The organism is Rhodoferax sp. (assembly GCF_034519335.1).
Taxonomy (GTDB): domain Bacteria; phylum Pseudomonadota; class Gammaproteobacteria; order Burkholderiales; family Burkholderiaceae_C; genus Allorhodoferax.
Genome location: NZ_JAXHOL010000002.1, coordinates 338,957 through 395,354 on the forward strand (window position 1 = coordinate 338,957; position 56,398 = coordinate 395,354).

Annotated in this window: 53 protein-coding genes, 1 tRNA gene and 1 pseudogene (2 of these 55 cut by a window edge); 28 read left to right on the forward strand and 27 right to left on the reverse strand. The window is 59.3% G+C overall.

Translation table 11 applies throughout. From position 1 onward, the window contains the following. The 10 genes in view from U5O12_RS03475 to epsA are tightly spaced (at most 24 nt apart) and all read right to left on the reverse strand, a layout consistent with a single transcriptional unit that may run on beyond the window. On the reverse strand, positions 1–1,106 hold the 5' portion of the coding sequence (locus U5O12_RS03475) for a lipopolysaccharide biosynthesis protein (protein WP_322577285.1). Its footprint begins 349 nt before the window's first position; 1,106 of the gene's 1,455 nt are visible here — the first part of the coding sequence; its start codon is at positions 1,104–1,106; the stop codon falls past the left edge of the window. Between the two features lie 15 nt (positions 1,107–1,121). After that, positions 1,122–1,808, reverse strand: coding sequence for an exosortase-associated protein EpsI, B-type (gene epsI / locus U5O12_RS03480; protein WP_322577286.1), 687 nt, complete (start codon positions 1,806–1,808; stop codon positions 1,122–1,124). Between the two features lie 11 nt (positions 1,809–1,819). After that, complete coding sequence (gene xrtB / locus U5O12_RS03485) at positions 1,820–2,704, reverse strand: exosortase B (RefSeq protein WP_322577287.1); 885 nt, start codon at positions 2,702–2,704, stop codon at positions 1,820–1,822. A gap of 8 nt (positions 2,705–2,712) precedes the next feature. Further along, complete coding sequence (epsG, locus tag U5O12_RS03490; protein WP_322577288.1) at positions 2,713–3,561, reverse strand: chain length determinant protein tyrosine kinase EpsG; 849 nt, start codon at positions 3,559–3,561, stop codon at positions 2,713–2,715. After that, on the reverse strand, positions 3,558–4,934 hold the full coding sequence (gene epsF / locus U5O12_RS03495) for a chain length determinant protein EpsF (RefSeq protein WP_322577289.1): 1,377 nt from the start codon (positions 4,932–4,934) through the stop codon (positions 3,558–3,560). The genes epsG and epsF overlap by 4 nt, the downstream gene beginning before the upstream one ends. 12 nt (positions 4,935–4,946) lie before the next feature. Then, a complete protein-coding gene (gene epsE / locus U5O12_RS03500) occupies positions 4,947–5,753 on the reverse strand; it encodes a polysaccharide export protein EpsE (protein WP_322577290.1) in 807 nt (268 codons plus the stop codon). 24 nt (positions 5,754–5,777) lie between these two features. Continuing rightward, entirely contained in the window at positions 5,778–6,725 is a 948-nt protein-coding gene (locus U5O12_RS03505) for an EpsD family peptidyl-prolyl cis-trans isomerase (RefSeq protein ID WP_322577291.1), read from the reverse strand. A gap of 14 nt (positions 6,726–6,739) precedes the next feature. Then, on the reverse strand, positions 6,740–7,936 hold the full coding sequence (gene epsL, locus U5O12_RS03510) for an XrtB/PEP-CTERM-associated polysaccharide biosynthesis outer membrane protein EpsL (protein WP_322577292.1): 1,197 nt from the start codon (positions 7,934–7,936) through the stop codon (positions 6,740–6,742). Positions 7,937–7,938: 2 nt separating this feature from the next. Then, a complete protein-coding gene (locus U5O12_RS03515; protein WP_322577293.1) occupies positions 7,939–9,360 on the reverse strand; it encodes an undecaprenyl-phosphate glucose phosphotransferase in 1,422 nt (473 codons plus the stop codon). Continuing rightward, positions 9,353–10,150 carry an XrtB/PEP-CTERM-associated transcriptional regulator EpsA gene (gene epsA / locus U5O12_RS03520; protein WP_322577294.1) on the reverse strand — a complete coding sequence of 266 codons (798 nt, stop codon included), beginning with the start codon at positions 10,148–10,150 and terminating at the stop codon, positions 9,353–9,355. Before epsA ends, U5O12_RS03515 begins: the two co-directional genes overlap by 8 nt. A 373-nt stretch (positions 10,151–10,523) precedes the next feature. On the opposite strand from epsA, the gene galE reads away from it, so the two are divergent. From galE to U5O12_RS03540, 4 genes are all read left to right on the forward strand, one after another. Then, the gene (gene galE / locus U5O12_RS03525; RefSeq protein ID WP_322577295.1) at positions 10,524–11,540 is read left to right on the forward strand and encodes a UDP-glucose 4-epimerase GalE; all 1,017 of its coding nucleotides are present in this window, start codon (positions 10,524–10,526) and stop codon (positions 11,538–11,540) included. Continuing rightward, positions 11,541–12,644: an NDP-sugar synthase gene (locus U5O12_RS03530; RefSeq protein WP_322577296.1), complete on the forward strand. Its 1,104-nt coding sequence runs from the start codon at positions 11,541–11,543 to the stop codon at positions 12,642–12,644. Between the two features lie 28 nt (positions 12,645–12,672). Then, positions 12,673–14,118 (forward strand): mannose-1-phosphate guanylyltransferase/mannose-6-phosphate isomerase, encoded by a 1,446-nt coding sequence (locus U5O12_RS03535; RefSeq protein WP_322577297.1) that lies wholly within the window; start codon positions 12,673–12,675, stop codon positions 14,116–14,118. 127 nt (positions 14,119–14,245) lie between these two features. After that, positions 14,246–14,863, forward strand: coding sequence for an FxDxF family PEP-CTERM protein (locus U5O12_RS03540; RefSeq protein WP_322577298.1), 618 nt, complete (start codon positions 14,246–14,248; stop codon positions 14,861–14,863). Positions 14,864–14,931: 68 nt separating this feature from the next. Here the strand turns inward: U5O12_RS03540 and U5O12_RS03545 are convergent. Together U5O12_RS03545 and U5O12_RS03550 are read right to left on the reverse strand one after the other, a co-directional pair. Further along, positions 14,932–15,008, reverse strand: a tRNA-Pro gene (locus U5O12_RS03545). A gap of 23 nt (positions 15,009–15,031) precedes the next feature. After that, positions 15,032–15,961, reverse strand: coding sequence for a polyprenyl synthetase family protein (locus U5O12_RS03550; protein WP_322577362.1), 930 nt, complete (start codon positions 15,959–15,961; stop codon positions 15,032–15,034). Between the two features lie 208 nt (positions 15,962–16,169). On the opposite strand from U5O12_RS03550, the gene rplU reads away from it, so the two are divergent. The 4 genes from rplU to proB all read left to right on the forward strand — a co-directional run bounded on the left by rplU (position 16,170) and on the right by proB (position 19,106). Continuing rightward, complete coding sequence (rplU, locus tag U5O12_RS03555; RefSeq protein WP_105261109.1) at positions 16,170–16,481, forward strand: 50S ribosomal protein L21; 312 nt, start codon at positions 16,170–16,172, stop codon at positions 16,479–16,481. Positions 16,482–16,493: 12 nt separating this feature from the next. Further along, positions 16,494–16,751, forward strand: a complete 258-nt coding sequence (rpmA, locus tag U5O12_RS03560) for a 50S ribosomal protein L27 (protein ID WP_105261108.1) — start codon at positions 16,494–16,496, stop codon at positions 16,749–16,751. Positions 16,752–16,822: 71 nt separating this feature from the next. Beyond that, positions 16,823–17,914: an Obg family GTPase CgtA gene (gene cgtA / locus U5O12_RS03565; protein WP_322577299.1), complete on the forward strand. Its 1,092-nt coding sequence runs from the start codon at positions 16,823–16,825 to the stop codon at positions 17,912–17,914. A gap of 55 nt (positions 17,915–17,969) precedes the next feature. Continuing rightward, positions 17,970–19,106 (forward strand): glutamate 5-kinase, encoded by a 1,137-nt coding sequence (gene proB, locus U5O12_RS03570; protein WP_322577300.1) that lies wholly within the window; start codon positions 17,970–17,972, stop codon positions 19,104–19,106. A gap of 11 nt (positions 19,107–19,117) precedes the next feature. On the opposite strand, the gene U5O12_RS03575 is transcribed toward proB, so the two are convergent. After that, a complete protein-coding gene (locus U5O12_RS03575; RefSeq protein WP_322577301.1) occupies positions 19,118–19,645 on the reverse strand; it encodes a CNP1-like family protein in 528 nt (175 codons plus the stop codon). Further along, positions 19,638–20,267 carry an RNA pyrophosphohydrolase gene (locus U5O12_RS03580; protein WP_322577363.1) on the reverse strand — a complete coding sequence of 210 codons (630 nt, stop codon included), beginning with the start codon at positions 20,265–20,267 and terminating at the stop codon, positions 19,638–19,640. The genes U5O12_RS03575 and U5O12_RS03580 overlap by 8 nt, the downstream gene beginning before the upstream one ends. Before the next feature lie 91 nt (positions 20,268–20,358). On the opposite strand from U5O12_RS03580, the gene U5O12_RS03585 reads away from it, so the two are divergent. Then, positions 20,359–22,101, forward strand: coding sequence for a proline--tRNA ligase (locus U5O12_RS03585; RefSeq protein ID WP_322577302.1), 1,743 nt, complete (start codon positions 20,359–20,361; stop codon positions 22,099–22,101). Then, positions 22,098–22,742, forward strand: a complete 645-nt coding sequence (locus U5O12_RS03590; RefSeq protein WP_322577303.1) for a lytic transglycosylase domain-containing protein — start codon at positions 22,098–22,100, stop codon at positions 22,740–22,742. Before U5O12_RS03585 ends, U5O12_RS03590 begins: the two co-directional genes overlap by 4 nt. 11 nt (positions 22,743–22,753) lie before the next feature. Here U5O12_RS03590 and U5O12_RS03595 read toward each other — a convergent pair whose 3' ends face one another. Together U5O12_RS03595 and grxD are read right to left on the reverse strand one after the other, a co-directional pair. Further along, on the reverse strand, positions 22,754–24,631 hold the full coding sequence (locus U5O12_RS03595; RefSeq protein WP_322577304.1) for a putative bifunctional diguanylate cyclase/phosphodiesterase: 1,878 nt from the start codon (positions 24,629–24,631) through the stop codon (positions 22,754–22,756). Positions 24,632–24,707: 76 nt separating this feature from the next. Beyond that, positions 24,708–25,034, reverse strand: a complete 327-nt coding sequence (grxD, locus tag U5O12_RS03600; RefSeq protein WP_296468727.1) for a Grx4 family monothiol glutaredoxin — start codon at positions 25,032–25,034, stop codon at positions 24,708–24,710. A gap of 112 nt (positions 25,035–25,146) precedes the next feature. Between grxD and U5O12_RS03605 the strand changes: the two genes are divergently transcribed. Continuing rightward, positions 25,147–25,623, forward strand: a complete 477-nt coding sequence (locus tag U5O12_RS03605) for a peptidylprolyl isomerase (RefSeq protein WP_322577305.1) — start codon at positions 25,147–25,149, stop codon at positions 25,621–25,623. Positions 25,624–25,789: 166 nt separating this feature from the next. After that, positions 25,790–27,536 (forward strand): annotated as a pseudogene (gene leuA, locus U5O12_RS03610) (2-isopropylmalate synthase). Positions 27,537–27,557: 21 nt separating this feature from the next. On the opposite strand, the gene U5O12_RS03615 reads toward leuA, so the two are convergent. The 4 genes from U5O12_RS03615 to prmC all read right to left on the reverse strand — a co-directional run bounded on the left by U5O12_RS03615 (position 27,558) and on the right by prmC (position 30,730). Next, complete coding sequence (locus U5O12_RS03615) at positions 27,558–27,998, reverse strand: substrate-binding periplasmic protein (protein ID WP_416221429.1); 441 nt, start codon at positions 27,996–27,998, stop codon at positions 27,558–27,560. Positions 27,999–29,008: 1,010 nt separating this feature from the next. Continuing rightward, positions 29,009–29,419 carry a transporter substrate-binding domain-containing protein gene (locus U5O12_RS03620; RefSeq protein ID WP_322577306.1) on the reverse strand — a complete coding sequence of 137 codons (411 nt, stop codon included), beginning with the start codon at positions 29,417–29,419 and terminating at the stop codon, positions 29,009–29,011. A gap of 95 nt (positions 29,420–29,514) precedes the next feature. Next, the gene (locus U5O12_RS03625) at positions 29,515–29,853 is read right to left on the reverse strand and encodes a zinc ribbon domain-containing protein YjdM (protein ID WP_322577307.1); all 339 of its coding nucleotides are present in this window, start codon (positions 29,851–29,853) and stop codon (positions 29,515–29,517) included. 61 nt (positions 29,854–29,914) lie between these two features. Beyond that, positions 29,915–30,730, reverse strand: coding sequence for a peptide chain release factor N(5)-glutamine methyltransferase (gene prmC / locus U5O12_RS03630; protein ID WP_322577308.1), 816 nt, complete (start codon positions 30,728–30,730; stop codon positions 29,915–29,917). Positions 30,731–30,926: 196 nt separating this feature from the next. Between prmC and U5O12_RS03635 the strand changes: the two genes are divergently transcribed. Beyond that, complete coding sequence (locus U5O12_RS03635; RefSeq protein ID WP_322577309.1) at positions 30,927–32,894, forward strand: methyl-accepting chemotaxis protein; 1,968 nt, start codon at positions 30,927–30,929, stop codon at positions 32,892–32,894. A gap of 168 nt (positions 32,895–33,062) precedes the next feature. Here U5O12_RS03635 and prfA read toward each other — a convergent pair whose 3' ends face one another. Continuing rightward, positions 33,063–34,172 carry a peptide chain release factor 1 gene (gene prfA / locus U5O12_RS03640; protein ID WP_322577310.1) on the reverse strand — a complete coding sequence of 370 codons (1,110 nt, stop codon included), beginning with the start codon at positions 34,170–34,172 and terminating at the stop codon, positions 33,063–33,065. Between the two features lie 135 nt (positions 34,173–34,307). After that, complete coding sequence (gene hemA, locus U5O12_RS03645) at positions 34,308–35,567, reverse strand: glutamyl-tRNA reductase (protein ID WP_322577311.1); 1,260 nt, start codon at positions 35,565–35,567, stop codon at positions 34,308–34,310. A gap of 74 nt (positions 35,568–35,641) precedes the next feature. Between hemA and U5O12_RS03650 the strand changes: the two genes are divergently transcribed. Together U5O12_RS03650 and U5O12_RS03655 are read left to right on the forward strand one after the other, a co-directional pair. After that, on the forward strand, positions 35,642–35,911 hold the full coding sequence (locus tag U5O12_RS03650) for a hypothetical protein (protein ID WP_322577312.1): 270 nt from the start codon (positions 35,642–35,644) through the stop codon (positions 35,909–35,911). Positions 35,912–35,936: 25 nt separating this feature from the next. After that, positions 35,937–36,599: an HAD family phosphatase gene (locus tag U5O12_RS03655; RefSeq protein ID WP_322577313.1), complete on the forward strand. Its 663-nt coding sequence runs from the start codon at positions 35,937–35,939 to the stop codon at positions 36,597–36,599. A gap of 61 nt (positions 36,600–36,660) precedes the next feature. Here U5O12_RS03655 and ugpQ read toward each other — a convergent pair whose 3' ends face one another. The 5 genes from ugpQ to ugpB all read right to left on the reverse strand — a co-directional run bounded on the left by ugpQ (position 36,661) and on the right by ugpB (position 41,785). Continuing rightward, a complete protein-coding gene (gene ugpQ, locus U5O12_RS03660) occupies positions 36,661–37,443 on the reverse strand; it encodes a glycerophosphodiester phosphodiesterase (RefSeq protein ID WP_322577314.1) in 783 nt (260 codons plus the stop codon). Then, entirely contained in the window at positions 37,440–38,465 is a 1,026-nt protein-coding gene (locus U5O12_RS03665) for a sn-glycerol-3-phosphate import ATP-binding protein UgpC (protein ID WP_322577315.1), read from the reverse strand. Before U5O12_RS03665 ends, ugpQ begins: the two co-directional genes overlap by 4 nt. 190 nt (positions 38,466–38,655) lie before the next feature. After that, entirely contained in the window at positions 38,656–39,507 is an 852-nt protein-coding gene (ugpE, locus tag U5O12_RS03670) for a sn-glycerol-3-phosphate ABC transporter permease UgpE (RefSeq protein ID WP_322577316.1), read from the reverse strand. Continuing rightward, positions 39,507–40,394: a sn-glycerol-3-phosphate ABC transporter permease UgpA gene (gene ugpA / locus U5O12_RS03675; protein WP_322577317.1), complete on the reverse strand. Its 888-nt coding sequence runs from the start codon at positions 40,392–40,394 to the stop codon at positions 39,507–39,509. The genes ugpE and ugpA overlap by 1 nt, the downstream gene beginning before the upstream one ends. A 62-nt stretch (positions 40,395–40,456) precedes the next feature. After that, positions 40,457–41,785, reverse strand: a complete 1,329-nt coding sequence (gene ugpB / locus U5O12_RS03680; protein ID WP_322577318.1) for a sn-glycerol-3-phosphate ABC transporter substrate-binding protein UgpB — start codon at positions 41,783–41,785, stop codon at positions 40,457–40,459. Positions 41,786–41,983: 198 nt separating this feature from the next. Here ugpB and U5O12_RS03685 point away from each other — a divergent pair, with 198 nt between their 5' ends. The 13 genes from U5O12_RS03685 to folE form a co-directional block, all read left to right on the forward strand. Continuing rightward, positions 41,984–45,934 (forward strand): FAD/FMN-binding oxidoreductase, encoded by a 3,951-nt coding sequence (locus tag U5O12_RS03685; protein WP_322577319.1) that lies wholly within the window; start codon positions 41,984–41,986, stop codon positions 45,932–45,934. A gap of 11 nt (positions 45,935–45,945) precedes the next feature. Further along, positions 45,946–46,359: a DUF971 domain-containing protein gene (locus U5O12_RS03690; protein WP_322577320.1), complete on the forward strand. Its 414-nt coding sequence runs from the start codon at positions 45,946–45,948 to the stop codon at positions 46,357–46,359. A gap of 68 nt (positions 46,360–46,427) precedes the next feature. Beyond that, on the forward strand, positions 46,428–47,159 hold the full coding sequence (gene ubiE / locus U5O12_RS03695) for a bifunctional demethylmenaquinone methyltransferase/2-methoxy-6-polyprenyl-1,4-benzoquinol methylase UbiE (protein ID WP_322577321.1): 732 nt from the start codon (positions 46,428–46,430) through the stop codon (positions 47,157–47,159). An 18-nt stretch (positions 47,160–47,177) separates the two neighbouring features. Further along, a complete protein-coding gene (locus tag U5O12_RS03700) occupies positions 47,178–48,155 on the forward strand; it encodes a Tim44-like domain-containing protein (RefSeq protein WP_322577364.1) in 978 nt (325 codons plus the stop codon). 153 nt (positions 48,156–48,308) lie between these two features. Continuing rightward, positions 48,309–48,857, forward strand: coding sequence for a ubiquinone biosynthesis accessory factor UbiJ (locus U5O12_RS03705; RefSeq protein WP_322577322.1), 549 nt, complete (start codon positions 48,309–48,311; stop codon positions 48,855–48,857). After that, positions 48,854–50,419 carry a ubiquinone biosynthesis regulatory protein kinase UbiB gene (ubiB, locus tag U5O12_RS03710; RefSeq protein ID WP_322577323.1) on the forward strand — a complete coding sequence of 522 codons (1,566 nt, stop codon included), beginning with the start codon at positions 48,854–48,856 and terminating at the stop codon, positions 50,417–50,419. The genes U5O12_RS03705 and ubiB overlap by 4 nt, the downstream gene beginning before the upstream one ends. A 51-nt stretch (positions 50,420–50,470) precedes the next feature. Next, positions 50,471–50,800 (forward strand): FmdB family zinc ribbon protein, encoded by a 330-nt coding sequence (locus tag U5O12_RS03715; protein ID WP_322577324.1) that lies wholly within the window; start codon positions 50,471–50,473, stop codon positions 50,798–50,800. Positions 50,801–50,830: 30 nt separating this feature from the next. Next, a complete protein-coding gene (locus U5O12_RS03720) occupies positions 50,831–51,472 on the forward strand; it encodes a DUF502 domain-containing protein (RefSeq protein WP_322577365.1) in 642 nt (213 codons plus the stop codon). Between the two features lie 47 nt (positions 51,473–51,519). Beyond that, the gene (gene aspS, locus U5O12_RS03725; protein ID WP_322577325.1) at positions 51,520–53,334 is read left to right on the forward strand and encodes an aspartate--tRNA ligase; all 1,815 of its coding nucleotides are present in this window, start codon (positions 51,520–51,522) and stop codon (positions 53,332–53,334) included. 64 nt (positions 53,335–53,398) lie between these two features. Beyond that, on the forward strand, positions 53,399–53,878 hold the full coding sequence (nudB, locus tag U5O12_RS03730; protein ID WP_322577326.1) for a dihydroneopterin triphosphate diphosphatase: 480 nt from the start codon (positions 53,399–53,401) through the stop codon (positions 53,876–53,878). A 59-nt stretch (positions 53,879–53,937) separates the two neighbouring features. Next, a complete protein-coding gene (locus U5O12_RS03735; RefSeq protein ID WP_322577327.1) occupies positions 53,938–54,678 on the forward strand; it encodes an endonuclease/exonuclease/phosphatase family protein in 741 nt (246 codons plus the stop codon). Next, the gene (clsB, locus tag U5O12_RS03740) at positions 54,675–55,877 is read left to right on the forward strand and encodes a cardiolipin synthase ClsB (RefSeq protein WP_322577328.1); all 1,203 of its coding nucleotides are present in this window, start codon (positions 54,675–54,677) and stop codon (positions 55,875–55,877) included. The genes U5O12_RS03735 and clsB overlap by 4 nt, the downstream gene beginning before the upstream one ends. A 113-nt stretch (positions 55,878–55,990) precedes the next feature. Further along, positions 55,991–56,398, forward strand: the 5' portion of a protein-coding gene (gene folE, locus U5O12_RS03745; RefSeq protein ID WP_322577329.1) for a GTP cyclohydrolase I. Its footprint extends 294 nt past the window's final position; 408 of the gene's 702 nt are visible here — the first part of the coding sequence; its start codon is at positions 55,991–55,993; its stop codon lies beyond the right edge, outside the window.

Sequence of the window (56,398 nt, forward strand, 5' to 3'; positions counted from 1 at the left end):
AAAAACCCAGCTATCAGCTTGAATAAATTAATTGCTAGCGAGTGCTGGGGTTTGCCAGTGGCATCTAGAGCCGCCCCATTAAAGAACTGAACTACTTGCACCGCCCCAATTAAACATAGAACTTCAATAATTGAAGCTGATTCTTTCCATTTGCCACCAAATAATATTTCACAGATTTCTGGTGCTAAGGCTGAAATCGCTACAAATAGCGGCATAGTTGTGCAAGATGCCAAGAACACAAACTTTAGATAAGTTTTCTTGAGCCGTTCTCGATCTGTGAGTAGTTTAGACATTGCACTCATTGCTACGCTCATCAGTGCAGTGGCTAAAAGCTCCAGCAGCGTTAGATATAGCTTTGCGCCCACTGCATAAACCCCCAATGCGGCAACACCTAAGCGGCTCAGGATGATGATGTCGACTAAGCGGCTTGAAAAAAAATCTATAAGTTGACTAGCGAAAGAAGCAGAACTGAATTTGGTAAGACTTTTGAAGTGCGTTTTGTCTATGCGAAAAGTTGGCTTCCAGCCAGGGCGAGCCCAAATCTGTATCGACAAAATCAGACCGGACGAAACTGCTTGGATCACAAGTGCCATTGGGCCCCAGCCCTGTGTTACCAAAAACAGGGCAAGCAATCCAGCAGTAAGGTTGGCACTAAAAGTTGCTTTTGCAATGCTTTTGAATTCCAATTCACGGCGAAGCATCGCAATAGCGATTCCATTGGCTGCAGTTATCGGTGGAATAAAGGCAGCAACTCGTAGTAAGTTACTGGAGGTAGGCTCTTTTAATAGGGCGGCTATATGGTCTGCAAATACATACATAACCACAGAAGCGCTGCATGCAACAGCGGTGACAAGAAGAAAAGGTAGGTTGACGTCTACGCTGCGCAGTCCCTGGCGCTGAACGAGCGCGCTGTGAAAACCTTGCTCAGAAAAAACTGCTACAAGGGCTAAAAGCACCGTAACCGTTTGAGCCAAACCCATTTCAGCCGGCGTAAGATAGCGCGCGAGTACAAAGAATAATAGTAAAGTAAATACCTTTACTGACCAGCTTTGTATCAATGACCAAATCAGGGCATTTGCAGTCCGTTGCTTTAAATTGGCGGTCATTTTTTAGACTGATGGTCAGATCTCACGAAGTCCGGTTAAGACTTTTCGTTGATCTTCTTGCACCGCTTCAATTAATGCCGAAAGGAAGTCATCTTGAATTGAAAACTGCTTTGGGGTATCCTGCCCGATCGAAGAAACACGAAGCAATAAGCCATCTGGAATTTTTCCAGAAAAGCCGTACTGTAGTTCTAGTAGACGCTTTTTAAAGCCACCTAATGATCTGTAGTCACCAATTGTCGTCCAGTAGGTCACTGGTTCGAATCGCTGACTTCCAAGTTGTGTTTCTATTCTCCGCACGTTATACGGTGATCCGTTAATGTCAATTTTTGCGATTCGATTAGACTTTAATGTGAATCCCTGTGCTGGATAGCAAACCTCGGGGTAATGTACGGCCATGTACGAACGCTGGTCTTTGCCATAAGCGATGGATAACATTATCCGATGGCCATTAACATTAATATAGGTTCTTGTTAGTATCTGGCTGTATAAACTATCCAGCTTCTCTTGAAGTTGTGGATTTATGATTTGGTTTGAACTCTGTTTGAGTGCCTGCCATTCGCCAAATTTTTCTGGAATAATTGTTTCTAAGTCAACGCCGTCACTCTTATCTGCCATGTAAGCGCGTGGGACAAAGTACCACGCAATAAGTGATGCGCAAACCATTAGTGCAAATAGATATAAGTTTATTTTTTTATGTCGCATGATTAATGGTTTCAGTTGGCCCCGCGGTACTTGGAGTGCTTTGCTTCAAAGGCTTGTAGAAGACTGTCGAAGCCAATAATCAGTAGCAGCGCACTCAAAAACAGCACCATGCCCGCAAAGCCGTGCAAGAAGCCTTGGCCCGCTTCGTCGCCAAAGTGGTACGTGATGAGGCTCAGGGCCATCACCCGGATAACGTTGGCTGTAAAGGAGATGGGAACAATGAGGATGGCGAGGCCAATGTTTCGGAACAGCGAGTCGCGCCGCACAATGTTCAGGTACAGCAGGCCCAGCGCTTCTAGCGTCAGCAGGGTGTGCAGGCCGGCGCAAGCGTCTGCCACCAGCAGCATGTATTGGCCAATTTGCAAAATCACGCCATTGCGGCCAATGGGGTAGCCCACCCAAAACAGCACATGCTCTGCGACATAAGACACGGCCATCTTCATGGGCATGGTCACCGTGTCCACCACCACGCCGGGCAGGGGCACCATAAACAACATAAAGAACAAGGCAAACCACTGCGCCTTCAGCGCCTTGGGGCCCAGGTTAAGCAGTGTAATGCCAACCAGCAGCCAGATGACGGAGCCAATTTCAAACAGCAAGATGTCTTGCGAGCGGCCTAGTGCGTACAACAGCAGGCCCATCACAAAAAACAACCAGCCCCAGGCGCTGGGTTTCTCGCCATGGCTGGCCGCCAACATATCGGGCCAGGTGCGGTAAATGAGCCAGCACGAGATGCCCAGCACGATGGGGCCGTGCATTTGTTCGTCTTGGGCCCAGATGCCGGTAAACAGGTCGTACAGGCTGGGCAGGTACAGCGCTGCCAGCCCCAGCATGACAGGCAGCCAGGCTAGCAACTCGGCTTGCAGGGTGGGCTTGCCACGGTAGATGTGGGGCATGGTGGCACTCATGCGTCGTTGAGCACGGAGCCCACCAGTGCAACGCCACTGTCTTGCAGGCGGCGGGCCAGTTGGTTGGCCTGCGGCACCAGGCTTTTGTTTTTGCGTGCCACCAGCAGGGCCGCGCCAGCGCGGGCTGCGGTTACTTCGGCGTCGGCAAACTCGGTGCCAGCGGGGGTGTCGATGATGATCACATCGAACTGCTGGCTGGCAATGCGCAGCAGGTCGCCAAATGCGGACCGGCCCAGCAGCTCTTGCGGGTTGGGGGGCGTGGCGCCTGCGGGCAGCACGGCCAGGCCGGGTAGGCCGGGCACAAGCTGGGCGACTTCGAGCCCCGCGCGGTTGGCCAAGATGCCAGACAGGCCGGCGCTTTTGCCAAGCTTGAACAAGGCGTTTTGCGCACGCGCAGGTTTGGCGCGCAGGTCTGCGTCAATCAGCAGAGTGCGCTCGCCTTGCTGGGCAAACACGATGGCCAGGTTGGCAGCAATGAAGCTGCGCCCCTCGCCACTGCCGGGGCTGACGATGGCAATCACCTTGTGCGCGGGGTCGGTGTTAAACCAGCGCAGCATGAGCTGGCTGCGTACAGCGCGCAGGTTTTCACCCACGCGGCTAAAGGGTTTGTAAGCGGCTACCAGCTCGTGGCTGACGGTGTCGTCTTGGTCACTGAGGTAGGCGTAGTCAAACTGTTTGCTCAGGGCAAAGTCGATGTCGTCTTTGGTGAGCACCTTTAGGGCCAATGCGGCGTCGCCAAATTGCACTTTGTCGGCACGCTGGCGCTCCACAATGCGGGCAGCGTCGTCTTGGCTCAGGCGGCCGGTGGCCACCAAAATGTCGCCAATGGTTCTAACCTGGTTCATGCGCTGACTCCAATGGCGGTGCGTTTAAACATGCCCGATGCCGAGCTGATGGCGCCCAGCACGGGCAGGTCCAGTGCCTCAACCAAGTCTTCGGTAGACCTCACTCGGCGGTTGGTGAGCTCTAGTACCAATGCCAAGCCAACGCTCAGAAGGCCGCCCAAAAAGATGGAGACCAAAACGTTCAGGAGTACTTTGGGCTTGGATGGATCTGGGGGGGCAATGGCGGGGTTGAGCACCGCAATGTTGGTTTGGTTGGTTTGGCTCTCGATATTGGTTTGCGATGCGCGTTGGCTCACGATCTCGAACGCGCGCTGGGCGGATTCGATGTCCCGGCGCAGCACGTTCAGCTCATCGCGTTGTTTGTTAAGCACCAGCACGCGGGCCTTTTGGGTGGCCAGGGCGCCTTGGAGCTGGGCCTCGCGCTGTTTGCTGACTTGGTAGGTGGTTTCAATGGAGCTGGTGATCTTGCGGGTCTCGGCGTCTAGCTGGGCGCGCAATGCGCCCAATTCAGACTCGGTGCGCTGGATTTGGGGATGGTTGGCACCCAGGTTGACCTTGCTCTCGGTGAGTTTGGCTTCCAGACGGGCAATGTCGGCTTTCAGGCCGTTGACGAGCGGGCTTTGCATGACCTCAGCCAGGGTGTCTGCCTTGGTGCTGTTGCGTTTGCTTTGGCTGTCGGTGGTTTGGCCTTGCACGCCGGTGAGCTGGCTACTGGTCTCGTTGAGCTTGGCGGTTTCAAAGTCCAGGCGTTCGTCGGTGCTGGTAATGCCGTTTTGTTGCTGGTAGTCTGAAAGCGCTTGTTGGGCTTTCTCCAGCTTCTCGCGGGCGGTCTTGGTTTGTTCCTCAAAGAACGTGGCGTATTGGCGCGCAGGGGCCACGCGAAGGTCTAGGTTCACGTCGATATAGCCCTGTGCAAACGCGTTGGCTACGGCGGCGGCAAAGTCGGGGTCGGCACCGGTGTAGTTGATGTTGATGACATTGCTTTCGCGGCTGGGTTTTACGTCCAGGCTTTTTTGCAGCAGTGATGCAAGCCAGTCGCGCAATTGGCCTTTGCCTTGTGTGGCCTCGCGCCACTGGGCTTGAATAGCGGGGCTGTTTTCCATACCCAGGCCCTTGACCACGGCTTGGGCGACGCGGTCGCTGTTGATGATGTCGACCTGCGTGGCCATGTAGCCGGGGGCCATCATGCCTTGGAGCATGAGGCCGCTCACGGGGTCTGGCGAGCGCACGTCTACCACCACAGCAGCGCTGGCGGTGTATTGCTTGGGCATGAGCGTGCTTACCACCACCGTGGTGGCCACGGTGAGGGCAAAGGCCAGCAGCGCAATCTTCCAGCGGGCCCGGAGTATGAGTAGAAACTGTTGAAGTGTCATAGCGGGGGCGGTTTAGAAGATGCTTTCTTTGACGTAAATCACGTCATTGGGGAGCACCGGGTCGGTGAGCTGGGGTTCGATTTGCTGGATGCTGCCGTTGGCCTGCTTGCGGTGCAGGCGCAGGCGCTTTTCTGATCCGCGGGCGTTGGGGCCGCCGCCTTGGGCCAGGGCTTGCATCACCGTCATGCCGCGTTCAATGCGGTAGGAGCCGGAGCGTTGGGCTTCGCCATAGATGTAGAACACCGGGGCACGGTGCACGTAGATGGTGTCGCCGCCTTGCAGAAGCATGTTGTCTTGCAGTTTTTCTGCCAGAAAGATGGAAGGAATATCCACCTCTTTGCGAAACAACTTGCCGTCACGCACCCCGGTGACGATGGCGATGTCATCGCCACCCGCTGTGGCACCACCGGCGTTGGCCAGCATGTCGCTGAGGCGGGTGTTCACCGTCTCTAGCGGAAAGCGGCCGGGGCGGGCAACCTGGCCGAGCACAGAGACCTGGTTGCCACGGATTTGAATGAGGGCAATGTTGACTTGTGGCTTTTGGATAAAGCCACCGGTTTGCAGGGCATCGGCAATTTTCTTTTCGGCCGCAGCGACCGACAGGCCACCGAGCTCGACCGCGCCAATGAGCGGGTAGGTGATGCTGCCGCGCTCGGAGACGCGGGTTTCGATGGTGAGGTCGGGGTTTTGGAAGACCTGCACGCGGATGGTGTCGCCCGCGCCCAGCGGGTAGTCGGCCTGGCCTTGGGCGTTTGCGCCCAGGCTGGCCAGTGCCAAAACGGCAGCGGCCAGAAAGCGGGGGAGGCGAAATGTTGTCATGGGTGGTACCTGGTGGACGGGGGCTTATTTCAAACCGGCCACACCTTTTTCGATAGTGGACTTGGCTGCGGCTGCATCGGGGGCTGCTGCGGGAGCCGCGGGTGTTGCTTCTGGTGCTGCGGCAGCTGCAGGTGCGTTGGCAAATTCGCCCATGTAGGTAACTTTGGTGGATGCACGCAGTTGCTTGAGGTTGGCGGCCACTGCTTCACCAGCGCGCTGGTTGAGCAAAAACTGCTCGATGCGGGGCAGCGCGGCCTCTTGGGTGACGGGCGCTGACTGCGAGGACACCACGCGCAGCAGGGTAATGGTTTGTGGCGCCTCAATCAGGGCGTTTTGCCCGTCTTTCAGGGCGTGGATGCGGGGAAGAATTTCGAGAGGAATTTGCTCTGCTGCGCGGGTAGCACTGCCTCCGCCAAATTGGATGTTTTTGCCTTTGAGCAGGGCAGCGGCCTCTTCAATGGGCCGGCCCGCTGCGGCCAGGGGGCGCAGTGCGTCGGCCACGCCCGCAGCGTTGGGCACCACAATTTCTTGCACGTTGTAAATGCGGCGCTCGCTGAACAGGGCGGGGTTGTCAGCGAAGTATTTCTTGGCCTCGTCTTCTGTGGGTTTGGGGGTGGACGCAGTGATTTGCTGGATGTAGGCACGGGCCAGGATGTCGCGGCGGGCGGCTTCAATTTGGCCCACCACCTCAGGAGAGCGGTGCAGCTTGTTTTCGGTAGCCTGATCTACGGCAAGCTGCTGGTCAATGAGCTTTTCCAGCACATCGCGGCCCATGGACTGCGCGTTGCCAGCGCCAGCGCCGGAGCGGCTGAGCACTTGGTTGATTTGATGGACCGAAATTTCTTCGGAGCCCACTTTGGCAGCGACTTGGGTGGCTACTTTTTTGTCGTCTTTATTGCCGCAAGCGGCCAGGCCCAAGGCCATAGCGGCAGCCAGTACGGTGGTGGAGAGGTGACGGGGTGTGATGCGCATGGTGGTGTCTCGGTTTAGTAGGTAAGTTGGGCGGTAAACAACAGCTGGGTGCTGTCGTAGTCCAGACCCGCTTGGTTGGAGCCGCGCGAAGCACCTTGCAGTGCAGCGCTCAGCGCGAGTTGTTGGTAGGGTTGCCAGTTGATGGACACCGAGGTGTCACGGGTGGTGTCGCGGCGAGTGCTGGCGGTGGCGCCGGGCGAGCCCAGGTAGTCGCGCTGAGCCCAGTCGTAGCGCAAGCGCAGCGCGGCCTTGGGGCTGAACTGCCAAACCGGGCCAATGCTGATTTTGTCGGTCTGGCTGTAGTTGCTGTTGCTGGTGGCGTAGGCGTCCAGGGTGTGGCTAAAGCCGACATTCAAGGCGGTTTTTCCACTGATGGCCCAGTCGAGGTTAGCGCCGGTGTTGAAACCGTTGTAGTCCCGCTGGCCGTAGGTGGGGTGGGTGCGGTTGATGTGGGTCAGGTAGACCTCGGCGCTGCTGTTGCCGCCCAAGGCCCAGCGCAAGCGCAGGTCGTTGTCGAACTGCTTGAAGTTGTCGTCAAACAGGCCTGCGTTGGGCACCGTGCGGTTGAGATATGTGCCGCTGCCAAGGCGGGCCAGGTAGGTGATGCTGCTGCCAGAGGCAAACGCGTATTTGAGGCCCGCGTTGGCGGTGTTGCTGGTGTAGTCACTACCCGCCAGAACGGCCTGTTGGTTTGCCTGGCGGGTGGTACCCACGCCGCCCAGCACGCGCCAGGCGCCATCGAGTTGGTATTCGGCGTTGAAGCTGGTGTTGGTGTCGATGCGCTGGTTGCGCTGGTTGTAGCTGGTGAAGTCGCTAAAGCTGTTGAGCGTTTCTTTGCGGCTGGAAGTAAAACTGCCTGTAAGCGCTGGTGTGAGTGCCCAGCGCCATGCCGCGTTGTAGTTGCTGGCGGTGAAGCTGAGGTAGTTGAAGTTTTTGTAGTTGTAGTCCACCAGGTTCAGGTCGAACTCAAACTTTTGCAGGCTCTGGTAGGTGTTGAGCCCAAAGCCCACTGTGGTGACACCAATTTGCTCTGCTGCGCTGTCTTTGCCAATGAGCGTCTGGGTATTGGAACCAGATGGCAGGCGAAACAGGTTGCTGTCGGTTTGCACGGTGTAGCCCGCGGTGATGACCAAGGGGTTTTCTTGAGCGTTGGCTGCGCCAGCGCAGGCGCTTAACGCCACTACAACGTGGAGACAGGTGTAGCTGCGCATGCTCAGTAGGCTTGCTGGTCTTTGACGACCAAGCGCACCGTCTTCAGGATGATGTGGATGTCCAGTCGCAAGGACCAATTGCGCAGGTAATCGAGGTCGTAGTCGATACGGCCTTGCATTTTGTCCAGCGTCTCGGTTTCGCCGCGGTAGCCGTTGACTTGAGCCCAGCCCGTAATGCCGGGCTTGACCTTGTGGCGCACCATGTAGCCTTTGATGAGTTTGCGGTACAACTCGTTGTGCGCCACGGCGTGTGGGCGTGGCCCGACGATGCTCATGCGGCCTTGCAGCACGTTGATGAACTGGGGTAACTCGTCTAGCGATGTCTTGCGCAAGAATGCCCCCAAGGGCGTGATGCGTGAATCGTTTTTCTTGGCTTGCTGGATTGCGCCACCGTCTTCGGTGACCGTCATGGAGCGGAATTTGTAGACCAGAATCTCTTCTCCATCCAGGCCATAACGCCGTTGCTTGAAGATGATGGGGCCCGGTGAACTGAGCTTCACGGCGATGGCAATAGCCAGAAGCACGGGGGCGATCATCAGCAGAATGAGCAAGGAAAAGGCGACGTCGCTGATGCGTTTGATGGCGCCGCTAGCACCGCGAAAAGGGGTTTCGCACACCGAGATGACCGGCATGCCGCACACGGAGCTGGGGTGACCCTGAATCAGGTCTGTGACGAACATGTCCGGCACAAAGTAGATGGATGCTGTGGTGTCTTTGAGCTCGTCCAGGATGGCCAGAATACGTGGCTGCGACGCCATGGGAAGCGAGAGATAGATCACCTGGATGCGGTTTTGTTGCGCGATGCAAGCCAGCTCATCAATCTTGCCCAACAGGCCAAAAGGGCTGTCGGGGTGGAGGCGGTCGGTGCTGCGGCTGTCCACAAAACCGGCGAGTTCGATGCGGGAGTAGGGTGACTCTTTGAGTTTGGTGGCCAGTGCCAGCCCTTGTTCATTCATGCCCACAATCAGGGCACGCTGCTTGGGGCCCTGCAGCTTGAGCACCATGGGTGCAAGCAGACGCAGACCAAAGCAGGCGGCAATTTCTGTGGCGGGCGCTGCCCATAACCACGCAATGAGTACGTCGTGCGAAAACTCTTTGATGTACCCCGTGGCGTAGCCGGTGATGCCCAACAGACCCGCGATCCATATCCAGTTGATGCTGATGTCTAGCAAAACGGTGCCGACACTGGTTTGCAAGCGCGACTCGCCCGGGAAAGTGAGGGCGAAAGTGAGCACTGCCAGCAGCAAATAGGCCGGCAATACGCTGCCTTCGAAGTAATACGCCAAGACCCAGAGGGATGAAACCAAGGCGGCAGGGCAGACGGCTGACTCAAAAAGACTGAGCAGGTTGTCTTTGCCCAAAGTGGGGTGCTCGGCGCCCCGGTTGAGTGTTGCAGCGGATAGTGTGACGTGGGCTTTAGACATGGTTCATCCACGCTCGAAACTTGCCAACGGCTTGTGCCCGGTTGGAGACATCCAGTTTTTTGAAGACGCGTTGCATATGGTTTTTAACGGTGAACGCGCTGATTTCCAGAATGCAGCCGATCTCCGGATTGGTTTTGCCAAGGGCCACCCATTTGAGGATTTCGGCCTCGCGGTCGGAGAGGTCGTGGTCGCCTTTGAGTAGGGCGTCGTTGAATGTGGTGGGCGCGCTTTGAACCTGGGCTTGGTGAGGAAGGTGTTCCACTTGCCGCAATGCGGTGTCGATATAGGGAAGCACCATGGCCATGGCTCCTCGCTCTGTTTCGGTGAACTGCTCTTTGGCGCTGAAGGCGACATAGAGGCAGTCGTGGCTGCCACGCTCGTCACGGATGCCATGCACCGCAGCGGAGCGCATTTTTTGCAATGCACCGCCCAAAGCACTTTTCAGGCCAGTGTCTTCTAGCAAAAAGCCGCTTTCGCCCGTGTTGAGGCTGAAAGGCTTGTTGTTGAACTCAGCCCAGCGGTTGAACAATTGGACCAGCAAAGGCGTGATGGCCTCGGCGTGGGAGGCATGGGACCGCACCCCCGCCATGGCGGAAATGATGTCGTGTTGGACCGCGCCGGTTGAAAAATCGCCCCAAGCGGCCACCAAAATGTCGTGCGGCAGGTAGCGTTGCATATCGCCTTGGAGCCAGATGAGCACGTCAAAGTGACTGCGCACTTCCACCGAATGGGTGACGACCCGGTGGTAGTGGTGCAGGTCCTCGGAGGAGAGCGAGGGTAGAAATGACATGGGGATGGCTGGCCGGAGCTAAGGGTTAATGCTAATTACGTGGGAAGTGGCGGATGTTACGGAGCCAATCGGACTATGCCTATCCCCCAAACGGGTGAATTTGCATCATTTCGTGAGCCCTGAACGAATAAATGTGAACTTGTTCACATTTATGGGCTTAGTTCGGGCACCTGTACGAAAGCGCACAGAGTAAGAAAATCAGCGGGCTTGTTGATTGGGTTGAACCCAGATTTTTGAATGCGATGTATGACGCGTCTGTGACGCAAATTGGCACTCTTTTTGTATGACGTTTACCTTTGAGAGTGCACTGTTTAGTCCATATGGACTAGGGGTCGACGACTACACTCGCGCAAACGAAAAATGGGAGTGATCAATGATTTTTGTGACTGGAGGCGCAGGCTATATTGGCTCGCATGCCTGCGTAGAGTTGCTGATGGCGGGTCACGATGTGACCGTATTTGACAATTTTTCCAATAGCCAATGGGAGGCAACTGAGCGTGTGCAGCGCATCGCTGGCCGCACCATGACGGTGGTGCGTGGTGATATTCGTGATGTCCAGGCACTGCAGTCAGCTCTGCGTGCCAGCAAAGCCGAAGCGGTAATGCATTTCGCTGGTCTTAAGGCGGTGGGCGAATCCGAAGCAGAACCGCTTAAATACTACGACAACAACGTGCTGGGTACGCTGCGTTTGTTGGAAGCAATGGTGGCATGCGACGTGAAAACACTGGTGTTTAGTTCGTCAGCTACGGTCTATGGCATTCCAGAGTCCCTGCCTTACCGAGAAGATCACCGCCTGAGCGCGACGAACACCTACGGGATGACCAAACTGGTGGTTGAGAATATGCTACGCGACTTGCACCGCAGTGACCCGAGCTGGAGCATCGGCATATTGCGATATTTCAATCCTGTGGGAGCCCATAGCAGCGGCCTGATTGGTGAAGACCCGCAGGGCACGCCCAACAATTTGATGCCTTACGTGGCACAGGTTGCTGTCGGACGTCGGGAGTTCTTAAATGTTTGGGGGAATGACTACCCCACGCCAGATGGCACTGGTGTCCGTGACTATATTCATGTGGTGGACTTGGCAATCGGCCATGTAAAAGCCTTCGATTACCTGAAGACGCGTGAAGGTTGTATCGCGGTGAATTTGGGCGCAGGAAGCGGACACAGCGTGATGGATATGGTGCGATCTTTTGAGGCAGCCAGTGGCCGTGCTGTTCCGTTCAAGGTGGGTCCGCGTCGTGCGGGTGATTTAGGCGCCTATTGGGCAGATGCATCGCTCGCTGCAGAGCTTTTTGGTTGGCGTGTTGAGCGCGGTCTAGACAGGATGTGTGCAGACACTTGGCGCTGGCAAAGCATGAATCCAGACGGTTACAAGGGAGAGCAATAAATGGCAAAAGGAATGATTTTGGCGGCTGGGCAGGGCACCCGGGTGCGTCCTTTGACAAGGGATTTGCCCAAGCCGATGGTCCCCATTTTGGGCAAGCCAGTGATGGAGTACCTGATTGAGCATCTGGCGCGTCACGGGGTCAGAGAAATTATGGTGAATGTGGCCTACCACCATCAGCGTATTGAAGAGTACTTCGGTGATGGCAGCCGCTGGGGCGTGGAGATTGGCTACTCGTACGAGGGCGTGCGGGAGCATGGAGACATTTTGCCCAGGCCCCTGGGCTCGGCGGGTGGCATGCGCCATATTCAGGACTTCAGCGGGTTTTTTGACGAAACTACGCTGGTGTTGTGTGGCGACGCGTTGATAGACCTGGACATTACCGCCGCGTTGGCGGAGCACAAGGCCAAAGGTGCATTGGCGAGCGTGGTGGCATTAGAGGTGCCGCGCGAAGACGTGCAGTCTTATGGCATGGTGGTGGCCGATGCGGATGGCCGCATTCAGTCTTTCCAGGAAAAGCCCAAGCCCGAAGACGCTTTGTCCACGCTGGCAAGCACGGGTATTTACATTTTTGAACCTGCTGTGCTGGACAAAGTGCCTACAGGGCAGGTGTATGACATTGGTTCGCAGTTGTTTCCGCTTTTGGCGCAGGACCGATTGCCATTTTTTGTCCAAAACCGGCCGTTCAACTGGTTGGATATTGGGCGAGTGAGCGATTACTGGTCGGTGTTGCAGCGTGTGCTGAAGGGCGAGATTGACTACATGCGTATGCCGGGCAAAGAGATAAAGCCGGGTGTGTGGGTTGGGCTGAATGCCCAGGTGCCCTGGGATCAGGTCAAGATTGAAGGGCCTGTTTACATTGGTTCCAGCGTGAAGATTGAACCCGGTGCAACCATCATCGGGCCTGCATGGATCGGTCACGGAAGTGTGATTCGAACTGGTGCGCGCATCACGCGCGGAGTGTTGTTTGAGTACACGCGCATTCCCGCAGACATGCATTTCTTCGAGATGATTGTGTCGCGCCATTACTGCGTAAACCGCCATGGTGAAACCTTGTACCGTGGTGACGATACGGCCCGCCTGCGTTGGGGTGATGCCCGCGCTTGACTGTTAGTTTTTTATTTCAGGATTCCGTATGTTGATTCAACCCGTGGTGTTGTCTGGTGGGTCGGGCACGCGCTTGTGGCCTTTGTCGCGCGAGAAGTATCCCAAGCAGCTATTGCCCCTGATTGGTGACGACTCCTTGTTGCAGGCCACGGTGCGCCGTGTGGAGGGCATTGCCGGGTTGGAGGTGGCTGCGCCGTTGGTGGTGTGCAACGAGGAATATCGATTTGTCATCGCGGAGCAGCTTCGTGTGATGGGCAAGCCTGGTACCGTGGTGCTGGAGCCTATGGGGCGAAATACGGCTCCAGCCCTCACCATTGCTGCGCAAGCAGCTATTAAAAACGGAGCAGATCCGGTATTGCTGGTGATGCCAGCCGACCATGTGATTGTGGATACGGTAGCTTTTCAGGCGGTGGTGCGGCAAGGCGCAGCCTTGGCGGAGGCTGGTGCAGTGGTGACTTTTGGCATCACGCCTGACGCGCCTGAAACCGGTTACGGTTACATCCAGTCGGGTGAGGCGTATGGTGCTGACGGTGCTAAGCGGATTGCCCGTTTTGTGGAAAAACCCGATCTGGTGACCGCTAAGACCTATTTGGATGAAGGCACGTATTCCTGGAACAGTGGCTTGTTCATGATGCGCGCATCGGTATGGCTGGCGGCCATGAAAATCTGCCGACCTGATATTGCTGCAGCATGTGAAGCCGCTTGGACGCAGGGGCGTGAAGATGGCGAGTTTGTCCGGGTGGGGAAAGAGGCCTTTAGCCAATGCCCCAGTGATTCGATTGACTATGCCGTGATGGAGCGTATTGCTGCAGACCGGGAAGCAGCCAGCGCCTTGCCAGTTGGCGTGGTGATTCCGCTCTCAGCAGGCTGGTCGGATGTGGGTGCTTGGGAGGCTTTGTGGAACGTGTTGCCCAAGGACTCTGCGGGAAATGTGGCGCAGGGCGATGTGATGATGCAGGATAGCCGCAACACCCTGGCGCTGTCCGAGGGGCGCCTGATTGCGTGCGTGGGCGTGGATGACTTGATTGTGGTGGAGACCGCCGACGCAATTTTGGTGGCGCACAAGAACAAAACCCAGGATGTGAAGAAGATCGTCGACCGCCTGAAGCAGGCAGGACGTAGCGAAGGACAGACCCACCGCAAGGTGTTCCGACCCTGGGGCTGGTACGACAGTGTGGATAGCGGGGAGCGGTTTCAGGTCAAGCGCATTGTGGTCAAGCCGGGGGCGGCGCTCTCGTTGCAAATGCACCACCATCGCGCAGAACACTGGATTGTTGTGAGTGGGACTGCGAAGGTGACGGTTGGGGAAAAGACCTTGCTGGTTTCAGAAAACGAATCGACGTACATCCCATTGGGTACGACGCATCGTTTGGAGAACCCTGGCAAATTGGCTCTGGAGATGATTGAAGTGCAGTCGGGGAGTTATCTCGGAGAAGACGATATCGTGCGGTTTGAAGACGTGTACGGACGTTAACGTGACTTTTTGCACGCTTTGATCGGGTCAGTAGTCTGGTTGAGCTATAGGCGAGGCTGGCAATGCCCGTGAAAATCAAACCCCGCATAGAGCGGATTTCGCTCGGTGCAACAAGGAATACACATATATGAATTTCAAAACATCTTTGGCTGTGGCGTTGCTGGGCTTTTCCGCCTTGGGTGCGAACGCTGCGTCCAACCTGGTGAACAACGGAAGTTTCGAGTCGACGGTACAAAGCGGCGGTACTTGGGGCACTTACCCCAGCCTGCCGGGCTGGGTTGGCTTGCCGACGGTTGAGCTGCGTAACAACGTGTCTGGTGTTGCCCAAGATGGCAATAATTTTGTGGAACTGGATACCAACCGCAACAGCGGGATCGCCCAAACGATCGTGGCATCGGGTTTGGTTGAGTTGAGCTTCTGGTACTCGGCCCGTCCAGGTACTGGTGCTACCAATGATATTGGGGTGTCTTTTGGTGAGAGTTTCCAGGCAGTCGTGCTGCAAGGCGTCACCAACAATACCAGTGCCAATATTTGGCAAAAGTTCACCCAAGTAATCAATTTGGGCAATTCTGGCAGTGCGGTATTGGCGTTTTATGGTCAGGGGAGCTCTGATTCGTTTGGAGGATCTTTGGACAACATTTCAGTTACTGCTGTGCCTGAGCCAGAAACCTTTGCGATGTTGCTGGCTGGCTTGGGTTTGGTGGGCACTATTGTCCGCCGTCGCAAGACCATGCAGGCTGCGTAAAACAGCACCTTGCAACGCAAAAGGGCTTGTCGAAAGACAAGCCCTTTTTGTTTGTGTAGACCCAATGGTGGTCGGGGTGAGAGGATTCGAACCTCCGATCTCTTCGTCCCGAACGAAGCGCCTTACCGGACTAGGCCACACCCCGATGGCGTGTTTTGGCAGCGAGGATCAGTGATTTCTCGCCAACAATTGCGTTGCCAATTGTACCAAGCAGTCGGTATGAGGGCCTGCTGGCAGGCGCTCTGCGGCGGCGATAGCGCGTTGCGCTTCAGCATGTGCCGCTGCCTGCGCTACGCCCAGGGCGCCGGTCTTTTTAACGATCGCGATCACTTGGTCCAGCATCGCAACGTCTCCGGTTTCAATGGCGGTCTGGATAGTCAAGCGTTCGGCTTGCGTACCCCGCTGCATGGCGGCAATAAGGGGCAGGGTGGTTTTGCCTTCACGCAAGTCGTCCCCCAGGTTTTTGCCCATCACTGCAGCGTCGCCGGTGTAGTCCAGCACATCATCAATTACTTGGAATGCTGTGCCCAACGCTTGTCCGTATTCGGCGCAGGCTTCTTCTTGCGCTGCACTGGCTCCTGACAAAAGCGCGCCCACGCGCGCACTGGCTTCAAAGAGTTTGGCTGTTTTGGAGCGGATAACTTGCAGGTAGCCAGCTTCGTCGAGGGCGGCGTTGTGCATGTTCATGAGTTGCAGCACTTCGCCTTCTGCAATCACGTTGGTGGCATCGGCCAGCACCTGCATGATGCGCATGCTTTGGGCTTCCACCATCATCTGGAAGGCGCGGGAGTACAAAAAATCCCCAACCAATACGCTGGCTGGATTTCCGAATTTGGCATTCGCGGTGGCGTGACCGCGGCGCAAAGCAGAGTCGTCCACTACGTCATCGTGGAGCAGCGTAGCGGTATGGATAAATTCGACTACAGCTGCCAAGTTGTAGCGTTGAGCGCCTTTGTAGCCCAAGGCGCCACAACAAAGTAGCAACAACACCGGCCGCAAGCGCTTTCCGCCAGCGGCGATGATGTACTGTGAAACGCTGCCGACCAATGGCACACCCGAGTCCAACCTATGGGTGATTACCTTGTCGACCTGGCGCATGTCGTTTTCGACGATGGAAAGACCCGTCGATGAGCCGGAAGTAGTGACTTGCAAGGCGATGAACCGGTTTGTTATGGACAGATTATAGAGACGCGCTCTGACGCCTGCCTTGCTCTGGATGGGCGGGGGTTTGCATTTTTAGCCGAAATGGTATACTCCAAGGCTCTGCGAAAATTCATTTGCAGATTTCCTAGTCGAAGAGGTCAACATGTACGCGGTCATAAAAACCGGTGGCAAGCAATATCGCGTTGCTGCTGGCGAAAAAATTAAAGTAGAACAGATTGCTGCGGACGTAGGCCAAGAGATCGTGATCGACCAGGTTCTGGCAGTCGGAAACGGCGCAGAACTGAAGGTTGGCACACCCTTGGTGTCCGGCGCAACAGTTACTGTCACGGTAGTGGCACACGGCAAGCACGACAAAGTCACCATTTTCAAAATGCGTCGTCGCAAGCACTATCAGAAACGTCAAGGACATCGCCAGCAGTTCACCGAACTGCAAATCGGCGCGATTTCTGCATAAGGGGCACAGGTCATGGCACAGAAAAAAGGCGGCGGCTCTACGCGAAACGGGCGTGATTCCAAGCCCAAGATGCTCGGTGTAAAGGCTTTCGGCGGTGAATTGATCAGCGCTGGCTCCATCATCGTTCGCCAACGTGGTACCAAGTTCCACCCCGGCAACAACGTCGGTATCGGCGTAGATCACACCTTGTTTGCACTGGTGGACGGCCACGTGTCGTTCGCAGTCAAGGGTGCGATGAACAAGCACACCGTGAGCGTGACTGCAGCGTAATCTGCCCATGCTCCCCGAGAAACCCTGCGCCCTTTGCGCGGGGTTTTTCATTTCTAACCTCGGTACATGCCATGAAGTTTGTTGACGAAGCCTACATTGATATCTCCGCGGGAGACGGTGGCGCGGGCTGCGTCTCCTTCCGGCACGAGAAGTACAAAGAATTCGGCGGCCCCAATGGCGGGGATGGTGGCCGTGGCGGCCACGTCTTCGCGGTGGCAGACCCCAACCTCAATACCCTGGTGGATTACCGCTTCGCGCGTCGTTATGACGCCAAGCGCGGAGAGCACGGCATGGGCTCCGACATGTTCGGTGCTGCGGGCGATGACATCACGCTCAAGATGCCCGTGGGCACCATCATTACGGATGCCGAAACTGGCGAAGTGTTGTTTGAGCTGTTGAATCCGGGCGAGGTGATCACCATTGCCAAGGGCGGCGACGGTGGCTTTGGCAATATGCGTTTCAAAAGCGCGATCAACCGTGCGCCACGCCAGAAAACACCGGGCTGGCCCGGTGAAAAGCGCAACCTCAAGCTGGAGCTGAAGGTTTTGGCCGATGTAGGCCTGCTGGGTATGCCCAATGCGGGCAAGTCCACCTTTATTTCCGCAGTGTCCAATGCACGCCCACGCATTGCGGACTATCCCTTCACCACCCTGCATCCCAACCTTGGTGTGGTGCGCGTGGGGCCGGAGCAGAGCTTTGTGGTGGCGGATTTGCCGGGCCTGATTGAAGGTGCGGCAGAGGGTGCGGGCTTGGGTCACCAGTTCTTACGCCATTTGCAGCGCACACGTTTGTTACTGCATGTGGTGGACATGGCCCCGTTTGACGAGGGGGTGGACACGGTGGCGCAGGCCAAGGCTATCGTCAACGAGCTGAAGAAGTACGACGAAAACCTGTACAAGAAGCCGCGCTGGCTGGTCTTGAACAAGCTGGATATGGTGCCAGGCGATGAGCGTCCCGCGTTGATCAAGGACTTCATCAAGCGCTACAAGTTCAAAGGCCCAGTGTTTGAGATCTCGGCCCTGACCCGTGAAGGCTGCGAGCCGCTGATCAAAGAGATTTACAAACACGTCAAGGCCCAGCAGATGGCCGAGCAGCCGCATGTGGAGGTGGACCCCCGCTTCCTGTCTGGCGCGGTCGACTCCAGCGACACGCCTGCGTCTTAGAACGCTATTGATTGAATAGCTGCTTGTGCAGTGAATACAAGGGCTACAAGCCAAAATGATTCAAAAGTTCAGCTCCCCTGTATTGCGCGATGCGCGGCGTGTGGTGGTCAAAGTGGGGTCCAGTCTGGTCACCAACGAGGGCCGTGGGCTGGATGAACAGGCGATTGGTGAGTGGTGCCGGCAACTTGCGCTGCTGATTCGCGATGGTCGAGAGGTCATCATGGTCTCCAGTGGTGCGATTGCTGAAGGCATGAAGCGCCTGGGTTGGGCCACACGGCCCAAGGAAGTGCATGAATTGCAGGCCGCTGCTGCTGTGGGGCAGATGGGCTTGGCCCAGATGTACGAGACCAAATTGCGTGCCAATGGTCTTGGCAGCGCCCAAGTGCTATTGACCCACGCTGACCTGGCCGACCGCGAGCGTTACCTCAATGCCCGCTCCACCTTGCTCACCTTGTTGAAGTTGGGCGTGGTGCCCGTCATCAATGAAAACGACACGGTGGTCAACGACGAAATCAAGTTTGGCGATAACGACACCTTGGGGGCCTTGGTAGCAAACCTGGTGGAAGCGGATGCGCTGGTCATTTTGACGGACCAAAAAGGCCTCTATACGGCGGATCCTCGCAAAGATCCCGCGGCGGAGTTTGTGCATGAGGCCAAAGCAGGTGACCCCACATTGGAATTGATGGCAGGTGGAGCAGGCTCCAACATCGGTCGCGGCGGCATGTTGACCAAGATATTGGCGGCCAAGCGCGCTGCGGGTTCGGGGGCCTCTACTGTGATTGCTTGGGGCCGAGAGGCTGATGCGCTGGTTCGATTGACGCAGGGTGATGCGATTGGCACCTTGTTGATTGCCCAAACCCAGAAGAACCAGGCACGTAAGCAATGGATGGCCGACCATCTGCAGATGCGTGGCGCTGTCGTGGTGGATGCAGGCGCTGCTGCCAAGGTGCGCGATGAAGGCAAGAGCCTGCTGCCCATCGGCATGGTGCTGGTGGAGGGGGACTTCTCTCGTGGTGACGTGATTGCCGTGCGCGATGAAGCAGGGCAGGAGATTGCCCGCGGTCTGGCCAACTATGCCAGCGCGGAGGCGCGCTTGCTATGCCGCAAGTCATCCAGCGAGTTCGAGCGCCTGCTGGGTTATTCGGCCGAACCTGAAATGCTGCACCGGGACAACCTGGTGTTGAGCCGCTGATTCAGCGCCTCTCAGTTCGTGCTGGGTTTGGCGCTGCGGGGCCTTTGCTGGGTTTGCAGTGCCTTGATCACATCTTCCAGCCGGTTGGCCACCCGCACATCGCAGGCTGCCAGCCGTGCGAACACAAAGGCGTGTTTGGACGGCTGATTGCCATTCACATCACGCCAAGCGGGTTCTGGTAGCACAGACCACTCACCAGACGCTCCGGCCCGTGCATAGACCTTGACCTGGTCGCTGGCGCAACGAATGCCCTCGTAAGCTGCGTTGACTGTGCCAGTCGCATTGCTCATGACGACCACATAGCGCACGACGCCATCCTTGCCCACGGTCACTGTGGCAGGATCTATCCCCACTCGTACTGACACGTAGTTGGGCATTTCGAGCGGCAACGCGCGTGTTGTCAAAAAGGCAGGCGGAGGAGGTTCTTTTTCTTCCACCCAATCGAGGTTGTCCAAACCATTGCTTGTTTGCGCCCAGGATGCGCATGCAGCACACACGGCGAGCGCTGCCGCCAATGCTTTGCGTGTCCACTTATTCATGGTGCGGTGGCCGGTTGGTGCCTGGATCGGGCTCGAACGAAGCGCCTGGCGGCAATTCGATATGTGAACCCATGGTGGGACCTTCATGTACATGCTCGGTACCGCCATGCGGGCGGTGGTTGTGGCGCAAAAAGCGGTTGCGCGGCTCGTGCCGTGGCAGGTAACGTGACAGCTCGGTGAGCGCCATTTCATAGACGCCGCGTTTGAACTCTACAACGGCGTCCAATGGAACCCAGTAGTCATTCCAACGCCAAGCGTCGAATTCTGGATGGTCGGTGGCGCGCAAGTTCAAATCCCAGTCGTGCCCCGTTAGCTGGAGCAGAAACCAGATCTGTTTTTGGCCTTTGTAGTGACCGCGTGCGTCACGTCGGATGTACCGGTCTGGCACCTCGTAGCGCAACCAGTCTCGGGTACGGGCGACAATGCTCACGTGCTCCGGGTGGAGCCCCACTTCCTCGTGCAATTCGCGGAACATGGCCTGCTCGGGAGTTTCGCCCCGGTCAATGCCGCCCTGCGGAAACTGCCACGAATGGGTACGTATGCGTTTGCCCCAAAATACCTGATTTTTCTGGTTGAGCAGGACGATGCCGACATTGGGCCGAAATCCGTCCCGGTCAAGCATAATCAAACCCCAATTTTTAAACTTCGTTCATTATGCACAGCGAAAGCAGTGCATCAAGCGCAGAACGCCTCCGTAGCCAGCGAGTTCCTTCATGAAAGCCTCCCAATTCCTTATCTCCACCCTCAAAGAGGCGCCCGCAGACGCCGAGGTGGCCAGCCACAAGCTCATGATGCGAGCCGGCATGATCAAGAAGCTGGGTGCTGGCATTTACACCTATATGCCCATGGGGCTGCGCGTGATTCGCAAGGTGGAGGCCATCGTGCGTGAAGAGATGAACCGAGCTGGCGCCGTGGAATGCACCATGCCCGTGGTGCAGCCGGCCGAGCTGTGGCAAGAGACCGGACGCTTTGACAAGATGGGCCCTGAGCTGTTGCGCATCAAGGACCGGCATGACCGCGACTTTGTCATCCAGCCCACCAGCGAAGAGGTGGTGACAGACATCGCGCGCCAGGAAATCAAAAGCTACAAGCAGCTGCCCAAGAACCTGTACCAGATCCAGACCAAGTTTCGCGACGAGCGCCGCCCCCGTTTTGGCCTGATGCGTGGGCGCGAGTTCATCATGAAGGACGCCTACAGCTTTGACCGCGACCAGGACAGCGCCAAGGCCAGCTACCAGGTGATGGCCGGTGCCTACCGCAAGATTTTTGACCGCTTTGGCCTGCGCTACCGCGCGGTGGCGGCCGACAGCGGCGCCATTGGCGGCGATCTGAGCGAAGAGTTCCAGGTGATTGCTGCCACGGGTGAAGATGCCATCGTCTATTGCCCGACCAGTGATTACGCAGCCAATATGGAGAAAGCAGAGGCTTTGGCGCCCGTAGCCCCCAGGGGGGCTGCGCAAGCAGCTATGGAAAAGATAGCAACGCCCGGCAAGAGTACCTGTGCGGATGTCGCAGCTCTGCTGAATGTGCCCCTGCAGACCACCGTCAAGTCGCTCGTGCTGGCCACCGATACGCTGGACGAAAAAGGCAACGTCACCAAGACCCAGGTCTGGCTGCTCTTGCTGCGTGGTGACCATGACATGAACGAAGTCAAGGTGGGCAAGCTGCCCGGCCTGGCCGATTTCCGCTTTGCCACCGTGCCCGAAATTGAGGCCCACTTTGGATGCAAGCCGGGTTACTTGGGTCCCATTAACCTGAAGCTGCCCGTGAATATCGTGGCCGACCGGGATGTGGCCGTCATGGCCGACTGGATCTGTGGCGCTAACGAGGAAGATTTCCACATCCGCGGCGTCAACTGGGGCCGCGACCTTCCCGAGCCCGCACTGGTGGCGGACCTGCGCAACGTCGTGGCAGGGGATGCCTCGCCAGACGGCAAGGGCGTGTTGGCGATCGAGCGTGGTATCGAGGTGGGCCATGTGTTCTATCTGGGCACCAAGTACAGCAAAGCCATGAATGCCACCTTCTTAGGCGAGAACGGCAAGCCCCAGTTCATGGAGATGGGCTGCTACGGCATCGGCATCACCCGCCTGCCAGCTGCAGCCATTGAGCAGAACCACGACGACAAGGGCATCATCTGGCCCGACGCGCTGGCGCCCTTTACCGTGGTGTTGTGCCCCATCAGCCCGGATCGTTTTGCTGATGTGAAAGCAGCAGCCGACACCCTGTACGCCGAGCTGCTGGCCGCCGGTGTGGATGTGATGCTGGACGACCGCAACGAACGTCCGGGTGCCATGTTTGCCGACTGGGAGCTGATTGGCGTGCCCCACCGTGTGACGATTGGCGACCGTGCGCTGAAAGAAGGCGTGGTGGAGTACCAGCACCGCCGTGACACCGAGGCCACCAAAGTGCCGGTGTCCGAGGTGGCAAATATGCTGCTGTCACGCCTGAAGGCATGAATGCTTCAGCGGGGGGCAGTGCTCTGATCGGCAGGCGACAGGGCCTGCAGCGCTTGCTGGTGGGGTGCGGAGCGCTATCGTTTGCAGATCAGGTACTGGCTGGTGGCCAGATTGAAGAACCCCTGGTCGACTCGGTGCGCACCGCACTTTCCTCTGCCATCCGGAATTCCGCGCCACCGATCCCCGAGTTTGCCGATACGGAGTCACGACTCAAGTACCTGCGCTGGCTGGGGGCGATGAGCGAGCGTCTGAAGAAAAAGAAGCCTGATTGGGAGACCCGCAAAGAGTTTTTGCAAACGGTCTGGTACGAGAGCAAGCGTGCTGGACTGGATGTTTCCCTTGTGATGGGATTGATCCAGGTGGAAAGCAATTTCCGCAAGTTTGCGGTGAGCCGCGTGGGCGCACGGGGCTACATGCAGGTCATGCCTTTCTGGACCCGTGTACTCGGGGATGGTGATGCGGGCAAACTTTTCCACATGCAAACCAACCTGCGCTTTGGCTGCATCATCCTGCGTCACTATCTGGAGCGCGAACGCGGAGATATGTTCATGGCCTTGGGGCGCTACAACGGGTCACGCGGCAAAGCACCGTACCCAAGCGCCGTGATGGGTGCCAAACGCAACTGGGACTGGGTGTTTTAAGCGTTTTCGGCCTAGGCTGGCTGTGCTCGCCACAGCACCTCAAACTGTGCGGCCGGCATGGGCTTGGCAAACCAGTACCCTTGGGCTTGGTCACAACCCATGTGTTCCAGGGCAGCGCGCGTGTCTTCGTTTTCCACACCTTCTGCGGTTACCGTGAGATTCAGGCTCTTGGCCAGGTGGATGATGGCGCTGACCATGGCCACGTCTTTTTCACCGTTGAGCAGGCGGCGCACAAAAGACTGATCTATTTTGAGCTTGTTGACCGCAAAGCGTTGCAGGTACGAGAGGTTGGAGTAACCGGTGCCAAAGTCGTCGATCGAGAGGCGAATCCCCATGGCTTTGATGCGTTGCAGCGTCAGCATGAACTTGTCGGTGTCCTGGATCAGGGTGGACTCTGTCATTTCCAGTTCCAATTGGCGCGGGTCCAATCCGGATTGCTGCAGGGCGCGTTCGATTACGGCCTCCACGTCGCCGCGCCGGAACTGCACGGCGGACAGGTTCACGGCCACTGTGAGTGCAGGAGCCCCAGCTTGACGCCATGCCTGCATTTGTCGGCAGGCTTCCTGCAATACCCACTGGCCAATGTCTACGATCAAGCCAGACTTCTCGGCCGCTGGAATAAATAGCCCCGGAGACACAAGCCCAAACTTGGGGTTTTGCCATCGCACCAAGGCCTCTGCCCCCACCAAGCGGTTGGTGGACAGGTCAAATACCGGTTGGTAGTGCAGCACCAGTTCGTTTTGTGCCAATGCCTGGCGCAGGCTGGAAATCAGGTGCAGGTTCTCGCGGATGCTGGTGTTGATTTCCTCATCGAAGAAGCGATAGGCATTGCGCCCCGACTCCTTGGTTTGGTACATGGCAAGGTCCGCGTGGCGGAGTAGCTCTTCAAAGGTAGCTCCGTCCTTGGGGTGGACGGCGATCCCGATGGAGCAGGTTGCCAGAATTTCCAGTCCACGCAGGTGAAACGGTGCCTGCATGCGTTGCAACACCTGGTTTGCCACTTGCGCGATGCCTTGGGTATCACTGATGTCCGTGACACCAATCAGAAATTCATCGCCACCTTGCCGACATACGATGTCTGCGTGGCGTACCGCCTCGCGCAAGCGTAGCGCGACTTGTTTGAGAAATTCGTCGCCCGCGGAGTGGCCCACCGAGTCATTGACATCTTTGAAGTTATCTAGGTCAACGAACAGCAGGGCGACCAATTGCTGATGTCGCACGCTGCTCGCAATGGCTTGCTCTACCAGTTCGCTACCCAACACGCGGTTGGGCAGGCGGGTCAGTGCATCGTGTTGGGCAAGGTGAGTGAGGTTTTTTTCGGATTCCCGGAATCGTTCAATTTGCACACGCAGGCCCATCAGCGCTTTTTGCATGTCATAGGCCAGAAACCAGACCAGCATGCCATTCACCACCAAGATGGTGACGCTGTCTGTCAGTCGATCAATATCGGTGCCCGGTGTGGTGGCGCCGCGCCAGCCGTTCAGCGTTCCCAGACCCACACACATGACACACAGCACCATGCCTGTGAGTAGCCACCAGAACTGTTTGGGCTTGAGGAGCTGCCCCGCTGCAATCAGGATGACGGGGTAACCCAGCAGGGACGAATCGCGTAGTCCGTCGCTGCGCCACATGATGCCGAACAGCGCCAATGTGGCCGACCCAAGGATGAGAACGGACGCAGCCTCGTAGTGGCCGCGGCGGTTTAGCCACTGGCTAGGTAGCATCAGGGCTGCCGCGGTGCCCAGAATCACAACCACATCCCAGCGCTGCTGAAAGCCGTATTGCACGGCGGTGCCGGTGAAGGCTATGAACAGCAGCGCTGCAAACTGAAACAGGCGACGGCTGCGCAGGGCGTCGTCGAGGGTGTCTGTAGCGCTGTGGTCTGACACGTGAGGGGGTCCCGGAGGCTCCAATGGTTGCTGCGGCACCCCGGTGTATGTGCCGGGTCCTGTGCCGGCGCGAAGGTCAGGCGGGGTTCTTGCCCAGAGTTTGTGCCAATTCGCCTGACTCGTACATCTCCATCATGATGTCGGAGCCACCGATGAACTCGCCCTTGATGTAGAGCTGGGGGATGGTGGGCCAGTTGCTGTATTCCTTGATGCCCTGGCGGATGCCGTCATCTTCCAGCACGTTCACGGTTTTCACTGTCTTGGTGTCCACACCGCAGGCCTTGAGGATCTGGATGGCGCGACCGGAGAAACCGCACTGGGGAAAGCTGGCAGTGCCCTTCATGAAGAGCAGGATTTCGTTGGATTTGACGAGTTCGTCAATGCGTTGTTGTGCGTCGCTCATGTTTCGGCTTCCAAGTAGATAGATACCCTAATTATTTCACCTTCCCCGGCGCTTGTGCGGGGCGGCGTTGCTTGGCAGATGAGGGGCAAGGCTTTTTCGGATAATAGATGCCATGAACATCACCAAAAACACCGCAGTCACACTGCAATTCAAGGTTACCGATACCAGCGGCAAGCTGCTGGACCAGAGCCAGGAACCCATCGCCTACCTGCACGGCGGCTATGGCAACACCTTCCCCAAGATCGAGGAAGCGCTGGAAGGCCAGGGCGTGGGTTTCGCCACCACGGTGGAGCTGGTCCCGGCCGATGCCTTTGGCGAGTACAACGAAGCCTTGCTGCAAACCATTCCCAAAACCCAGTTTCCCCCAGGCGTGAAAGTGGGCGGGCAGCTCGAAGGCCGTGCCGAAGACGGCAACACCATTGTCTTCACTGTGACCAAGATCAAAGGCCCGGTGGTGCACCTGGACGGGAACCATCCCCACGCCGGCAAGACCCTGCGTTTTGCGGTGAAGGTGCTGGAAGTGCGTGCCGCCAGTGAAGAGGAAATCGCCCATGGCCACGTGCATGGCGCCCACGGCCATCATCACTGATTGCCTGAAATTTTTCTTTAGGTCTTGAAAATGGCTGGATTTGCAAAAATCCAGCCATTTTTTGCTTCTTGGGCGGTATTTTTTGCACCAAGTCGCAATGGGATGCCTTGCTCGCCGGGCTACGATACCTACCAGTTCCCTTGTATCCGCCACCAGGAGTTTTGCTGTGTTGTCTCATCCCGCCACCAAGTACCGTGCTTTCCCCGCCATCGATTTGCCCCAGCGGCAGTGGCCGACGCGGACTATTAACCATGCCCCGATCTGGATGAGTACCGATCTGCGGGACGGCAACCAATCCCTGTTTGAGCCCATGAATGCGGAGCGCAAGATGCGCATGTTCCGCACGCTGCTGCAAGTGGGTTTCAAGGAGATCGAGGTTGGCTTCCCTAGCGCCTCGCAAACCGACTTTGACTTTGTGCGTGAGCTGATCGTGGGCGGCCATGTGCCGGACGACGTGACCATCGAGGTGCTCACCCAGTCGCGCGAGCACCTGATCCGCCGCACCATCGAGTCCCTGAAGGGCGCCCGCCGCGCCATCGTGCACGTGTACAACGCCACCGCGCCCGTGTTTCGCGACGTGGTCTTCGGCATGAGCAAGCCCGAGGTCAAAGAGCTTGGCCGTGTCGTCGGTGCGCCTGATCAAAGAGATCACCGCCACCATGCCGGAGACCGAGTGGGTGCTGCAGTACAGCCCCGAGGTGTTCACCAGTACCGAGCTTGAGTTTGCCTGCGAAGTGTGTGACGCAGTCACCGCCGAGTGGGGCGCCACACCCAGCAACAAAGTCATCCTCAACCTGCCGGCTACCGTGGAGGTGTCCACCCCCAACATTTATGCCGACCAGATCGAGTGGATGCACACCCATCTGGCCCGCCGCGACAGCGTCATCCTGAGCCTGCACCCCCACAACGACCGGGGCACCGGCGTGGCGGCTGCCGAGCTGGGCATGATGGCTGGCGCCGACCGCGTGGAAGGCTGCCTGTTCGGCAATGGCGAGCGCACCGGCAACGTGGACCTGGTGACCCTGGCCCTCAACCTCTACACCCAGGGCGTGAGTCCCGGCCTAGATTTCTCGGACATCAACGCCATTGCCCGCACCGTCGAGCATTGCAACCAGTTGCCCATCCACCCGCGCCACCCCTATGTGGGCGACCTGGTATTCACCGCGTTCAGTGGCTCCCACCAGGATGCCATCAAGAAAGGCTTTGCCGCCCAAAAGGCAGCCGGCCCGGATGCGCTGTGGAATGTGCCCTACATGCCCATCGACCCCGCTGATGTGGGTCGCAGCTACGACTCGGTCATTCGCGTGAACAGCCAGTCCGGCAAGGGCGGTGTGGCCTACCTGATGGAAGCCGAGTTCGGCGTGGTCATGCCGCGCCGCCTGCAGGTGGAGTTCTCGGGCGAGGTGCAAAGCCATACCGACACCCACGGCGGCGAGATGACGGCACAAAACATCTGGGATTTGTTTGACGCCACCTACCTCCACGCGGCAGACGCCAGCGTGCGTTACGTGGAACACCACCTGTTCGAGCACCCCGGCCAGCCCGGCCGGGCCCACGTGCAAGGTATACGCATCGGTGTGGAGGTGAATGGCCAGCCCATGCTGCTGAGCGGTGAGGGCAATGGCCCGATTGACGCAGCAGTGCACGCGCTGCAAACCATCGGCATCAAGGTGCAGGTGCGCAGTTATGAAGAGCGCAGCACCAAAGCCAGCACCGATGCCGGTGATGCACAGGCCTGTGCCTTCCTGGAGCTGTTGGCTGCCAACAGCGACACCGGCAAAGGCGGCGAGCGCTTTGGGGTTGGCATGGACACCAACATCGTGACGGCGTCGGTCAAAGCGCTGATCAGCGGTGTGAACCGCTTGGGGTTGGGTTTTGTGGTGCAGCCGCAGGTGGCGCACAAGGTCGCCTGAGCATCAGGCGGGCGTGTGGGGTCAGGGTGACGCCTGCTTCCGCCATCGTTGGATGTTGGTTTCCACCAACTGCTTCATCACATTCTCTTTGGTCAGCTTGTGCAACGCTTTGGCAATGCGTCCCCGCAGTTCGCCCGTGTTGCAGGGGGACTGGTGCGCGAGTGTGAGGTGTAGGCCTTCATTGCTCACGGCAGCGGAAGATCTTTTCAGTCCGGTGTAATTCAACTTGGCAGCCAACGCAAGTCCGGGGTCTTCCTCGTAAACAATATATTGAGCGCGACCCACAGCCAACATGCGAAAAGCCTGCTCCAGCTGGGGTACCTCGTCAAACTGCAAATTTTCTTTGGCGTAGCGGTCAAATGCCTCGCCAAGACTGTTGTTGAGCACTGTCAGGCCCTTGCGACCTTTGAGGTCGCTCCATGCTTTGTAGGGAAAAGTGTCTTTGCCACTGGTCCAGATCACCGTGCGCGTGCTGCGAAATGCGGGGTGGAAATAGTCCGCGGATTCAAGTCCGAAGTGAAATTTTGATAATAAAGGGTAGGGGGGGGGGGGGGGGAGGGCCTTCGAGGCCCTAGGCGCGAAAAAAAAAAAGTTTCAAAAAAATATTTAAAACTAATCAAAAAGAAGGATGCTATCTAATTGACATCCCTACCAAAACCAAACAAAAATAAAAAAGGAATGAGTAATTGGGGGGGCGCGACAAGTCAATCATTGGTTGGGGGGTGGGGGGGGGAGGGGGGGGGGGGCGGCGAGCGGGGCAAGAGCATCAGCAGTCATAGGAGGGGGGGGTGGGATGGCGGAAAGGGGGCGGGAGGGGTGTTGGTGATGGAGGGGGGGGGGGGGTAAATAAGAGGGTGGCTGGGGGGAGGAGGGAAGAAGGGGGTAGGTCGAGGGGGAAGGGGGGGGGGGAGGCGGGCGGAAGTGAGAGGAGGTGGTAGCGGGGGATCAGAGGAGAAGCGGTGGGGGGGCGCAGCAGAAGAGACGCGGGGGGCGGGAGAGGGGGGAGAGGGGAGGGGGGCGGGGGGGGGGAGGGGCGTAGCCCCAATCGGGATGAGGTGGGGGTAGGGCTAGGGCCCGGGGACGAGGAGCAGGGGGTCGGGGAAGGGGAGGGGGAGGTGGTCATGGGGGGGGGGGAGGGGAGGAGCGGGTGGGGGAGAGCGAGCGGGCCTATCGTTAGTTCTTCATCGATGGGCTACAGAAGAAGAAGGACGTCGGAGGCGGTGGGAAAGATTGGGTGCAGGCGGTGGTAGGGTAATGGGGAGAACGCAGGCAGGCAGGAGGGAGGGGGGAAGGCAGGGAGGGAGGGGGGGCTGGTCGCCGCACCCAAACTCCTACTCTGCGTATCGCATCACTCCGAAGAGGGAGGGGGGCGGGGAAAAGAAGGAAAGAAAGAATATGTCCGTTCGTCCCAACAAGAAAAAGGAGATTGCCATTAAAAGACAAAGAAAAGCCTTCCCGGGGATGGCTCCCCCTCAGCCAGGCAAGAGGGGGAGGAGCGAGAAGATAAAAAAAAACATCAATAAGTCCATGTATTCCAGCCGTGGCAGCGTAAAAAATGCGCCCGCAATCAGATCGATACGCCCGCTTTTTGCAAGCTCCTGCACCCGCGCCCAGGATCCCACGTACCTCACTTCAATCGGTACGCCGATCTCTTTGGAGAGCAGTTGCATCAGGTCGGCGTTGGCGCCAATCAGCCGCGCGTCGTCGGCCGGATCGCGCCAAAGGTAAGGGGAGTATTCAGGGTTGCCTGTTGCCACCAGGGATTTGCAGGCAGGTGTTTGCGCAGCAGTGTGGCCGCTCCAAAAACACAGGCAGCAAAACACGGCTCCGAGGCCGCGCAGACTCAGGCCCAGAGCCTGTCCAACGGATTTTTTTATATGCATGGCCGATCACGGGTGACTTCGCCACATGGCCATGCCAGTCTAGCGACAAGGACTTGTCGTTGTAAACAACTAAATCGTTGGGCCTTCATGCCGACTTAAACTTTTTTGAGGAAGCACGCCTTCAGCATAAAGCTGCCACCGTCCATCTTGCAGTCCACCTCGTGGTCACCGCCCACCAGCCGGATGCTTTTGACCTTGGTGCCTTGCTTGAGCACCGTGGAGCTGCCTTTGACTTTCAGGTCTTTGATCAGTACCACGGCATCACCATCTTGCAGGACCTGGCCATTCGAGTCTTTCACCACCGGGTCGGCATCGTCCTCCGTAGGGGAGGGCGGGGTCTGCGGCCATTCAAAGCCGCAGTCGGCGCAGATGAATTGGGTACCTTCCGGATAGGTGTTTTCCAAGGTGCATTGGGGGCAGGCAGGTGTAGTCATGTTAGGGGTAGAGGTTAATTTGCTATTGAATTAGTAGCTGTTAGCGCAATGAATACGGACGCTAAGGCCATATTCCGCCACTACAGCGGGCGATGCCTGCAAGGTCGTTGCGGTTTTGCACCTCGGTAAATCCGGCCTTTTGCAGCAAGGCACACACCGCTGGGGCTTGGTCGTGGCCGTGTTCCAGCAGCAGCCAGCCTCCATGGCGCAGGCGGGTTTGTGATTGCACAATGATGGTGCGTATGTCATCCAGTCCATCGGCCCCAGCCGTCAGGGCTTGGCGGGGTTCATGGCGCAGGGCTGGCAAATGATTGTCGTTATCGCAGATGTAAGGCGGGTTGGAAATGATCGCGTCCAGTGGCCCAGTGAAGCCCGAGAGCCAGGAGCCTTGGTGGAAGGTAACGTGAAGGTTCAGGCGCGCTGCGTTGCCTTGGGCCACCGCCAGCGCATCGCTGCTGTAGTCCACTGCATGCACCTGAAGCGTGGGAAGGCTGTGTTTCAGGGCCAATGCAATCGCACCGCTGCCTGTACCCAGGTCCACCAGGCGGGCTGCGGGCTGCGGGGCCAGCACCTCTAGCGCCCAGTCCACCAGGGTTTCGGTGTCGGGGCGTGGTACCAGCACCCGGGCGTCTACGCGTAAATCCAGACCGTAAAACTCCTTGTGGCCCGTGAGGTAGGCCACAGGTTCGCCTGCCAGGCGGCGTTGCAAGGCTTGGTCCAGCCAGCGCTGCGCTTGCTCTGGCACCGGTGCTTCGCCATGCATCAGCAGCCAGGCCCGATCGTGCAAAGGGCGCCCCATGGCGTGCAGCACCAACATCTGCGCATCCAGACGGTCCAAGCCGCTGTGCATCAAAGTATCAATGGTGTTGGCGAGCATGTCGGTGAATTGCTATGAGATTGGTAGCGTTGTGCGCACCAATAGCGTGCAGCGTGGGGAATAGTGCCCTCAATCCTCTTTTGGGCCAGCGCAGATAGCCCGGATCGGCTACGATGATTCTGCGAATAAAAATACCAGAAATCGCATGGTGTGGTGAGGGGTGAGGCACCGGGTCTGAACCTAAGGAATCGTGCATATGAGTCCCACATTGTCCTCCGAAGCCCAGTTTGTGAATCGCCGGCGCCCGGCCTTGTCCTTGAGCGCAAAAATTGGCGTAGCGGCCACGGGGTTGGTGGTGCTGAGTCTGGCGATCACATCGATGGTGATCGGCTTCAAAAGCAGCGCCGCTGCGGAAGACGCCACCATGGATTTGGCTCGCACGTCGGCGCGCGAAGCGGCGGGGGCACTGCAAACCCGCATCCGTTCCAACCTCGCCTTTGTCACCGCCTTGAGTGGCGCCATGACAGCCACCAAAACCGCCAATCTGCCTCTGCAGCGCGAGCAGGTGAGCGAAATGGTGAAGTCCACCCTGAGCAGCGCAGAAGACTTTATTGGCGCCGCCGTGACTTGGGAGCCCAATGCACTGGACGGCAAAGACGCCGACTATGCGGGCAAAACACCCGAGTACGATGACTCCGGACGATTCATGCCCTACTGGACACGCAAAGCCGGTGGTGGCTTCCATGTGGACCCGATCGTGTTTGACCCGAAAACACCGGGTGCCAACGACTGGTACGACGTGCCCAAGAAGTCGGGCAAGGTTAACTTCACCGAGCCCTACATTTACCCCATCGAGGGCAAGGATGTGCTGATGGCCACGCTCGCGGCCCCCATAGTGATACAGGGCCAGTTTCAGGGGCTGGCCAGTGCCGATTTCACGCTTACACAACTGGGAAAAATCTTGGCCGACCTGAAAGTGATGGACGGCGGTTCTCTTGCCTTGCTGTCCAACGGCGGGCTGTACGCATCGCACTCTGAGGCTGAGCGCATCAACAAAAAAGCTGAGGATGTCCCCGCCGACGGTCTGGCTGCCATCCAGGCAGGCAAGCCTTATGAGTACCAGGATGCACAAGGTGTGGTGCACCTGCTGCAGCCAGTGGCCATCCACCCCGACACACTGCCTTGGAGTGTGCGTCTGAGTTTTCCGCGCAGTGTGGCTACGGCCTCATCGCGCCAGCTCACTGCCTATGCCCTGGTGGTGGCGGTGGTGTGTGCAGTGGCTACGGCCTTGATTCTGGTGGCGGTGGTGACGCGCCTCATGCAACCGTTGCGCGCGCTCAGCCAGGCCATGGTGAATTTGTCCAGCGGTGAAGCTGACCTGCGCACCAAGCTGGATGTTCGGGGCAACGACGAATTGGCTGCCATTGGCTCGGGTTTCAACCAATTTGTTGGCAAGATCCACGGTGTGTTGACCCAGGTGCGTGGCAGTGCCGACAGTGTGGCCAACGCCAGCGCAGAAATTGCGCAGGGCAATAACGATCTTTCTGCCCGCACCGAACACCAGGCTAGCGCTTTGGAGGAAACCGCTGCCAGCATGGAAGAGCTCAACTCGACTGTGCAGCAAAACGCCGAGAACGCGCGCCAGGCGAACCAGCTGGCCATGAGTGCTTCCACCGTGGCAGTGCAAGGGGGTGAAGTGGTGGGGCAAGTGGTTGAAACCATGAAGGGCATCAACGAGGCGTCCCGCAAGATCAGCGACATCATCAGCGTCATCGACGGCATCGCCTTCCAGACCAACATCCTGGCGCTTAATGCAGCAGTAGAAGCCGCCCGCGCGGGTGAACAAGGCCGGGGCTTTGCGGTGGTTGCGTCTGAAGTGCGCAGCCTGGCCGGCCGAAGCGCTGAAGCTGCGAAAGAAATCAAATCTCTCATTAACGCCAGCGTAGAGCGAGTCGAACAAGGCACTGCCTTGGTCGACAAGGCTGGTGTCACCATGACCGAAGTGGTAACCAGCATCCGCCGGGTCACCGACATCATGGGCGAGATCAGCGCGGCCAGCAGCGAACAAAGTGCAGGTGTTGCCCAGGTGGGCGAAGCCGTCACGCAGATGGACCAGGCTACGCAGCAGAACGCTGCGCTGGTGGAGGAAATGGCCGCTGCGGCCAGCAGCCTCAAGAGTCAGGCCAACGAGTTGGTGCAGGTGGTGGGCGTCTTCAAGCTCTGAGCCAGGGCATGGTCTGCCTGCGCCTTGCTGAGATACCTCTTGTGAGCGCAAGGGAGCCTGGGCGGCAAAGCGTTTTCTCCGTGTCCCCCGCCCGCTGCGCGGGCTCCCCTTCTGCCTACGCAAAACGCTTTGCCACCCAGACTCCCTGGAGTCTGTGGGGCCGAACGTTTAGTTCAGATTGTTTTCCAGCGCCGCCAGCTGTTGTGCGGCTTCATAGGCCTGCAGCGCCTCCACTACATCATCCATGTCACCTTCCATGATGTTCAGCAGCTTGTAGAGCGTCAGGTTGATGCGATGGTCTGTGAGGCGACCTTGCGGGAAGTTGTAGGTACGGATGCGGTCGCTACGGTCACCACTGCCCACCAGGCTTTTGCGTTCGGCGGCATCTTTGGCTGCACGCTCTGAACGGTCTTTTTCGTGGATGCGGGCAGTCAGCACTTTCAGGGCCTGAGCCTTGTTGCTGTGCTGGCTGCGCCCGTCTTGGCATTCGGCCACGATGCCGGTGGGGATGTGCGTGATGCGCACCGCCGAGTCGGTCTTGTTGATGTGCTGGCCACCGGCGCCGCTGGCGCGGTAGGTGTCGATGCGCAAGTCAGACGGATTGATCTTGATGGCTTCGGCCTCGTCCTGCTCGGCCAACACGGCAATCGTGCAGGCGCTGGTGTGGATGCGGCCCTGCGTCTCGGTGGCGGGCACACGCTGCACGCGGTGACCGCCTGATTCGAACTTGAGCATGCCGTAGGCACCGCAGGAGCCTGCGCTGGTGGTGGTACTGCCTTCGATGCGTAGCACCACTTCCTTGTAGCCACCCAGCTCGCTGTCGGACGCGCTCATGATCTCGGTGCGCAAGCCTTTGGCGTCACAGTAGCGGGTGTACATGCGGGCCAGGTCAGCGGCAAACAGGGCGGACTCGTCGCCCCCCGTACCTGCGCGAATTTCCACAAACGCTGGGCGCGCATCGTCCGGGTCCTTGGGCAGCAGCATGCGCTGCAGCTCCGCTTCCAGCTGCGCCAGTTCCGCCGTCGCGCTGGCAATTTCTTCCTCGGCCATTTCCGCCATGTCGGGGTCTGCCTTCATTTCTTCGGCACCGGCCAAGTCCTTCTCGCGCTGCTGGTAGCGGCTCCAACGGCCCGCGACGGCCGCTACGTCGGTGTGTTCGCGCGAGAGTTTGAGGAACTGCTCCATGTCTTTCATGATGTCCTCGCGAGACAGCAGAAATTCCAGCTCCCCTTGGCGGTCGGCGTAACGGGCGAGTTGTTGGCGAAGAAACGGTTTCATAGGACTGGAATCAGGTTGGCAAGCAAGGCAAGGACAGTAAGGCCCTGGCCGAAGCGAAAAAACAAAATGTGGCTGTTGAAGCTCCCCTCTCGCCCGGAGGGGGAGAGGGGCTGGGGGAGAGTGGGCCCAGCCCAGCTAACGGCTGTTGCGCAAAAAGAAGTGCTGGATCGCGTTACTAGCCCGCTCACGGGCGTCGGCATCCCCTGCATGCAGTTCCGCCATCGCCCCGTGCAGCATCTTCTGCGTCAGCCCTTTGGAGAGGGCTTCCAGGACTGCATCGACATCCTCGCCCTTGGCCAACAGCTTGCGCGCGCGGGCCAGTTCCATGGCACGCCACTCATCCGCTTGGGCGTTGAGCTGCTGGATCAGGGGCACGGCACTGCGCTGGTCCACCCAGTGCATGAAGCTCTGCACACCCGCGTCCACAATCGCCTCGGCCTGGGCCACGGCGGCCTGCCTGCTGGCCTGGGCGGTTTGCACCACACTGGCCAGGTCGTCCACGGTGTACAGGTACACATCGCCCAGGGCTTTCACCTCGGGCTCAATGTCGCGCGGTACCGCCAGATCGACCATGAACATGGGGCGGTGCTTGCGTTTTTTGAGGGCTCGCTCCACCGCGCCCAGGCCGATGATGGGCAGGGTGCTGGCGGTGCAGCTGATGACGGCGTCAAATTCGTGCAGGCGCTCGGGCAGGTCCGCCAAGCGCATCACCTCGCCGCCAAAGCGGCTGGCCAGTTTTTCGCCACGCTCCAGCGTGCGGTTGGCAATGGCGATGGCTTTGGGGTTCTTGGCGGCAAAGTGCGTGGCGCACAGCTCGATCATCTCGCCCGCACCCACAAACAGCACCTTCACCTCGGCCAGGTCTTCAAACAGATTGCCGGCCAGGCGCACGGCCGCGGCGGCCATGCTGATGCTGTGCGCGCCGATCTCCGTCGAGGTGCGCACCTCTTTGGCCACAGCAAACGAGCGCTGGAACATTTGCGAGAGTGTGCTGCCCAGAGCTCCCGCTTCGTCGGCCGCGCGCACGGCGTCCTTGAGCTGGCCCAGAATCTGGGGCTCACCCAGCACCATGCTGTCGAGACCGCTGGCCACACGGAAGGCGTGACGCGCCGCATGGCCGTCTTCCAGTCGGTAGGTGTGGGCGCGCAGCTCGTTGGGGGTCACGCCGCCGCTTTGTGCCAGCCAGGCCAAGGTGTGGTCCAGCGCCGCTTCATCACCAGCGCAGTAGATTTCGGTGCGGTTGCAGGTGGAGACGATGGCGGCTTCGGGCGGGCGAGCCATGCTCTGGCGCAGGCCATGGAGCTGCGGTGCAATCTGGTCCATGGCGAACGCAAACCGGCCCCGCATGTCCAGCGGTGCGGTGGTGTGGTTAATGCCTAATGCCCAGACTGCCATATGTTTAGACCTCGATTATAAAATCGAGACCCTACCCACCACCTGACGGGCCTGCTTTGGCCTTGTGCCACCCTATGGGCCCCTTGGATCTGCTGAATCACCTGCTGAACTTTGTGGCCCCGGCCTTGGCGCTGGGGGCTGCGCTGGCCTACCTGGCTCCTGTTTTTATAAGCAATAAGGCTGTAGCCCGCACTCGTACTGCGCAAGCAGCTATCAATGTTGTAGTTGGGGCGTTGGCCCTGTTGGCCGGGTTGGTGTTTTTTGGCCGCGACGGCAAGATGCTCAGCTACGCTGCCTTGGTGCTGGCTACGTCCAGCAGCCAGTGGTGGGCCATGCGCCGCTAAGCCCGGCCCCATCAAAGTTTGATCTATGTCAATCCGTTTTCACGCTGTTCTTTTTGACCACGATGGCACCTTGGTGGATTCCGAGGGGCAGCACTTTGTCCTGTGGAACCAGGTACTGGCGCCCTACGGCTTTGCCTTGACGCTGGCGCAGTACAAGGATTTTTATGCTGGTGTGCCCACCGATGCCAACGCACTGGATTTGGTGGAGCGCTTTGGGGTGAAAGAATCACCCGAGGTGCTGGCCCGGCTGAAGAACGAGTCTGCCCAGGCCTATTTGCAGACGGCGGCTTTTCCGCTCATGCCTGGTGTGCGCGCATCCATTGACCAGTTGCAGGCCGCCCGGCTGCGCATGGGGGTGGTGACTGGCGCGCGGGCCTACGCCATTGCCGCCACACTGCGTTCCCACGACCTGGCCGCTGCGTTTGAGACCGTGGTGTCGGCCGACGATGTGGTGCACAGCAAGCCCGCCCCCGATTGCTACCTGCTGGCCCTGCAGCGCATGGGCTTGTCGGCGAAGGATGTAGTGGCTTTCGAGGACACCGAGCACGGCGTGGCGGCAGCCATTGCCGCCGGGCTGGCCTGTGTGGCCATTCCCACCGAGATGTCGGCTGGTCACGACTTCAGCGCTGCGACCGTTGTTGTGCCCACGATGCAAGATGCCGTAGCGTGGGTCTTGGCCGCAAATTAAGTGTCAAGTAGGCCTTTGGCCCTTGTGGAGTCTGCGCGAGTAGCTATCTTTTGTATAGCAATCAGCTGGGGCTGAACAGATCCACCCGGTCGGTGATGATGCCGTCCGTGCCCAGGTCGATCAGCCGCTGGGTCGCCCAGTCGTCGTTGACGGTGTAGCTCAAGGTGCGAAAGCCTGCACTTTGGGCTTGGGTCACCGTGCTGCGGTCCCACAGTGCATGGTTGCAGACGATGGCTTGGCATTCCAGGCGCAGCGCGGTTTCCAGCCAGCCCGTCCACAGGGTGTCGAGCAGCAAACCGCGCGGCAATGCGGGCGCGGTGGCCTGTGCGCCTTCCAGGGCTTCGGGGTCAAAAGAGGTGAGCAGGGGCGGCACCGCCTGGCCCGCCCACAGGCGTGCGGCGTGTTGCGCCACCACCTCGCCCGTATGGCGCTCGGTGCCGGGCGTGGGTTTGATCTCGATGTTCAGAAAGTAGCCGTTGCGCAGGCAGTACGCGGCCACGGCGTCCAATGTTGCCAGCGGCTCGCCTGCGTAGGCACGGCTGTGCCAGCTGCCGGCGTCAAGTTGCGACAGCACGCCCCAGGCGTGATCGCCGCCCACCGCGCTTTGGCCCTGGCCAATTTTCGCGCGCGCATTGGTGGTGCGCTGCAGCGTCGCGTCGTGCATCAAAAACGGCACGCCGTCGTTGCTGAGTTTCACATCACACTCGAACATGCGGTAGCCATGGCTGGCGCCCACGCGGAACGCGGCCAGGGTGTTTTCGGGTGCCAGCTTGCCGGCGCCGCGGTGCGCCACCCAGCGCGGGTAGGGCCAGGCGGGGAGGTCGAATGTGCTGGTGGCTGTCATGGGGTGTCGATCCTCTTGCCAGTGCTGGCGTCAAAATGGTGGATCCGGTCCGGGCGCGGCGTGACATGCAGCGTGGTGCCCAAGACGGGCACAGCGGCAGATTCTTCGGTTCGGATGATCATCAGCTCATCGCTGTTGCCGTCGGCCCACTTGGCGTAGACCAGGCGCTCGGCGCCCAGCATTTCCACCGCCTCCACCTGCAGGGCCCAGCCGGTGGGCGTAATGTCCAGGTGCTCGGGGCGGATGCCGGTGATGCAGCCGGGTTTTGCGTCCGGTGCGTTTTTCAGCAGGTTCATGGGCGGTGAGCCGATGAAGCTGGCCACAAAGGTGCTGGCGGGGCGGGTGTAGACCTCCTCGGGCGTGCCGAATTGCTCCATCACGCCGCCATTCATGACGATCATGCGCTGGGCCAGCGTCATCGCTTCGACCTGGTCGTGCGTCACAAACAGGCTGGTGATGCCCAGCTCGCGGTGCAGCTTCTGGATTTCGAGTCGGGTCTGGGCGCGCAGTTTGGCGTCCAGGTTGGAGAGCGGCTCGTCAAACAAGAACACCTGGGGCTGACGCACGATGGCGCGGCCCATGGCCACGCGCTGGCGCTGGCCGCCGGAGAGGGCCTTGGGCTTGCGCTCGAGATACGGGCCCAGCTCCAGAATTTTGGCAGCCTTGTCCACGCGACGCTTGATTTCATCCATGGGCACGTTGGCGATCTTCAGGCCATAGGCCATGTTCTCGAACACGCTCATGTGCGGATAGAGCGCGTAGTTCTGGAACACCATGGCGATGTCGCGGTCGGAGGGTTCCAGGTCGTTGACGACCTTGCCGCCAATGCAGACCTGGCCTTCGCTGATTTCTTCCAGGCCAGCCACCATGCGCAGCAAGGTGGATTTGCCACAGCCGCTGGGACCGACGATGACGATGAATTCGCCGTCGGCAATCTGTGCGTTCACACCATGGATGACCTGGTTGGCCGTTTTGCCACTGCCGTAGCGTTTGATGACGTTTTTGAGTTCGATGGAAGCCATAGAGCGAAGTGGATGTGAAAAAGTGTTCGTGAGCCGAATAGCGGTGGGCGGCCTTAGCCCGCGCGCCTATTTCTGCGCGTTTGGCAGTATGAGGCGCGGGGGCTAAGGCCGCTCAGCGCGGAGCGACCAAGAAGAAAGGGTGCGCCAGACGCTGCTGCGTTACGGGTTGGTTGTCCCAGGGAAACCATGGTCATTTCTCGGTATCCACCAAGCCTTTGACAAACCACTTTTGCATCAGCATGACCACCAGTGCGGGCGGCAGCATGGCCAGCATGGCAGTGGCCATCACGATGTTCCATTCGGTTTGCGCATCGCCGCCCGAAATCATCTGCTTGATGCCTACCACCACGGGGTACATGCTTTCTTCGGTGGTGACTAGCAGGGGCCACAGGTACTGGTTCCAGCCATAGATGAACTGGATCACGAACAGCGCCGCGATGCTGGTGCTCGACAAGGGCACGAGGATGTCTTTGAAGAAACGCAGTGGTCCGGCGCCGTCCACCCGTGCAGCTTCCACCAGTTCATCGGGTACGGTCAGGAAAAACTGGCGGAACAGGAAGGTGGCAGTGGCTGAGGCAATCAGCGGGACCGTGAGGCCCGCATAGCTGTTCAGCAAGCCCAGGTCTGCCACCACCTGGTAGGTGGGGCCGATACGCACCTCCACGGGCAACATCAGCGTAACGAAGATGGCCCAGAAGAAAAACATGCGTGCCGGGAAGCGGAAGTACACGATGGCAAAGGCCGACAGCAGCGAGATAGCAATCTTGCCCAGCGAGATCACCAGGGCGGTGACCAGGCTCACCACCATCATGCCGCCGACGGCGGCCTTGGAGCCTGTGCCCTCGCGGCCGCCCAGCAGTGCGGTGCGGTAGTTGTCCCATAGGTGGGCGCCGGGGAGCAACGGCATGGGGGACTGCACCACCTCTTGCGTGGTGTGGGTGGAGGCAACAAAGGTGATGTAGACCGGGAAGGCAATCACCAGGACACCAATGATCAGGATGGCATGCGACAAAAAGTCCAGCCAAGGGCGACGTTCAACCATCAGTAGTTCACTTTCTTTTCAACAAACCGGAACTGCACCACGGTCAGTGCCACTACGATGAACATCAGCACCACCGACTGCGCAGCCGAGCCACCCAGGTCCATGGCCTTGAAGCCGTCAAAGTAGACCTTGTAGACCAGGATGGCCGTGTCTTTGCCAGGGCCGCCTTTGGTGGCCGCATCGACAATCGCAAACGTGTCAAAAAATGCGTAGACGATGTTGATGACCAGCAGGAAGAAGGTGGTGGGCGAGAGCAGGGGGAACTGGATGGTCCAGAACCGGCGCCAGGGGCGGGCGCCGTCCATGGAGGCCGCCTCAATCAGCGACTTCGGGATCGACTGCAAGCCCGCCAGGAAAAACAGGAAGTTGTACGAAATTTGTTTCCATACCGCGGCCATGACGATCAGCGCCATGGCGTGGTTGCTGTTGAGCAGCGGGTCCCAGCCCATGCCGAGCTGGCGGATGCCATACGACACGATGCCGATACTGGGCGCAAACATGAACAACCACAACACCCCTGCCACCGCAGGCGCCACGGCGTAGGGCCATATCAGGAAGGTGCGGTAAATGCCGGAGCCGCGCACCACGCGGTCGGCAAAAATGGCCAGCGTGAGTGAGAGGGACAGGCCTAACACGGCCACCAGCAATGAAAAAACGGCCGTGGTTTTGAACGACTCCAGGTAGGAGGCGTCGTTCCACAGATTGCGGAAGTTCTCCAGACCGACGAACTCTACCGAAGTACCAAACGCATCACTTTGCTGCACCGACTGCAGCAAAGCCTGTGCAGCAGGCCAGAAAAAGAAAATGGCAATGACGGCGACCTGCGGTGCAATCAGTACCCAGGGTAACCATGCCGACTTGAAAACGACTCTTTTTTCTACCGCCATATCAACCAATCAGAAATGCAAAGTGGCGGCACGGGCCGCCACTTTTTGGAGGGAGCTGGAGTTTACTTGTTTGCTTTTTCGAAACGGGCCAACAGCTCATCGCCCCGTGTCACCACGGAGTCAAGTGCTTCCTTGGCCGATTTTTTGCCAGCCCACACTTGTTCGAGTTCTTCGTCCTCGATGGCGCGAATCTGCACATAGTTGCCCAAACGAATACCGCGGGACTTGTCCGTCACTTTGCGCACCATCTGTGTCACAGCCACATCGGTACCTGGGTTTTCTTTGTAGAAGCCGGATTTTTCGGTCAACTGGAAGGCGGCCGTCGTGATGGGCAGGTAGCCCGTGCGTTTGTGGCTGGCGGACTGCACTTCGGGCTTGGACAAGAAGTCAAAGAATTTGGCAATGCCTTTGTACTCTTCAGCTTTTTTGCCAGACATGACCCAGAGGCTGGCGCCACCAATGACGGTGTTTTGGGGGGCTCCAGGCACGTCTTGGTAGTGGGGCAGGGGGGCCAGGCCGAAGGCGAACTTGGCGTTTTTCTTCACGTTGCCGTAGAAGCCGCTCGAAGTCGTCATCATGGCGCATTCGCCCGACACAAAGCTGGCTTCTGGCACGTTGCCACGGCCCTTGTAGACAAACAGGCCTTGCTTGGCCATGTTGGCCAGGTTCTCAATGTGCCGTACGTGCAATGGCGAGTTGATCTTCAGGCGGGCATCCAGACCGGCCAGACCGTTTTGTTTGGTGGCGAACTCCACGTTGTGCCAGGCAGAGAAGCTCTCCAACTGGGTCCAGCCTTGCCAGGCAATCGAGATAGGGCACTTGTGGCCGCTGGCTTTGAGCTTGGCGGCAGCCAGCGCGACTTCAGCCCAGGTGGAAGGGGCCTTTTCGGCGTCCAGTCCGGCGGCCTTGAAGGCGTCCTTGTTGTAATAAAAGACGGTGGTGGAGCTGTTGAAGGGGAAGCTCAGCATCTGGCCACTGGGCGCGGTGTAGTAACCCGCCACGGCAGGGATGTAGGCCTTGGGGTCGAACTTGTAGCCTGCGTCGGTCATGACCTTGCCCACCGGGACCACGGCGCCCTTGCTGGCCATCATGGTGGCAGTGCCCACTTCAAACACTTGAAGGATGTGGGGTGCATTGCCCGCACGGAAGGCAGCGACAGCGGCTGTCATCGATTCGTCGTAGGTGCCCTTGAAGGTTGGCAGGATGCGGTATTCCTTCTGGCTGGCGTTGAATTCCTTGGCCAAATCGTTGACCCATTCACCGTTCACGGCGGTCATGGAATGCCACCACTGGATATCCGTTTGCGCTTGGGCGGGGGTGGCAATGGAAAAAGCTGCCGCTGTGATCGCGGCGATCGCTAGGGCTCGGCGGGTAAGGGGGGTGTGCGACATAAGTGCTCCAGAGATAAGAATGGCGCGATGCTAGGCAAGCACCGTGACAAATTTGTGTCAAATGTATTAAACGACAGCTCTTCTGACCATTTGGTCAGGGGTTTCCACTAGAAAAGCCCGTGAATAGTGGGTGCGTTACCATCTAAGGCCTACCAAAAAAGGGCTTTCTGTGCCTCTTGGCAGCAACCACCGACCCTGATGAACGCTCCCACCTCGCTCAATCACCTTCTTAGCGCCGCCAACCCTGGCGCGCACGTGCAAGAACGCATTCGCGAAATTCCCTACAACTACACGTCCTTCTCTGACCGTGAAATCGTGATTCGCCTGCTGGGCTCGCACAGTTGGGAGTTGTTGAACCAATTGCGGGGCGAGCGTCAAACGGGGCGCTCCGCCCGCATGCTCTACGAGGTGCTGGGCGACGTCTGGGTGGTGCAACGCAACCCCTATTTGCAGGACGACCTGCTGGACAACCCCAAGCGCCGTGGCCAACTGGTCGATGCGCTGAACCACCGCCTGGCCGAGGTGGAAAAGCGCCGTACCCCGCAGACCGACCCCGAGCGTGACGCGATGGTCGGCCAGTTGCTGGTGGCGGCCCGGGCGGCCGTCAAGACTTTTGACGCCGCGTTTGTGGAAGTGGGCGCCCTGCGCAAGAAAACACAAAAGCTGCTCTACAAGCTCACCGCCAAGGACAACGTCAAGTTTGACGGCCTGAGCCGGGTGAGCCACGTGACCGACGCGACGGACTGGCGCGTGGAGTACCCCTTTGTGGTGCTGTGTCCCGATTCCGAAGAAGAGATGGCTGGCCTGGTGAAGGGCTGTATCGACTTGGGCCTGACCATTATTCCGCGCGGGGGCGGTACTGGCTATACGGGCGGAGCCATTCCACTGACCTGGAAGAGCGCGGTCATCAACACCGAAAAACTCGAAGCCATGACCGAGGTGGAGATGAAGCGCCTGCCCGGTCTGGACCGCGATGTGGCCACCGTCTGGAGCGAAGCGGGCGTGGTCACGCAGCGCGTGGCTGACGCAGCCGAACGCGGCGGCTATGTGTTTGCCGTGGACCCCACGTCTGCCGAGGCCTCCTGCATTGGCGGCAACATCGCCATGAATGCCGGTGGCAAGAAGGCTGTGCTGTGGGGTACGGCGCTGGACAACCTGGCCAGTTGGCGCATGGTGACACCGCAGGCCGAGTGGCTGGAGGTGACCCGCATCAACCACAACATGGGCAAGATCCATGACGTGGATGTGGCCAGTTTTGAGCTGCAGTACTTCAAGGCCGACGGCAAGACGCCGATCCGCACCGAGCGCCTGGATATTCCGGGTGCCACCTTCCGCAAGGAAGGCCTGGGCAAGGACGTGACCGACAAGTTCCTGAGCGGCTTGCCGGGCATCCAGAAAGAGGGCACCGACGGCCTGATCACCAGCGCGCGCTGGGTGGTGCACAAGATGCCGGGCCACACGCGCACCGTGTGTCTGGAGTTCTTTGGCAATGCCAAGGACGCGGTGCCCAGCATTGTGGACATCAAGGACTTCATGTTCGCCGAGCAAAAGCGCAGTGGCGTCTTGCTGGCCGGCCTGGAGCACCTGGACGACCGTTACCTCAAGGCCGTGGGCTATGCGACCAAGAGCAAACGCGGCGGTTTTCCCAAGATGGTGTTGATCGGCGACATTGCCGGCAACGATGCCGACGACGTGGCGCGGGTGACCAGCGAGGTGATTCGCCTGGCCAACAGTCGCAGCGGCGAGGGCTTTGTGGCCGTGAGCGCCGAGGCGCGCAAGAAATTCTGGCTGGACCGCAAGCGTACCGCCGCCATTAGCAAACACACCAACGCCTTCAAGATCAATGAAGACGTGGTGATCCCGCTGCCGCGCATGGCCGAGTACACCGATGGCATCGAGCGCATCAACATTGAGCTGAGCCTGCAGAACAAGCTGGCCCTGTGTGACGCACTGACAGAGTTCTTCGAGCGTAGCGACCTGCCCTTGGGCAAGACCGACGACGCCAACGACATTCCCAGCGCGGAGCTGTTGGAAGACCGTGTGGCCCAGGCGCTGGAGCTGGTGGCCGACGTGCGCAGCCAGTGGCAAGGTTGGCTGGACGGGGTGGAAACGTTGTTTCCCCAACTGCAGGACCACAGCCTGCGCGCTAGCTGGAAGACCCAGCTGCGTACGCCGCTGCAGTCCATTTTCACCGGTGCGGCTTTCGAAGCCATCCTGATGGAATGCACGGCCATCCACAAACGCGTGCTCAAAGGCCGTGTGTGGGTGGCGCTGCACATGCACGCCGGTGACGGCAATGTGCACACCAACATCCCGGTCAACAGCGATGACTACGACATGCTGCAGTCCGCCCACGGTGCAGTCAAACGCATCATGGCGTTGGCCCGCAGCCTTGACGGCGTGATCTCCGGTGAACACGGCATTGGTATCACCAAGCTGGAGTTCTTGAGCGAAGCCGAACTGGCCCCCTTCATTGCCTACAAGGCCAAGGTGGACCCCGAAGGGCGTTTCAACAAAGGCAAGTTGCTAAGGAATCAGGAGCTGCCCGCGCAACCTGGAAGCGGGTTTGCGCCGCATTTGACTGAAGATGGCTCGACTATTTACGCCGACCTGACCAACGCCTACACACCGTCGTTCGGTCTGATGGGGCACGAGTCCCTGATCATGCAGCAGAGCGATATTGGAGCTATTGCCGATAGCGTGAAGGACTGCCTGCGCTGCGGCAAGTGCAAGCCGGTGTGCGCCACCCACGTACCGCGCGCTAACCTTCTCTATAGCCCGCGCAACAAGATTTTGGCGACCTCGCTGTTGGTGGAGGCCTTCCTCTACGAAGAGCAGACCCGCCGCGGCATCAGCGTCAAGCACTGGGAGGAGTTTGAAGACGTGGCCGACCACTGCACGGTGTGCCACAAGTGCGAATCGCCCTGTCCGGTGAAGATCGACTTTGGCGATGTGACCATGAACATGCGCAACCTGTTGCGCAAGATGGGCCAGAAGAGCTTCCGCCCCGGCAATGCGGCGGCGATGTTTTTCCTGAATGCCACCAACCCTGAGACCATCAAGCTGATGCGCTCGGCCATGGTGGGCGTGGGCTTCAAGGCGCAGCGGCTGGCCAACCAGGTGTTGCGTTTGGCAGCCAAGAAGCAGACTGCCAAGCCACCTGCCACCGTGGGCACTGCGCCCATCAAGGAGCAGGTGATCCACTTCATCAACAAGAAGATGCCCGGTGGCCTGCCCAAGAAGACGGCTCGCGCGCTGCTGGACATTGAAGATGCGGATTACGTGCCCATCATCCGCAACCCGCAGACCACCACGGCAGAAACCGAGGCGGTGTTTTATTTCCCCGGCTGCGGCTCGGAGCGCCTGTTCAGCCAGGTGGGCTTGGCCACGCAGGCCATGCTGTGGCATGCCGGTGTGCAAACCGTGCTGCCGCCCGGTTACCTGTGCTGTGGTTACCCGCAGCGCGGCAGTGGTCAGGCCGACAAGGCCGAGAAGATGATCACCGACAACCGGGTCCTGTTCCACCGCGTGGCCAATACGCTGAACTACCTGGACATCAAGACCGTGGTGGTGAGCTGCGGCACCTGCTACGACCAGCTGCAGGGTTACGAGTTTGACAAGATCTTCCCGGGCTGCCGCATCATCGACATCCACGAGTACCTGCTCGAAAAAGGCATCACGCTGGTGCCCGAGGGCGGCGCGGGTGCGGGTTATCTGTACCACGATCCCTGCCACAGCCCCATGAAGCTCCAGGATCCGATGAAAACGGTGAAGGCGTTGGTGGGCGACGCGGTGTTGAAGAATGACCGCTGCTGCGGCGAGTCTGGCACGCTGGGCGTGACGCGGCCTGACATTTCCACGCAAATCCGCTTCCGCAAGGAAGAAGAGTTGCGCAAGGGCGAAACCGCTCTGCGGGCGTTGACCGCACCCGTTGGGCAGGCGCCTGCGACGCAAGGCAATGTGAAGATTCTGACCAGCTGCCCGAGCTGTCTGCAAGGCCTGAGCCGCTACGGCAATGACCTGAACAACGGCCTGCTGGAGGCCGACTATATCGTGGTCGAGATGGCCAACCAGATTTTGGGCAAGGAATGGTTGCCCGAGTACGTGCAGATTGCCAATGCCGGCGGCATTGAGCGCGTGCTGGTGTAAGGGGCTGCGACATGGCAGGTTTGATCGCAGGCGCTCCGACCCCGACTGACATCACGGTACACGGCCAGAGCCGGGTGCTGGAGGTGGCATTTTCGGATGGTGCGCGTTTCCGCATCCCCTTCGAGCTGATGCGCGTCTACTCGCCCTCGGCCGAGGTACAGGGCCATGGTCCCGGCCAAGAGACCCTGCAAACCGGCAAGCGCGACATAGAGCTGGTGGCGCTGGATCCAGTCGGTAACTATGCTGTGCAGCCGCGTTTCTCGGATGGGCACGATACTGGTATTTACTCTTGGGACTACCTGTACTTTCTGGGCTCCCAGGAGGCCCGCCTCTGGCAAGAGTACGAAGCCCGGCTCAAGGCGGCGAATACCGGGCGTGATGCGCCTATGGTGGTCAAAAGCGCACACGGTTGCGCAAGCCACTGATTTGCTATATTTTCAGGAGCTGTTCGCGCATATTCCATAAGCGCTAGAGCCATATTAAGTACATAAGTATGTCTACCACCCACTTTGGTTTTAAATCCGTCGATGAGTCCGAAAAAGCCCGCCATGTGCGCGGCGTGTTCGATTCGGTGGCCCCCAAGTACGACCTGATGAACGACCTGATGTCGGCCGGCCTGCACCGGGCCTGGAAGGCCTACACCGTGCTGGTGGCCAACCTCAAAGAGGGGGACCGGGCGCTGGACATTGCGGGTGGTACTGGCGACTTGGCGCTGGCCTTCTCCAAAAAAGTGGGCAAGAGTGGGCAGGTGGTGCACACCGACATCAACGAGGCCATGCTCTCCACCGGTCGAAACCGGCTGTTGGATGCAGGTGTCATCCTGCCCACCATGGTGTGTGATGCCGAGAAGCTGCCTTTCCCGGACAACCATTTCAATGTGGTGAGTGTGGCCTTTGGCCTGCGCAATATGACGCACAAGGACGTGGCATTGGCAGAAATGCAACGCGTTCTCCAACCCGGTGGCAAGCTGCTGGTGCTGGAATTCTCCAAGGTGGCGCCTCCGCTGGAAAAGGTCTACGACTGGTACTCTTTCAAGGTGTTGCCCCGTTTGGGCAAGCTGATCGCCGGAGATGACGCGAGTTACCGTTACCTGGCCGAGTCGATTCGCATGCATCCCGGACAAAAAGAGTTAAAGACCATGATGCACAAAGTGGGCTTTGGCCATGTGGACTATCACAATCTGACTGGTGGCATTGCTGCTTTGCATGTTGGAATAAAGTGCTGAGATAACTATTTTGGAGCAATCATGAAATTGTGGGCTTTGGGTTTGGCGTTGGTTTTGTCCCTGTCGGGCATCAATGCAGAAGCTGCCAAGCGTTTGGGTGGCGGTAAGTCGTTTGGCAAGCAGTCCAGCAATGTGACGCAGCGCGACGCCACGCCAGCGGCCCCTGCTGCTCCGGCCCAAAACATGAACAACACGGCGGCTAAGCCCGCACCGGGCGCAGCGGCAGCTGCGGCGCCCAAGCGACCTTGGGGCGCCATGCTGGGTGGTCTGGCCGCCGGTCTGGGTTTGGCCTGGTTGGCCAACTCGCTGGGCATGGGTGAAGCCTTTGGCAACATTCTGATGTTCGCGTTGCTGGCCTTGGGGGTCATGATGGCCATCGGCTGGTTCATGCGCAACCGCAAGCCCGCAGCGGCGCAGTCCTCGCCCTTCGCGTTCCAAGGCGCAGGCCAAGTACCGGCTACCGTGGCCAAGCCCTACCGGGCAGAGAACGTAGGCAATGACGCATCGGCCCGCCCCTGGGAGCGCAGCAGCATGGCGTTTGAAGCCCCGCAGCAGCCCCAAGGCGGCTCGATGATTGGTTCCGCCCTGATGGGCTCGCAGACGTGGGGTGTGCCCGCCGGTTTTGACAGCGAAGGTTTCCTCAAGGCCGCCAAGACCAATTTCGTGACATTGCAAGCGGCTTGGGACCGCTCTGACATTCCAGCCTTGCGCGCCATGATGACCGACAGCATGCTCAAGGAAATCCAGGCTCAACTGGCCGAGCGCGAAACCCACACTGGCAGCGGCCCCAACCATACTGACGTGGTGATGATCGACGCGCGCCTGCTGGGTATCGAAGAACTGCCGGACGAATACATGGCCAGCGTGGAGTTCTCCGGCATGATCCGCGAAGAAGCCTCAGCCGGTCCCAGCCCGTTCCGTGAAGTCTGGAATATGACCAAATCCAAGACCGGCGCGAGCGGTTGGTTGGTCGCGGGCGTGCAGGCGCTGCAGTAAACCCCAGTCTCGATTGGCACGCTTTCGGCGCGCGTGTCCCTCTCAGGAACACCGCAGGACCGGCTTTGCCGGGCTGCAGGTGTTGCCCCCTGCAAGGGGGAGGGCGAAGCGACACGCAGTGCGCGCCGCCATGGGGGTGAGCCATAATCCCTTATGGCAACACAGTCCCCCTTTTCTATGCTGGAAGGCCTGTTCAAGGCGCTTCCTACTCCCCCCGCTCCCCCAACGTGGCTTGTTGAGGAAAGCCACCGCCGTGTGGTGCTCTTGCTCAACCATGTGCTGCAGCAGGAACCGCAAGCCATGGAGCGCCTGGCTCGCCAGAAGGGCAAAGTCGTTGTGAGCCAATGGCAGCAGTTCACGTTCAAGGTGCAGGCTACGCCCGCAGGCCTGTTGGATCTCGCCGCTGCAGAGGCGACGCCCGATCTGACCTTGGCCATCTTGGATGAATCCCCTCTCGCAATTGCCCAAGCCCTGATGCAGGGAGACAAGCCCAAGGTGCGTATCGAAGGCGATGTGCAACTGGCCGCCGAAATCAACTGGCTGGCCGACCATGTGCGCTGGGACGTGGAAGAGGATCTCTCGCGTGTTTTGGGCGACGCACCTGCCCACCTGTTGATGCAGACTGGCCGCACCTTGGCCCAAGCTCTGCAGCAGTTTGTGGGGCAGCGTGCGGCCCCCAAAGCTTCAGGCGCTGCCGCATGACACGGTTGGGCCGTGGGGTCTTCATTGTCTGGGTCGTCCTGCGTTATGGGCTGGACGAGCTGGTGCTTACCAGCTTCCAGAAGCCTTGGTTGCGCTTGCTGGCGCGTATTGTTTCGGTAGGGCGCAAGCTGGACGCACCGCGTGGCCAACGGCTGCGTGAAGCGCTGGAGCGACTGGGCCCGATTTTTGTGAAATTTGGCCAGGTGCTGTCTACCCGGCGTGACCTGCTGCCGCTGGACATTGCCAATGAACTGGCCAAGCTGCAGGACCGAGTGCCGCCGTTTCCCTCCGAGGTGGCGGTTGCCACCATCGAACGCGCCCTGGGCAAACCCCTGGCCGAACTGTTTGACTCGTTCGAGCACACCCCAGTGGCCAGCGCATCCATCGCGCAGGTGCACTTTGCCGTGTTGCGCGACCGCAAGGGCCAGCCGCGCGAGGTGGCCGTCAAGGTGCTGCGCCCCGGCATGCTTGGCGTGATCGACAAAGACCTGAGTCTGATGCGCATGATGGCCGGCTGGGTGGAAGGCCTGTCGGCCGACGGCAAGCGCCTGAAACCGCGCGAGGTGGTGGCGGAGTTCGACAAGTACCTGCACGACGAGCTGGACCTGGTGCGCGAAGCCGCCAGCGCGGCCCAGCTGCGCCGCAATATGGAGGGTCTGAACTTGGTCCTTATCCCCGAGATGTGGTGGGACCTGTGCAGTACCGAAGTCTTGGTGATGGAGCGCATGCACGGCGTGCCCATCAGCCAGGTGGACCGCTTGCGCGCCGCGGGCGTGGACATTCCGAAGCTGGCGCGCGATGGGGTGACATTGTTTTTCACCCAGGTGTTTCGGGATGGTTTTTTCCACGCCGACATGCACCCGGGCAATATCCAGGTCAGCCTGGCCCCCGAGACCTTTGGCCGCTATATCTCGCTGGACTTTGGCATCGTGGGCACCTTGACCGAGGTGGACAAGGAGTACCTGGCGCAGAACTTCGTGGCGTTCTTCCGGCGTGATTACAAGCGGGTGGCCGAGCTGCACATCGAGTCGGGCTGGGTGCCTGCCAGCACCCGGGTGGACGAGCTGGAGGCTGCGGTGCGCGCGGTCTGCGAGCCCTACTTTGACCGTCCACTCAAGGAAATTTCGCTGGGCATGGTGCTGATGCGCCTGTTCCAGACGTCGCGCCGCTTTCAGGTGGAAATCCAGCCGCAGCTGGTGCTGCTGCAAAAGACGTTGCTCAATATCGAGGGGCTGGGTCGCGAGCTGGACCCCGATCTGGACCTGTGGGCCACGGCCAAGCCGTTTCTGGAGCAATGGATGCTGGAGCAGGTCGGTCCTCAAAAACTGATCCGGGAGTTAAAGGCCCAAGCCCCGCGTTATGCCAAGCTTTTGCCAGAGTTGCCGGGCTTGTTGCACCAGTTTTTGCAGCAGCGTGGCGCCGATAACAGCGCGCTGATGCAGGAACTGCTGGTCGAACAAAAGCGCACCAACCGCCTGCTGCAAACCCTGGTGGCTGCAGTCATCGGTTTCGCGCTGGGCATGGTGGTCATGCAGATTGTGGTTCGGGTTGGGGTTTTCTGACCGCCACTTATAATTGAAGGCTTTGCAACTTGATGTCAGAGCCTTACTTCCATGCCCATCTACGCCTATAAATGCGAGTCCTGCGGGTTTGCCAAGGACGTATTGCAGAAAATCTCCGATGCCCCGCTGCAAGATTGCCCCACTTGTGCCAAGCCCACGTTCAAAAAGCAGCTCACTGCGGCGGGCTTTCAGCTCAAAGGTTCCGGCTGGTACGTGACCGATTTCAAGGGTGGTAGCGCGCCATCGACTGCTGTGGCTCCTGCCGCAGGCGACAGTGCTGCAGCCTCTGCGGCCAATACCGATGCTGCGCCCGCAGCCGCGTCGGCTGTAGCAAGTCCCCGCGCCGCCCCTGCGGCCAGCACTCCTAAGTCGACTTCCTGAACCTTCCACAGAACTGGAATCACCGTGCCCATTAAAAAATACCTGCTCACCGGCCTGATGGTCTGGCTGCCCTTGGCCATCACCATCTGGGTCTTGCTGTGGCTGGTGGGCCTGCTGGACGCTGTGTTTGGCGGTTTCCTGGCGGGCGTGGCGGCGGTGACCCCTGAGTCCATGGGCCCCGGCATTGAGCGCCTCCACAACATCCCGGGTCTGGGCGTGTTGTTGGTGTTCGCTGCCATGTTGGTGACCGGTGCGCTGGTGTCCAACGTGGCAGGGCGCTGGTGGGTTAAGCAGTGGGACCGCCTGTTCACCAATATTCCCATCGTCAAGTCCATCTACAACAGCGTCAAGAAGGTGTCTGACACGCTGTTTTCCAGCAATGGCAATGCGTTTCGTACGGCCTTGTTGATCCAGTACCCGCGTGCGGGAAGTTGGACGATTGCCTTCCAGACCGGCGTGCCCAGTGGCGAAGTGAAGTCCCATCTGCAAGGGGAGTTCGTCAGCGTCTATGTGCCCACCACACCCAACCCGACCAGCGGTTTCTTTTTGATGCTGCCCAAGGCGGATGTGATCGAGCTGGACATGAGTGTGGACGAGGCACTGACCTACGTGATTTCCATGGGATCGGTCGCACCGGTGGCCTCAGCGCCCCAAGCGTTTTCCTCCCAATAACCTATTACCAACCCGCCGCCCACAAGGCGGCGACATGAAAGCAAGCTATGGCCATGCGCTCCCACTATTGCGGTCTTGTGACCGAAGCCCTGTTGGGCGAAACCGTAACCCTGTGTGGTTGGGTAAACCGTCGCCGTGACCACGGTGGCGTGATTTTTGTCGATGTGCGTGACCGTGAAGGCTATGTGCAGGTGGTCTGTGATCCCGACCGCGCTGAGATGTTCAAGGTCGCCGAAGACATTCGCAACGAATACTGCGTGCAGATCAAGGGCCTGGTGCGCGCACGTCCTGCCGGTACCACCAATGACAACCTCAAGAGCGGCAAGATCGAGGTGCTGTGCCACGAGCTGACGGTACTCAACGCGTCCGTCACGCCCCCGTTCCAGATCGACGACGAAAACTTGTCTGAAACCACGCGTCTGACCCACCGCGTGCTGGACCTGCGTCGCCCCTACATGCAAAACAACCTGATGCTGCGCTACCGCGTGTCCATGGAAGTGCGCAAGTTTTTGGATGCCAATGGCTTTGTCGACATCGAAACCCCCATGCTCACCAAGAGCACGCCCGAAGGTGCGCGTGACTACCTGGTGCCCAGCCGCGTGCACGATGGCCAGTTCTTCGCGCTGCCCCAGTCGCCCCAACTGTTCAAGCAGTTGCTGATGGTGGCCGGCTTTGATCGCTACTACCAAATCACCAAGTGCTTCCGCGACGAAGACTTGCGCGCTGATCGCCAGCCCGAATTTACCCAGATCGATATCGAAACCTCCTTCCTGACCGAAGAAGACATTCGCGCGATGTTCCAGGGCATGATCACCACAGTGTTCAAGAACACCATCGGTGTGGACCTGGGCGAGTTCCCGGTCATGACCTACCAGGACGCCGCGCGCCTGTACGGTTCCGACAAGCCCGACTTGCGCGTGAACCTGCAGTTCGCCGAACTGACCGACGTGATGAAGGACGTGGACTTCAAGGTCTTCTCCGGCGCCGCCACCATGAAGGGCGGCCGCGTGGTGGCCTTGCGTGTCCCTGGTGGTTCGAAGGAAGTCGGCGGTATCAGCCGTGGTGAGATTGACGCCTACACCGAGTTCGTCAAGATCTACGGCGCCAAGGGCCTGGCCTACATCCGTGTCAATGAACTGGCCAAGGGCCGTGACGGTCTGCAAAGCCCCATCGTCAAGAACATCCACGACGCGGCGCTGGCTGCGGTGCTGGAGCGTACGGGCGCGCAAGACGGCGACCTGATTTTCTTCGGTGCCGACAAGGAAAAAATCGTCAACGACGCGATTGGTGCCCTGCGCATCAAGATCGGGCACAGCGAATTCGGCAAGAAGAACGGCCTGTTCACCGGTGGCTGGAAGCCGCTGTGGGTGGTGGACTTCCCGATGTTCGAATACGACGAGGAAAGCCAGCGTTACACCGCCGTGCACCACCCCTTCACCGCGCCCAAGGCTGGCCACGAAGACTGGATGGTGTCGGCGCCCGAGAAGTGCATCTCGCAAGGCTACGACATGGTTTTGAACGGCTGGGAAATGGGTGGCGGCTCCGTCCGTATCCACCGCGCCGATGTACAGCAAAAGGTGTTCGACGCGCTCAAGATCACGCCCGAAGAGGCCCAGCTCAAGTTCGGTTTCCTGCTGGACGCGTTGCAGTACGGTGCGCCCCCGCACGGTGGCTTGGCATTCGGTCTGGACCGCATCGTTACGTTGATGACGGGTGCCGAGTCCATCCGCGACGTGATTGCCTTCCCCAAGACCCAGCGCGCCCAGTGCTTGCTCACGCAAGCGCCCAGCCCGGTGGATGAGAAGCAGCTGCGCGAATTGCACATTCGCCTGCGCAACCTGGACGCAGCCAAACCGGTCTGATCCGGCCAGCGCAGCCGTGAGGCTGGTGCACAATGAAAGGGCGCTCTGAGAGCGCCCTTTTTTCATGCCCAAGCCCTACAAAATTCCGCAATCGGTGCTGGTGGTGATCTACACGCCCGCGCGCGACGTGTTGCTATTGCGCCGTGCGGATACGCAAGAAGATTTCTGGCAGTCGGTCACCGGATCCAAGGACGGCACCGATGAGGCCTGGGCGGTCACCGCCGCACGCGAGGTCTGGGAAGAGACCGGCATAGACTGCCGGCAGGGTGCGGCGCTGGCAGCGCAGTTGCAGGACTGGCATTTGGAAAATGTCTATGCAATCTACCCGCATTGGGCGCACCGCTACGCACCGGGCGTGACGCATAACACCGAGCGGGTGTTTGGCCTGCAGGTGCCGCTTGGCACGCCGGTCACCCTGAGTCCGCGCGAACACACGGCGTACCAGTGGCTGCCCGTGCGTGAAGCGGCGACCTTGTGTTTCTCGGGGTCTAATGCGCAGGCGATTGAGCGATTGGAAAATGCGGGAATATTTGAGAGAAATTAGGCTGTGGCGCCCGTAGATATTGCGCAAGCAGCTATCATTTTGGAAGCGAATTGCCGACCATGAATCACTTGCGCATTGCCACCTACAACATCCACAAGGGCGTGCAGGGCCTGATTTTCAACAAACGCCTGGAAATCCACAACCTGGGCCACGCGGTGGAGCAGTTCGATGCCGACGTGGTTTGTCTGCAGGAGGTGCGCAAGGTGAACCGGCAAGAAGCCGAATACTTCACCCGCTGGCCGCAGATGCCACAGGCAGATTTTCTGGCCCCCGAGGGGTACGAGGCGGTGTACCGGACCAACGCAGTGACGCGCCACGGTGAGCATGGCAACGCGCTGTTGTCGCGCTGGCCGGTGCTGGACCACCAGCATGAGGATATGTCCGACCACCGCTTTGAACAACGCGGCCTGCTGCATGCCGAAATGCAGGTGCAGGGCCGGTCGCTGCACGTGATTGTGGTGCACCTGGGCCTGATCCGGGCCAGCCGGGTGCGGCAACTGGCACAGCTGCGCCACTACATTGCCCGCCGGGTGCCCGATGACGCACCACTGGTGGTGGCGGGCGATTTCAATGACTGGAGCCAACTGGTGCATCGCACACTGGGGTCCGTCGGTTTGCACGCCCATGCACAGGCGCGAGTGCCGACCTTCCCCTCGCGCCTGCCGCTGGCACAGCTGGACCACGTGTTTGCGCGCGGCCTGCGGCCGGTGGGGCTGTCGGTGCCGAACGGGCCCATATGGCGCCGCATGTCGGACCACCTGCCCTTGATTGCCGAATTTGCCTGGCCCGATGCCCCGTGACTGACGCGCCCTATTTGCCTGGCCACCAACTACAGCTGCTGCAGGGCGGGCAAGACTATTTCCCGGCGCTGGTGGCGGCTATCGATGCCAGCCAGACCGAGGTGCGCCTGGAGACCTACATCTACGCCTTTGACGCTGAGGGTGAGCGCGTTGCGCAAGCGCTGGAGCGCGCGGCCCTGCGTGGGGTGCGCGTGGCGCTGCTGATGGACGGCATTGGCACGCCACAGGTGCCTACGCAATGGCAGCAGCGCTGGAACGCGGCGGGGGTGCACTGGTTGCGCTTTGCTCCGCTGGGGCGGCTGGGGCTGCTGGTGCCCAGCCATTGGCGCCGTTTGCACCGCAAGCTGGTGGTGGTGGATGGCGCCGTGGCGTTTTGTGGCGGCATCAACATCCTGGATGACTACAACGACCCTCAGCATGGGCCGCAGCAGGTGGCGCGCTTTGACTTTGCCGTACGGGTGCAAGGCCCTTTGGTGGCCGAGGCGAACACCGCCATGGCCCAGTTATGGGACCGTTTGTTGGCCACCCGCCAGTTGGGGCAGGGCCAATGGTCTGCGGCACGCGCCGTGTGGCAAACCATGGCACACCCCCAGCACGTGAGCAAGACGCCCGATTCTCAAGGTGGGGCCTTGGCCGCGCTGGTGCTGCGTGACAACGTACGCAACCGCAAACGCATTGAGCGCGCCTACCGCAAGGCTCTGGGCTCAGCGCAGCGGGAGGTCTTGATTGCCAATGCGTATTTCTTGCCAGGCGGCAAGCTGCTGCGTGCGCTGGTCCATGCCGCGCGGCGGGGCGTGCGGGTGCGCCTCCTGCTGCAGGGGCGCTACGAGTATTTCATGCAGTACCACGCCGCGCGCCCGGTGTTTGGCTTGCTGCTGGCTGCGGGGGTCGAGATCCACGAATACACCAGTGGCTTTTTGCATGCCAAAGTGGCGGTGGTAGACCAGCAGTGGGCCACGGTGGGCTCGTCCAATCTGGATCCGCTCAGTCTGCTGTTGGCGCGCGAGGCCAATGTGGTGGTGCAGGATGCCGCCTTTGCCACGGAGCTGCAGCAGCGCCTGGAGGCGGCCATGGCCCAGCACAGCCGCCCGCTGGATGCGCAGGACTTTTGGCGGCGGCCCTGGGGGCAGCGGGCATTGGACTGGTTTGCCTATGGGGTAATGCGATTGACTTTGTTGCTGGCGGGGCGCCGATATTGAGGTTTGCTATAAAAATAGTAGCTGTTTGCGCAATGCTCATAAGGGTTTTTGGCGAAAAACCCTACAAGCCAAAGACTGGTAACATGCTTGAATCCTTGATTCCATAGAGCGCCATGAAACCCACCGACGCCGACGAAGGAACTCCGGTTTCCGTCAAAATTCGCGAACGCTTGCAGGCTGCCCGCAAGCGCTTCTACGCCAACGACAACATCTCCCCTTTCATCGAACCCGGCGAGCTGGAACTGCTGCTGGACGAGGTGGAAGACAAGATGAAGGGCGTACTCAACAGCCTGGTGATTGACACCGAGCACGACCACAACACCGACAACACTGCCCGCCGTGTGGCCAAGATGTATGTCAATGAGGTGTTTCGCGGTCGCTATGTGCCAGCGCCCAGCATCACCGAATTCCCCAACGTGGGCCACCTGAACGAGCTCATGATTGTGGGGCCTATCACTGTGCGCAGCGCCTGCAGCCACCACTTCTGCCCAGTGATCGGCAAGATCTGGATTGGTGTGATG

Bases quoted from the DNA above. Each gene is read 5' to 3' on its own strand.
- galE (WP_322577295.1), top strand. From the start codon at position 10,524: ATGATTTTTGTGACTGGAGGCGCAGGCTATATTGGCTCGCATGCCTGC.
- U5O12_RS03550 (WP_322577362.1), bottom strand. From the start codon at position 15,961: ATGCGCCAGGTCGACAAGGTAATCACCCATAGGTTGGACTCGGGTGTG.
- grxD (WP_296468727.1), bottom strand. From the start codon at position 25,034: ATGAGCGACGCACAACAACGCATTGACGAACTCGTCAAATCCAACGAA.
- U5O12_RS03580 (WP_322577363.1), bottom strand. From the start codon at position 20,267: ATGCTTGACCGGGACGGATTTCGGCCCAATGTCGGCATCGTCCTGCTC.
- U5O12_RS03650 (WP_322577312.1), top strand. From the start codon at position 35,642: ATGGGCCCCTTGGATCTGCTGAATCACCTGCTGAACTTTGTGGCCCCG.
- aspS (WP_322577325.1), top strand. From the start codon at position 51,520: ATGGCCATGCGCTCCCACTATTGCGGTCTTGTGACCGAAGCCCTGTTG.
- U5O12_RS03605 (WP_322577305.1), top strand. From the start codon at position 25,147: ATGAACATCACCAAAAACACCGCAGTCACACTGCAATTCAAGGTTACC.
- U5O12_RS03635 (WP_322577309.1), top strand. From the start codon at position 30,927: ATGAGTCCCACATTGTCCTCCGAAGCCCAGTTTGTGAATCGCCGGCGC.
- U5O12_RS03535 (WP_322577297.1), top strand. From the start codon at position 12,673: ATGTTGATTCAACCCGTGGTGTTGTCTGGTGGGTCGGGCACGCGCTTG.
- U5O12_RS03690 (WP_322577320.1), top strand. From the start codon at position 45,946: ATGGCAGGTTTGATCGCAGGCGCTCCGACCCCGACTGACATCACGGTA.
- epsE (WP_322577290.1), bottom strand. From the start codon at position 5,753: ATGACAACATTTCGCCTCCCCCGCTTTCTGGCCGCTGCCGTTTTGGCA.
- xrtB (WP_322577287.1), bottom strand. From the start codon at position 2,704: ATGCCCCACATCTACCGTGGCAAGCCCACCCTGCAAGCCGAGTTGCTA.
- ugpB (WP_322577318.1), bottom strand. From the start codon at position 41,785: ATGTCGCACACCCCCCTTACCCGCCGAGCCCTAGCGATCGCCGCGATC.
- ugpQ (WP_322577314.1), bottom strand. From the start codon at position 37,443: ATGACAGCCACCAGCACATTCGACCTCCCCGCCTGGCCCTACCCGCGC.
- U5O12_RS03685 (WP_322577319.1), top strand. From the start codon at position 41,984: ATGAACGCTCCCACCTCGCTCAATCACCTTCTTAGCGCCGCCAACCCT.
- U5O12_RS03655 (WP_322577313.1), top strand. From the start codon at position 35,937: ATGTCAATCCGTTTTCACGCTGTTCTTTTTGACCACGATGGCACCTTG.
- epsF (WP_322577289.1), bottom strand. From the start codon at position 4,934: ATGACACTTCAACAGTTTCTACTCATACTCCGGGCCCGCTGGAAGATT.
- rplU (WP_105261109.1), top strand. From the start codon at position 16,170: ATGTACGCGGTCATAAAAACCGGTGGCAAGCAATATCGCGTTGCTGCT.
- hemA (WP_322577311.1), bottom strand. From the start codon at position 35,567: ATGGCAGTCTGGGCATTAGGCATTAACCACACCACCGCACCGCTGGAC.
- prmC (WP_322577308.1), bottom strand. From the start codon at position 30,730: ATGCTCGCCAACACCATTGATACTTTGATGCACAGCGGCTTGGACCGT.
- ubiE (WP_322577321.1), top strand. From the start codon at position 46,428: ATGTCTACCACCCACTTTGGTTTTAAATCCGTCGATGAGTCCGAAAAA.
- U5O12_RS03515 (WP_322577293.1), bottom strand. From the start codon at position 9,360: ATGTCTAAAGCCCACGTCACACTATCCGCTGCAACACTCAACCGGGGC.
- U5O12_RS03625 (WP_322577307.1), bottom strand. From the start codon at position 29,853: ATGACTACACCTGCCTGCCCCCAATGCACCTTGGAAAACACCTATCCG.
- U5O12_RS03505 (WP_322577291.1), bottom strand. From the start codon at position 6,725: ATGCGCATCACACCCCGTCACCTCTCCACCACCGTACTGGCTGCCGCT.
- epsA (WP_322577294.1), bottom strand. From the start codon at position 10,150: ATGTCATTTCTACCCTCGCTCTCCTCCGAGGACCTGCACCACTACCAC.
- epsI (WP_322577286.1), bottom strand. From the start codon at position 1,808: ATGCGACATAAAAAAATAAACTTATATCTATTTGCACTAATGGTTTGC.
- proB (WP_322577300.1), top strand. From the start codon at position 17,970: ATGATTCAAAAGTTCAGCTCCCCTGTATTGCGCGATGCGCGGCGTGTG.
- U5O12_RS03665 (WP_322577315.1), bottom strand. From the start codon at position 38,465: ATGGCTTCCATCGAACTCAAAAACGTCATCAAACGCTACGGCAGTGGC.
- U5O12_RS03715 (WP_322577324.1), top strand. From the start codon at position 50,471: ATGCCCATCTACGCCTATAAATGCGAGTCCTGCGGGTTTGCCAAGGAC.
- rpmA (WP_105261108.1), top strand. From the start codon at position 16,494: ATGGCACAGAAAAAAGGCGGCGGCTCTACGCGAAACGGGCGTGATTCC.
- U5O12_RS03590 (WP_322577303.1), top strand. From the start codon at position 22,098: ATGAATGCTTCAGCGGGGGGCAGTGCTCTGATCGGCAGGCGACAGGGC.
- U5O12_RS03705 (WP_322577322.1), top strand. From the start codon at position 48,309: ATGGCAACACAGTCCCCCTTTTCTATGCTGGAAGGCCTGTTCAAGGCG.
- cgtA (WP_322577299.1), top strand. From the start codon at position 16,823: ATGAAGTTTGTTGACGAAGCCTACATTGATATCTCCGCGGGAGACGGT.
- U5O12_RS03585 (WP_322577302.1), top strand. From the start codon at position 20,359: ATGAAAGCCTCCCAATTCCTTATCTCCACCCTCAAAGAGGCGCCCGCA.
- U5O12_RS03530 (WP_322577296.1), top strand. From the start codon at position 11,541: ATGGCAAAAGGAATGATTTTGGCGGCTGGGCAGGGCACCCGGGTGCGT.
- U5O12_RS03540 (WP_322577298.1), top strand. From the start codon at position 14,246: ATGAATTTCAAAACATCTTTGGCTGTGGCGTTGCTGGGCTTTTCCGCC.
- epsG (WP_322577288.1), bottom strand. From the start codon at position 3,561: ATGAACCAGGTTAGAACCATTGGCGACATTTTGGTGGCCACCGGCCGC.
- prfA (WP_322577310.1), bottom strand. From the start codon at position 34,172: ATGAAACCGTTTCTTCGCCAACAACTCGCCCGTTACGCCGACCGCCAA.
- U5O12_RS03575 (WP_322577301.1), bottom strand. From the start codon at position 19,645: ATGAATAAGTGGACACGCAAAGCATTGGCGGCAGCGCTCGCCGTGTGT.
- ugpE (WP_322577316.1), bottom strand. From the start codon at position 39,507: ATGGTTGAACGTCGCCCTTGGCTGGACTTTTTGTCGCATGCCATCCTG.
- ubiB (WP_322577323.1), top strand. From the start codon at position 48,854: ATGACACGGTTGGGCCGTGGGGTCTTCATTGTCTGGGTCGTCCTGCGT.
- U5O12_RS03735 (WP_322577327.1), top strand. From the start codon at position 53,938: ATGAATCACTTGCGCATTGCCACCTACAACATCCACAAGGGCGTGCAG.
- ugpA (WP_322577317.1), bottom strand. From the start codon at position 40,394: ATGGCGGTAGAAAAAAGAGTCGTTTTCAAGTCGGCATGGTTACCCTGG.
- epsL (WP_322577292.1), bottom strand. From the start codon at position 7,936: ATGCGCAGCTACACCTGTCTCCACGTTGTAGTGGCGTTAAGCGCCTGC.
- nudB (WP_322577326.1), top strand. From the start codon at position 53,399: ATGCCCAAGCCCTACAAAATTCCGCAATCGGTGCTGGTGGTGATCTAC.
- U5O12_RS03620 (WP_322577306.1), bottom strand. From the start codon at position 29,419: ATGCATATAAAAAAATCCGTTGGACAGGCTCTGGGCCTGAGTCTGCGC.